The 56,481-nt window shown below is 72.6% G+C and carries 49 protein-coding genes and 2 pseudogenes (2 of these 51 running past the window's edge); 22 read left to right on the top strand and 29 right to left on the bottom strand.

The genetic code is table 11. The features are described 5' to 3' along the window. From JK359_RS22215 to JK359_RS22195, 5 genes are all read left to right on the top strand, one after another. A protein-coding gene (locus JK359_RS22215) for a zinc-binding alcohol dehydrogenase family protein (protein WP_201838470.1) crosses the window boundary here: on the top strand, positions 1-12 show its 3' portion. It extends 1,011 nt beyond the left edge of the window; only the last 12 of its 1,023 coding nucleotides appear in the window; its start codon lies off the left edge, out of view; the stop codon is at positions 10-12. Between the two features lie 213 nt (positions 13-225). Next, positions 226-1,668, top strand: coding sequence for a family 2B encapsulin nanocompartment shell protein (locus JK359_RS22210; RefSeq protein WP_201838298.1), 1,443 nt, complete (start codon positions 226-228; stop codon positions 1,666-1,668). 17 nt (positions 1,669-1,685) lie between these two features. Continuing rightward, complete coding sequence (locus JK359_RS22205; protein ID WP_201838296.1) at positions 1,686-2,738, top strand: family 2 encapsulin nanocompartment cargo protein terpene cyclase; 1,053 nt, start codon at positions 1,686-1,688, stop codon at positions 2,736-2,738. 48 nt (positions 2,739-2,786) lie between these two features. Then, entirely contained in the window at positions 2,787-3,671 is an 885-nt protein-coding gene (locus JK359_RS22200; protein WP_201838294.1) for a geranyl diphosphate 2-C-methyltransferase, read from the top strand. A gap of 52 nt (positions 3,672-3,723) precedes the next feature. Then, positions 3,724-4,629, top strand: coding sequence for an aminoglycoside phosphotransferase family protein (locus tag JK359_RS22195; protein ID WP_236678238.1), 906 nt, complete (start codon positions 3,724-3,726; stop codon positions 4,627-4,629). Positions 4,630-4,651: 22 nt separating this feature from the next. On the opposite strand, the gene JK359_RS22190 is transcribed toward JK359_RS22195, so the two are convergent. Together JK359_RS22190 and JK359_RS22185 are read right to left on the bottom strand one after the other, a co-directional pair. Then, positions 4,652-5,134 carry a VOC family protein gene (locus JK359_RS22190; RefSeq protein WP_201838292.1) on the bottom strand — a complete coding sequence of 161 codons (483 nt, stop codon included), beginning with the start codon at positions 5,132-5,134 and terminating at the stop codon, positions 4,652-4,654. Between the two features lie 140 nt (positions 5,135-5,274). Further along, entirely contained in the window at positions 5,275-5,745 is a 471-nt protein-coding gene (locus JK359_RS22185) for a helix-turn-helix domain-containing protein (RefSeq protein WP_201838290.1), read from the bottom strand. A gap of 278 nt (positions 5,746-6,023) precedes the next feature. Here JK359_RS22185 and JK359_RS22180 point away from each other — a divergent pair, with 278 nt between their 5' ends. Beyond that, the gene (locus tag JK359_RS22180; protein ID WP_201838466.1) at positions 6,024-6,911 is read left to right on the top strand and encodes an RNA polymerase sigma factor SigF; all 888 of its coding nucleotides are present in this window, start codon (positions 6,024-6,026) and stop codon (positions 6,909-6,911) included. Between the two features lie 33 nt (positions 6,912-6,944). Here JK359_RS22180 and JK359_RS22175 read toward each other — a convergent pair whose 3' ends face one another. Both JK359_RS22175 and JK359_RS22170 read right to left on the bottom strand, forming a co-directional pair. Next, positions 6,945-7,397: an ATP-binding protein gene (locus tag JK359_RS22175; protein WP_201838288.1), complete on the bottom strand. Its 453-nt coding sequence runs from the start codon at positions 7,395-7,397 to the stop codon at positions 6,945-6,947. Between the two features lie 726 nt (positions 7,398-8,123). After that, positions 8,124-9,353 (bottom strand): annotated as a pseudogene (locus JK359_RS22170) (DUF6777 domain-containing protein); the annotation flags it as partial. Positions 9,354-9,532: 179 nt separating this feature from the next. Here JK359_RS22170 and JK359_RS22165 point away from each other — a divergent pair. Continuing rightward, on the top strand, positions 9,533-10,810 hold the full coding sequence (locus JK359_RS22165; protein ID WP_201838286.1) for a streptophobe family protein: 1,278 nt from the start codon (positions 9,533-9,535) through the stop codon (positions 10,808-10,810). Here JK359_RS22165 and JK359_RS22160 read toward each other — a convergent pair. The 4 genes from JK359_RS22160 to JK359_RS22145 all read right to left on the bottom strand — a co-directional run bounded on the left by JK359_RS22160 (position 10,807) and on the right by JK359_RS22145 (position 15,152). Then, a complete protein-coding gene (locus tag JK359_RS22160; RefSeq protein WP_201838284.1) occupies positions 10,807-11,781 on the bottom strand; it encodes a serine/threonine-protein kinase in 975 nt (324 codons plus the stop codon). The two genes, JK359_RS22165 and JK359_RS22160, sit on opposite strands and share 4 nt — an antisense overlap. Further along, entirely contained in the window at positions 11,781-12,323 is a 543-nt protein-coding gene (locus JK359_RS22155) for a hypothetical protein (protein ID WP_201838282.1), read from the bottom strand. The genes JK359_RS22160 and JK359_RS22155 overlap by 1 nt, the downstream gene beginning before the upstream one ends. Before the next feature lie 7 nt (positions 12,324-12,330). After that, positions 12,331-14,670: an ABC transporter ATP-binding protein/permease gene (locus tag JK359_RS22150; RefSeq protein WP_201838280.1), complete on the bottom strand. Its 2,340-nt coding sequence runs from the start codon at positions 14,668-14,670 to the stop codon at positions 12,331-12,333. A 71-nt stretch (positions 14,671-14,741) separates the two neighbouring features. Then, on the bottom strand, positions 14,742-15,152 hold the full coding sequence (locus tag JK359_RS22145) for a hypothetical protein (protein WP_201838274.1): 411 nt from the start codon (positions 15,150-15,152) through the stop codon (positions 14,742-14,744). 326 nt (positions 15,153-15,478) lie between these two features. On the opposite strand from JK359_RS22145, the gene JK359_RS22140 reads away from it, so the two are divergent. Continuing rightward, a complete protein-coding gene (locus JK359_RS22140) occupies positions 15,479-15,862 on the top strand; it encodes a nuclear transport factor 2 family protein (RefSeq protein ID WP_201838272.1) in 384 nt (127 codons plus the stop codon). A 79-nt stretch (positions 15,863-15,941) separates the two neighbouring features. On the opposite strand, the gene JK359_RS22135 is transcribed toward JK359_RS22140, so the two are convergent. Beyond that, a complete protein-coding gene (locus tag JK359_RS22135) occupies positions 15,942-16,934 on the bottom strand; it encodes an aldo/keto reductase (RefSeq protein WP_201838270.1) in 993 nt (330 codons plus the stop codon). A gap of 111 nt (positions 16,935-17,045) precedes the next feature. On the opposite strand from JK359_RS22135, the gene JK359_RS22130 reads away from it, so the two are divergent. Both JK359_RS22130 and JK359_RS22125 read left to right on the top strand, forming a co-directional pair. Further along, a complete protein-coding gene (locus JK359_RS22130) occupies positions 17,046-17,960 on the top strand; it encodes a LysR family transcriptional regulator (protein WP_201838261.1) in 915 nt (304 codons plus the stop codon). Positions 17,961-18,037: 77 nt separating this feature from the next. Then, complete coding sequence (locus JK359_RS22125) at positions 18,038-18,553, top strand: mycothiol transferase (RefSeq protein ID WP_201838259.1); 516 nt, start codon at positions 18,038-18,040, stop codon at positions 18,551-18,553. Here the strand turns inward: JK359_RS22125 and JK359_RS22120 are convergent. The 8 genes from JK359_RS22120 to JK359_RS22085 form a co-directional block, all read right to left on the bottom strand. Further along, positions 18,535-19,605 carry an adenosine deaminase gene (locus JK359_RS22120; protein WP_201838257.1) on the bottom strand — a complete coding sequence of 357 codons (1,071 nt, stop codon included), beginning with the start codon at positions 19,603-19,605 and terminating at the stop codon, positions 18,535-18,537. The two genes, JK359_RS22125 and JK359_RS22120, sit on opposite strands and share 19 nt — an antisense overlap. 34 nt (positions 19,606-19,639) lie before the next feature. Continuing rightward, positions 19,640-20,032 carry a VOC family protein gene (locus JK359_RS22115; RefSeq protein ID WP_201838255.1) on the bottom strand — a complete coding sequence of 131 codons (393 nt, stop codon included), beginning with the start codon at positions 20,030-20,032 and terminating at the stop codon, positions 19,640-19,642. A 476-nt stretch (positions 20,033-20,508) separates the two neighbouring features. Beyond that, positions 20,509-21,435 (bottom strand): M48 family metalloprotease, encoded by a 927-nt coding sequence (locus JK359_RS22110; protein WP_201838253.1) that lies wholly within the window; start codon positions 21,433-21,435, stop codon positions 20,509-20,511. Beyond that, positions 21,432-21,812: a BlaI/MecI/CopY family transcriptional regulator gene (locus tag JK359_RS22105; protein ID WP_201838245.1), complete on the bottom strand. Its 381-nt coding sequence runs from the start codon at positions 21,810-21,812 to the stop codon at positions 21,432-21,434. The genes JK359_RS22110 and JK359_RS22105 overlap by 4 nt, the downstream gene beginning before the upstream one ends. 320 nt (positions 21,813-22,132) lie before the next feature. After that, positions 22,133-23,041, bottom strand: coding sequence for an aldo/keto reductase (locus JK359_RS22100; RefSeq protein WP_201838243.1), 909 nt, complete (start codon positions 23,039-23,041; stop codon positions 22,133-22,135). Between the two features lie 1,019 nt (positions 23,042-24,060). Beyond that, complete coding sequence (locus JK359_RS22095) at positions 24,061-25,383, bottom strand: aldehyde dehydrogenase family protein (RefSeq protein WP_201838241.1); 1,323 nt, start codon at positions 25,381-25,383, stop codon at positions 24,061-24,063. A 304-nt stretch (positions 25,384-25,687) separates the two neighbouring features. Next, on the bottom strand, positions 25,688-26,224 hold the full coding sequence (locus tag JK359_RS22090; RefSeq protein ID WP_201838239.1) for an HXXEE domain-containing protein: 537 nt from the start codon (positions 26,222-26,224) through the stop codon (positions 25,688-25,690). A 220-nt stretch (positions 26,225-26,444) separates the two neighbouring features. Then, the gene (locus tag JK359_RS22085) at positions 26,445-26,612 is read right to left on the bottom strand and encodes a DUF8839 family protein (protein WP_201838237.1); all 168 of its coding nucleotides are present in this window, start codon (positions 26,610-26,612) and stop codon (positions 26,445-26,447) included. Between the two features lie 165 nt (positions 26,613-26,777). On the opposite strand from JK359_RS22085, the gene JK359_RS22080 reads away from it, so the two are divergent. After that, positions 26,778-28,154 (top strand): cryptochrome/photolyase family protein, encoded by a 1,377-nt coding sequence (locus JK359_RS22080; RefSeq protein ID WP_201838235.1) that lies wholly within the window; start codon positions 26,778-26,780, stop codon positions 28,152-28,154. A 190-nt stretch (positions 28,155-28,344) separates the two neighbouring features. Here the strand turns inward: JK359_RS22080 and JK359_RS22075 are convergent, their stop codons facing one another. Next, on the bottom strand, positions 28,345-29,343 hold the full coding sequence (locus tag JK359_RS22075; protein ID WP_236678261.1) for a MerR family transcriptional regulator: 999 nt from the start codon (positions 29,341-29,343) through the stop codon (positions 28,345-28,347). Positions 29,344-29,629: 286 nt separating this feature from the next. Here JK359_RS22075 and JK359_RS22070 point away from each other — a divergent pair, with 286 nt between their 5' ends. Both JK359_RS22070 and JK359_RS22065 read left to right on the top strand, forming a co-directional pair. Beyond that, positions 29,630-30,244, top strand: a complete 615-nt coding sequence (locus tag JK359_RS22070) for a sigma-70 family RNA polymerase sigma factor (RefSeq protein WP_201838231.1) — start codon at positions 29,630-29,632, stop codon at positions 30,242-30,244. 90 nt (positions 30,245-30,334) lie between these two features. Next, complete coding sequence (locus JK359_RS22065) at positions 30,335-30,769, top strand: SPW repeat protein (RefSeq protein ID WP_201838223.1); 435 nt, start codon at positions 30,335-30,337, stop codon at positions 30,767-30,769. A gap of 190 nt (positions 30,770-30,959) precedes the next feature. On the opposite strand, the gene JK359_RS22060 is transcribed toward JK359_RS22065, so the two are convergent. Then, a complete protein-coding gene (locus JK359_RS22060; protein WP_201838221.1) occupies positions 30,960-32,414 on the bottom strand; it encodes an APC family permease in 1,455 nt (484 codons plus the stop codon). Between the two features lie 117 nt (positions 32,415-32,531). Between JK359_RS22060 and JK359_RS22055 the strand changes: the two genes are divergently transcribed. Further along, the gene (locus JK359_RS22055; protein ID WP_201838219.1) at positions 32,532-33,716 is read left to right on the top strand and encodes an ROK family protein; all 1,185 of its coding nucleotides are present in this window, start codon (positions 32,532-32,534) and stop codon (positions 33,714-33,716) included. Between the two features lie 106 nt (positions 33,717-33,822). Further along, positions 33,823-36,534, top strand: a complete 2,712-nt coding sequence (locus tag JK359_RS22050) for a glycoside hydrolase family 2 protein (RefSeq protein WP_201838217.1) — start codon at positions 33,823-33,825, stop codon at positions 36,532-36,534. A 109-nt stretch (positions 36,535-36,643) separates the two neighbouring features. Here the strand turns inward: JK359_RS22050 and JK359_RS22045 are convergent, their stop codons facing one another. Then, positions 36,644-38,083, bottom strand: a complete 1,440-nt coding sequence (locus JK359_RS22045) for a hydrolase (protein WP_201838215.1) — start codon at positions 38,081-38,083, stop codon at positions 36,644-36,646. 226 nt (positions 38,084-38,309) lie between these two features. On the opposite strand from JK359_RS22045, the gene JK359_RS22040 reads away from it, so the two are divergent. Further along, positions 38,310-38,573 (top strand): GlsB/YeaQ/YmgE family stress response membrane protein, encoded by a 264-nt coding sequence (locus JK359_RS22040; protein ID WP_201838213.1) that lies wholly within the window; start codon positions 38,310-38,312, stop codon positions 38,571-38,573. 1 nt (position 38,574) lies between these two features. On the opposite strand, the gene JK359_RS22035 is transcribed toward JK359_RS22040, so the two are convergent. Beyond that, positions 38,575-39,351, bottom strand: coding sequence for a GNAT family N-acetyltransferase (locus JK359_RS22035; protein ID WP_201838211.1), 777 nt, complete (start codon positions 39,349-39,351; stop codon positions 38,575-38,577). A 40-nt stretch (positions 39,352-39,391) separates the two neighbouring features. Beyond that, positions 39,392-39,778 (bottom strand): MerR family transcriptional regulator, encoded by a 387-nt coding sequence (locus JK359_RS22030; protein ID WP_201838209.1) that lies wholly within the window; start codon positions 39,776-39,778, stop codon positions 39,392-39,394. Positions 39,779-39,837: 59 nt separating this feature from the next. Between JK359_RS22030 and JK359_RS22025 the strand changes: the two are divergent. Continuing rightward, positions 39,838-40,824: pseudogene (locus JK359_RS22025) on the top strand (MFS transporter); the annotation flags it as partial. Positions 40,825-41,030: 206 nt separating this feature from the next. Here the strand turns inward: JK359_RS22025 and JK359_RS22020 are convergent. Both JK359_RS22020 and JK359_RS40205 read right to left on the bottom strand, forming a co-directional pair. Continuing rightward, the gene (locus tag JK359_RS22020) at positions 41,031-41,885 is read right to left on the bottom strand and encodes a GNAT family N-acetyltransferase (protein WP_201838208.1); all 855 of its coding nucleotides are present in this window, start codon (positions 41,883-41,885) and stop codon (positions 41,031-41,033) included. A 233-nt stretch (positions 41,886-42,118) separates the two neighbouring features. Further along, entirely contained in the window at positions 42,119-42,778 is a 660-nt protein-coding gene (locus tag JK359_RS40205) for a chaplin (protein WP_201838206.1), read from the bottom strand. Between the two features lie 288 nt (positions 42,779-43,066). On the opposite strand from JK359_RS40205, the gene JK359_RS22010 reads away from it, so the two are divergent. Together JK359_RS22010 and JK359_RS22005 are read left to right on the top strand one after the other, a co-directional pair. After that, positions 43,067-44,671, top strand: a complete 1,605-nt coding sequence (locus JK359_RS22010; protein WP_201838201.1) for an alpha/beta hydrolase — start codon at positions 43,067-43,069, stop codon at positions 44,669-44,671. 171 nt (positions 44,672-44,842) lie between these two features. Then, positions 44,843-45,364 (top strand): DUF4232 domain-containing protein, encoded by a 522-nt coding sequence (locus JK359_RS22005; protein WP_201838199.1) that lies wholly within the window; start codon positions 44,843-44,845, stop codon positions 45,362-45,364. A 127-nt stretch (positions 45,365-45,491) separates the two neighbouring features. Here the strand turns inward: JK359_RS22005 and asnB are convergent, their stop codons facing one another. After that, positions 45,492-47,333: an asparagine synthase (glutamine-hydrolyzing) gene (gene asnB, locus JK359_RS22000; protein WP_201838197.1), complete on the bottom strand. Its 1,842-nt coding sequence runs from the start codon at positions 47,331-47,333 to the stop codon at positions 45,492-45,494. Positions 47,334-47,607: 274 nt separating this feature from the next. Further along, positions 47,608-48,387, bottom strand: a complete 780-nt coding sequence (locus JK359_RS21995; RefSeq protein ID WP_201838195.1) for an alpha/beta fold hydrolase — start codon at positions 48,385-48,387, stop codon at positions 47,608-47,610. Between the two features lie 156 nt (positions 48,388-48,543). Here JK359_RS21995 and JK359_RS21990 point away from each other — a divergent pair, with 156 nt between their 5' ends. Both JK359_RS21990 and JK359_RS21985 read left to right on the top strand, forming a co-directional pair. Beyond that, the gene (locus JK359_RS21990) at positions 48,544-49,638 is read left to right on the top strand and encodes a baeRF3 domain-containing protein (protein ID WP_201838192.1); all 1,095 of its coding nucleotides are present in this window, start codon (positions 48,544-48,546) and stop codon (positions 49,636-49,638) included. Between the two features lie 104 nt (positions 49,639-49,742). Further along, on the top strand, positions 49,743-50,768 hold the full coding sequence (locus JK359_RS21985; RefSeq protein WP_201838191.1) for a Gfo/Idh/MocA family protein: 1,026 nt from the start codon (positions 49,743-49,745) through the stop codon (positions 50,766-50,768). 80 nt (positions 50,769-50,848) lie between these two features. Here the strand turns inward: JK359_RS21985 and JK359_RS21980 are convergent, their stop codons facing one another. Then, on the bottom strand, positions 50,849-52,867 hold the full coding sequence (locus JK359_RS21980) for a phosphocholine-specific phospholipase C (RefSeq protein WP_201838189.1): 2,019 nt from the start codon (positions 52,865-52,867) through the stop codon (positions 50,849-50,851). Between the two features lie 151 nt (positions 52,868-53,018). Beyond that, positions 53,019-53,432, bottom strand: a complete 414-nt coding sequence (locus tag JK359_RS21975) for an SsgA family sporulation/cell division regulator (protein ID WP_201838186.1) — start codon at positions 53,430-53,432, stop codon at positions 53,019-53,021. A 348-nt stretch (positions 53,433-53,780) separates the two neighbouring features. On the opposite strand from JK359_RS21975, the gene JK359_RS21970 reads away from it, so the two are divergent. Further along, positions 53,781-55,211: a PP2C family protein-serine/threonine phosphatase gene (locus tag JK359_RS21970; protein ID WP_201838182.1), complete on the top strand. Its 1,431-nt coding sequence runs from the start codon at positions 53,781-53,783 to the stop codon at positions 55,209-55,211. Positions 55,212-55,354: 143 nt separating this feature from the next. Here the strand turns inward: JK359_RS21970 and JK359_RS21965 are convergent, their stop codons facing one another. Continuing rightward, a protein-coding gene (locus JK359_RS21965; RefSeq protein WP_201838180.1) for a DNA-binding protein NsdB crosses the window boundary here: on the bottom strand, positions 55,355-56,481 show its 3' portion. Its footprint extends 364 nt past the window's final position; only the last 1,127 of its 1,491 coding nucleotides appear in the window; its start codon lies beyond the right edge, outside the window; it ends in the stop codon at positions 55,355-55,357.

Genomic DNA, 56,481 nt, shown 5'->3' with positions numbered 1-56,481 from the left:
CGGCCCTCCTGACACCCGGGCACGAGAGCGGGAAGACGGCGCATGATCGTGCAACGCGCCCTTTTCCGCACCTGACAACAGGTTTGCGCAACTAGGACACGCAACCGCCCCATTTGCGCCGTACCGGAAGATCACCACGGCTGTTTGGCTTGTCGGTGCGCACCACCACCTCGCACACCACCGACCTTTCAGGTCACCCTTGTTGACCTCTCTGCTGGAGGGAATGTGTCCACACCGGACAGCGTCATCGGTTCCGCCGTCGACGAGCCCGAACCCGCCCCGGCCGCCGACGGGCAGCTCACCAGTCTCAGCACCCTGGCGGCACGCCAGCTCGCCACGACCACCAAGTCCGAACCGCAGATGCAGGCCATCACCTCGCGATGGCTGCTGAAGACCCTGCCGTGGGTGGACGTCAAGGGCGGCACCTACCGGGTCAACCGGCGCCTCCAGCTGCGCACCGGACGCGGCAGGGTGAGCTTCCAGCAGAACGGCGGGGACGACATCCGGGTCATCCCGCAGACCCTCACCGAACTGCCGATCCTGCGCGGCTACGACGACCTGGAGGTGCTGACCGAGATCGCCGGGCGCTTCCAGACCCGCGAGGTGCGCGCCGGGCAGGTGCTGTTCGAGGCGGGGCAGCCGGTCACCGAGGCGTACCTGGTGGTGCACGGCCGGTTCACCCGGTACGCGGCCGGCAAGTACGGCGAGGAGGAGATCGTCGGGGTCGTCACCGACGGCGACCAGATGGGCGACGAGGCGGTCGGCCAGTCCGACCCGCTGTGGCTGACCTCGGTCCGGGCGGAGACGGCGGCCGTGGTGCTGGCGCTGCCCTGGGCGGTCGTCCAGGAGTTCATGGAGCGGGCGCCGTCCCTGGACGCCCATCTGCGCGCCTATGTCGACCGCCAGAACCTGCCGATGAACCGCAAGGGCGAGGCCGAGGTCCCGGTGCAGGCCGGTCATGTCGGCGAACCGACCCTGCAAGGCGGCTTCGTGGACTACGAACTCGCGCCGCGCGAGTACGAGTTGTCGCTCACCCAGACCGTGCTGCGGGTGCACTCCAGGGTCGCCGACCTCTACAACAACCCGATGGACCAGACCCAGCAGCAGCTGCGCCTCACGGTCGAGGAGATCCGCGAGCGCCAGGAGTGGGAGCTGGTCAACAACCGCGAGTTCGGTCTGCTGCACAACATCGACTACGGGCAGCGGATCAGTTCCTTCACCGGGCCCCCGACCCCGGACGACATGGACGAGCTGCTCTCCATGCGCCGGAAGACGAAGGTGTTCCTCGCGCACCCGAAGGCCATCGCGGCGTTCTTCCGGCAGTGCAACCGGCGCGGACTGGTACCCGGCACCGCGAACGTCGACGGGCACGAGATCCCGGCCTGGCGAGGCGTCCCGATCTACCCGTGCAGCAAGATCCCGATCAGCGAGGACCACACCAGCAGCATCATCGCGCTGCGCACCGGCGAGGCCGACCAGGGGGTCATCGGTCTCTACCAGACCGGCATCCCGGAGGAGTTCCAGCCCGGCCTGAACGTCCGCTTCATGGGCGTCAACGAACAGGCCGTCATCAACTACCTGGTCACCGCCTACTACTCGCTGGCCATTCTGGTCCCCGACGCGGCGGGGATCCTGGAGAACGTCCAGCTCGGCCGCACCGCCGACTGACGGCCTGGAGCACACCCATGAGCGCAACCACCCACTCGTACGTCCTGCCCGGGCCGCCGAACATCGCGCAGAGCCTGCGTCCGGCCAGGCGCACCGGGGCGATCCCCGGACTGCACTACCGGCCGGCCGCGCCCGCCGACCCGGCGAAGGCCGCCGAACTCGACCGCCGCCTGGAGGCCTGGGCCCGGGAGCTGGACCTGTTCCCCGAGGCCTGGAAGGGGGACTTCTCGGACTTCCAGTTCGGCCGGGCCGTGGTGCTCCAGCATCCGGGCGGCCTCGACCTCGACCGGCTCACCGCCGCCGGCAAGCTGCTGCTCGCCGAGAACATCGTCGACTCCTGTTACTGCGAGGAGGACGAGGGGCGGGGCGGATCGCGGCGCGGTCTCGGCGGCCCCCTGATCATCGCCCAGTCGGCGCTCGACCCCTTCCACGGCATCCCGGAGCTGGAGGAGGAGTGGCGTGAGGGCATCCGGGCCGACGGTCCGCTGCGCTCCTACCACTTCGCCCTCGAGGACTTCGCCGGCTTCGCCACGCCCAGCCAGACCGACCGGTTCGTGCACGACATCGCCCGGCTGCACCTCGGGTACCTGGGCGAGGCGGCCTGGATGCAGACCCGGTACACGCCGCGGGTCTGGGAGTACCTGGTGATGCGGCAGTTCAACAACTTCCGGCCCTGTCTGTCGATCGTCGACGCGGTGGACGGCTACGAACTGCCCGAACCGGTCTACGCCCGTCCGGAGATCCAGCGGATCACGGCGCTGGCCTGCAACGCGACCACGATCGTCAACGACCTGTACTCCTTCACCAAGGAGCTGGCGAGCGATCCGGACCATCTCAATCTGCCCCAGGTCGTGGCGGCCAACGACCGGCGCGGGCTGAAGGCGGCCTATCTGAAGTCCGTCGACATCCACAACCGGATCATGGAGGCCTTCGAGGAGGAGTCGGCCGCCCTGTCCGCCGCCTCGCCGCTGATCGCGCGCTACGCCGAGGGCCTGGCCGCCTGGGTCTCCGGCAACCACGAGTGGCACTCGACCAACACCAGGCGTTACCACCTGCCCGACTACTGGTAACCCGCAGCTTCACCGGAACACCGTCAGAAACAGCTCGAGGAGAACCTGTTGACCACCGCCCCTGTCGCCCGGAAGACCACCTCGTCCACTCCGGTGCCGACCCAGTCCACGTACCAGAACCGCGTGGCGGAGTACTGGAACGCCGAGGAGAACCCGGTCAACCTCGAACTCGGAAAGATCGACGACCTGTACCACCACCACTACGGCATCGGGGACGCCGACTGGTCGGTGCTCGACGAGACCGATCCCGATCTGCGCACGGAGCGGATCACCGGCGAACTGCACCGCCTGGAGCACGCCCAGGCCGAAGTGCTGGCCGGTCACCTGGGCCCGCTCACACCGGCGGACCGGGTCTTCGACGCCGGCTGCGGCCGGGGCGGCGGGAGCATCGTGGCGAACCTGCGTTACGGCTGCCACGCGGACGGGGTCACCATCTCCGCCAAACAGGCCGACTTCGCCAACGAGATGGCCCGCAAGCGCGCGGTCGGCGACAAGGTGCGCTACCACCACCGGAACATGCTGGACACCGGCTTCGAGTCGGGTGCGTACGCCGCCTCGTGGAACAACGAGTCCACCATGTACGTGGAGCTGGAGCTGCTGTTCGCCGAGCACTCCAGGCTGCTGCGCCGCAGCGGACGCTATGTGACGATCACCGGCTGCTACAACGACTCCTACGGCCGGGCCTCACGCGAGGTGTCCCTGATCAACGCGCACTACATCTGCGACATCCACCCGAGGTCGGAGTACTTCCGGGCGATGGCGAACAACCGGCTGGTGCCGGTCCACGTGGAGGACCTCACCGAGGCGACGATCCCGTACTGGGAGCTTCGCAAGCAGGCCGACCATCTGGTGACGGGGATCGAGGACACGTTCCTCACCGCGTACAAGAACGGCAGCTTCCAGTATCTGCTGATCGTGGCCGACCGGATCTGAGGCGGCGAAAACCCGTCGACAGCGTGGGCGTCGAGGCGCTGGGATGAGTTCGATGAGTACCGTGAACACCCAGAGGATGCACGCGGACGAGATCGATCTCGACGCCCCCTTGGTCCAGCGCCTGGTCGCCGGCCGGTTTCCGCAGTGGGCCGCCTTGCCCGTGCGGCGGCTGACGTCGTCCGGGACCGAGAACGCCATGTTCCGGCTGGGCACCGGTCTCGTGGTCCGGCTCCCGCGGCGGCCCGGCGCCGTACCGGACCTGACACTCGAACAGCACTGGCTGCCCCGGCTCGGTCCGCTGCTGCCGGTCCCGGTGCCCGAACCGGTGGGCACCGGCGAACCGGGCGAGGGATATCCCTGGCCATGGTCCGTCCACCGCTGGCTGGAGGGCCGCAATCCGGTGGCCGGCGCCGTGGCGGAGCCGGAGCGTCTCGCCGGGGACCTCGGGGCGTTCGTGCGTGCGTTGCGCCGGATCCCGCCGCGGGACGGGCCGCCCGGCTACCGCTGCGGCCCGCTGGCCGAACGGGACGAGCCCACGCGCGCGGCCATCGCGGAGCTGGGCGGGAGGACCGACACCGGCGCCGTCACGTCCCTGTGGGAGGCGGCCCTGCGTGCCCCGGTCCACACCGGGCCGCCGGTGTGGGCCCATGGCGACCTCTCCCCCGGGAACGTGCTGGTCGACGGCGGGCGGCTGAGCGCGGTCATCGACTTCGGCTGCGCGGGGGTCGGCGACCCGGCCGTGGACCTGATCGTGGCCTGGAACCTGCTGCCCGCGAGCGCCCGGGACACCTTCCGCGCGGCGGTCGGCGCGGACGACGCGGAGTGGGCGCGCGGCCGCGGGTGGGCACTGTCGGTCTCGCTGATCCAGCTGCCGTACTACTGGGACACCAACCCGGCCCTGGCCGAGAACTCCCGGCATGTGGTGGCCGAGATCCTCGCCGAGGCCGGGCTGCGGTGACGTCGGCCCTCCGGGGCCGCGGTCATTCGCCGGCGTACGCCTTCTGAAGCTCCGCGGCGTCCAGTTTGCCCATGCCCATCATGGCCCGGGTGGCGCGCGCCGCCTTCTCCGGGTCCGGGTCGGCGACCATGTCGATCAGCGGGGCGTAGACGACCTGCCAGGAGACGCCGAACCTGTCCTTGAGCCAGCCGCAGGGGCCGCCCTCGCCCCCGTTCTCGGTGAGCTTCGTCCAGTAGTGGTCGATCTCCTGCTGGTCGGAGCAGGAGATCTGGAAGGAGATCGCCTCGTTGAACGTGAACTCGGGGCCGCCGTTGAGCGCGACGAACTTCTGGCCGTTGGCCGTGAACTCCACGGTCAGCACGGTACCGGCCGGACCGGGGCCGGCCTCGGTCCACCGGACGATCCGCCCGATGCCGGAGTCCTTGAAGACGGACACGTAGAAGTGGGCGGCCTCCTCGGCCTGGCCGTCGAACCAGAGACACGTGGTGAATCCGTCGGTGGTCATGAGCACCTCCTGGGGCGCGGGAACGCGGCGTGGAACACGGTCACCTGTATCGACCGCCGCCCGCCCCGGAACTCATCGGACACATCGCCGGTTCACCCGGTCGGCCGGTCCCGGCCGGTGTCATCACCGGCCGGCAGGGGTCAGGCGGCCAGGCACAGGCCCTGGTACGGGCGGCGGGGCGCGGTGGCAGAGCGCTGCGGTGCGGCCGTGCGCCGGGCCAGCTCGCCGTGCGCGAGCGACAGCAGGTCGCCGAGTCCCAGACCGAGGGCACGGGCCGCGGCGGCGAGGACCTCCGAGGAGGCCTCCTTGCGGCCGCGCTCGACCTCGGACAGGTACGGCAGGGAGATCCGGGCCGCGTCGGCCACGTCCTTGAGGGTGCGCTCCTGCGCCCGCCGCTCCCGGCGCAGGACCTCGCCGACCAGATCACGCCACAGGGGCTCCCCGGCCCCGGACGCAGCCTCCGGCACGTCCGGGCGGGCCGGTGCCGGGCGCAGGGGGACCGCTCGGTCGGGTGCCGGGCGCAGGGAGACCGTTCGGTCGGGGCGCGAGGGGATAACTCGTTCCGGGCGCAGGGGGATCACTCGGGCTTCGTCGCCCACCGGGTTGCTCATTCCGTCAGCCTAGGAGCGGTGCCGCAGGGGACTTAAGAGCCTGGCGTTGCGCCCTGAGGGAAATCGCCGGCCGTCTCAGGCCTGTGGGGCGGCTGTTTCCGGCCAGAGCGGCGCGCCGGGTGCATGCGAGCGGTCACCGGGGGTACCCGCCGGGTGAGCGTCCCGGCAGGTATGCATGACCCGCCGCATACCGGGTACCCGCAGGGCATGCGGCCTGTCCGGGCTCGGAACAGGAGCCGCACCGCAGACGTCGAACCGTGACTTTCGTGGGAGAGGTAATGAACACCGCCGCCGTGATCCGGTCGGAAGCAGAGGTCGAGAGGACCGCGCAGGACAGGACGGGCGAGGGGTCACTGCCTGGTATCCCGGACCCGGCGTCCGTCGCCCCCAGGGACGCACGCCAGCTGTCCCGCCAGTTCTTCCGCAGGCTCGCCGAGCTGGAGGAGGGCACGCACGAGTACCAGTACGCGCGCAACACCCTCATCGAGATGAACATGTCCCTGGTGCGGTTCGCCGCCGGCCGGTTCCGCGGCCGCGGGGACGACATGGAGGACATCGTCCAGACCGGCATGATCGGCCTGATCAAGGCCATCGACCGGTTCGAACTGTCGCGCGAGGTCGAGTTCACCTCCTTCGCGCTGCCGTACATCGTCGGCGAGATCAAGCGGTTCTTCCGTGACACGACCTGGGCGGTCCACGTGCCGCGCCGGCTCCAGGAACTGCGCGTGGAACTGGCCAAGGCGCGCGAGGAGCTGTCCAGCCGGCTGGACCGGGACCCGACGGTCGCCGAGCTGGCCACGCTGATGAACATCCCCCAGGACGAGGTGGTCGAGGCCCAGCTCGCCTCCAACGGGTACAACTCCGCCTCCCTGGATGCCGCGCTCACCGGTGACGGCCCCGAGGACGGCGAGGCCGTGCTCGCCGACTTCATCGGCGTGGAGGAGGAAGGGCTGCAGCTCGTCGAGGACTTCCACGCACTCGCCCCGCTGATGGCCGAGCTGAGCGACCGCGACCGGCAGATCATCCACATGCGGTTCGTGGAGGAGGCCACGCAGGCGGAGATCGGCGAACGGCTCGGCTGCTCCCAGATGCACGTCTCCCGCCTGATCAAGCGGATCATCACCCGGCTGCGCCAGGGCATGCTCGGCGAACTCGGCTGCGCCTGACCCTGCACGCTGAGGCGCTCGTACGCGAGCGCCTCAGCGGTTCAGTTCGAAGACCGCGCGGACGCGCTTGCCCACGGGCACGCGCTCGACGGTGACTTCCGCGGCGAGGGCGTGCACGATCTCCAGACCGTGCCGGCCGACACGTGCGGGGTCCTTCGGGTAACGACGGGGCAGGGCGCTGCTGCTGTCGTACACGGAGACCGCCACCGAGGTGTCCGTACCCTCCAGTTCCAGGATGTAGGGCCCGTTGCTGTGCTGGTCGGCGTTGGTGACCAGCTCGCTCACCATCAGCAGCAGCTCGCCGTCGGCGCGGCCGTCGGTGGGCGCGCACCACTCGGTGCGCAGCTGCTGCAGGAACTGGGCCGCGAAGGCGCGCGCCTCGGCGATGCATCCGGGTTCGCCGGTGTAGTGCGCCGCGCGCCGCAGCGGCTCCACGGGTACGTCGAAACCAGTCGGTATCACTGCCCCGCCCAGGTGCTCGATCATGCTGTTCTCTCTCGGAAGCCCGGTCCGCCCGGTCGCTGTTGCACCAGTCCTCGTACCCCGAGCCCGGCCCGGCAGTCCACCGGATCCGTTCGCCGTCCGCGCAGAGTGGTGAGGCTCACGCCTGTCGGGGGGCGGGTACGGCCGGACAGCTCAGCCGCCGTCGCCACCGCCACCTCCGCCGTCGCCACCGCCGCCGCCGTCACCGCCGCCGCCGCCGTCACCGCCGCCGTCACCCTGGTCCCCGCCGCCCTGGTCCTGCTGCTGGTCCTGCTGCTGGTCCTGCTGCTGGTTGTTGTCGGGCTGCTCGGTGCCAGGCTGCTCGGTGCCAGGCTGCTCGGTGCCGGGCTGCTCCTGCTGCGACTCCTGCTGCTGCGACTCGGTCTGCTGGCCGGAGGGCTCCTGGGAAGAGGTCTGCTCCTGGCTGGCGCTGTTCTCGGCCGGCTGGCTGGACTGCTCGGACGTACCCGCCGAGGGCTCCGAGGAGCCCGACGTCTCCGACCCCGAGGAAGGGGCCTCGGACGTCCCGGACTCGGAGGCGGAGGACTCGGAGGAAGCCGACTCCGACGACTTCTCCGGCGAATTCTCCGACGACGGTGACTCGGAGGACTGCTCCGAGGACGACTCGGACGACGACTCCGACGGCGACTCGGAGGAGGACTCCGGCTCCGACTCGGAGTTCGCCGAGGACGAGGGCTCCTCGGACGACGACCCGGAGGAAGGCGACTCGGACTTCGACTCGGACTCGGACGGGGACGAACTCGACGACGAGGACGGTTTGCCAGAACCGGACGACGGTTTGCCGGAACCGGACGACGGCTTGCCCGAGGACGGTTTGCCGGAGCCCGGCGATGACGGTTCACCGGAACCGGACCACGAGGGCGGCTTGCCCGAGCCCGACCACGACGGGCAGGGATTCGCCCCGCCGGGCGTCTCACCGGGCCCGCCCGAGCAGTGGGCCGGTGGCCTGACCGGCGGCTTCGCAGGGTGCCACGGATGCGCCGGAGGCTTGGCGTGCTGGTCGCGGCGGCTGTGGGTGTCGCCGCTGTGGCGGTTGACCCACTCCTTGCGGTGGGAGTCGTAGATCACGAAGACCTTGACGGGCTTCGGTGCGGGCGTCACGTGCACCACGGTCTCGGGGTGGTACGACTCCCAGTGGTCGCCCGTCGTCCTCGGGGTGCCGGGCTGCGGCTCGGCCTCGGTGAGCGGGTTGCCGCAGGCGCAGCGCACCCGGGGTACGCCGCGGTCGTCGACCAGCACGGCGGTGCCCGACTGGAGGACGGCCTGGTAGCTGGTGGCGGCCCCGTCGCGGTAGCCGTGGTTGGTGACCCGGGTGTCGGCGCGCAGTTGCAGCGGGGTGAGGGAGCGCAGGTAGCCGGGGACGCCGTCGGGCGTGACGCCTGCCTCGGAGGCGAACGCCCGGTTCTTCGCGGGTTCGGCCGCCAGGGCCTTGATCTGCTTCTCCACGTCGCAGCTGGAGACGTTGCGGGTGCCGCCGTACAGGCCGGGTGCGGCGCCGTCCACGCCCTGCAGAGCATTGACGCTGGGCACGGAGGAACGCTCCTCCCCCGGAGTGCCGGCCGAACCCGGTGAGGTGGTCGTCGGGCCAGGTGTCGCCGTCGCCTCCGGCGACACCGCGCTCTCCTTCGCCGTCGACGTGGTGAAGGGGTCGGGGCCGGTGCTGTTGGCGGACTGCAGGAACACCTCGCCGCCCTTGGCTGTGTTGTCGCCCCCAGGGCGCAGGAAGACCACCGCGAGGACCACGGCGGCGACCAGGGCGGTGGTGACTGCTGCGATGCGGGGCACCGACCTCCACCACGGCCCGTGCGGCCCCTCGGGCCCGGTGCCGCCGGCCGGCGGCTCCGAGGGCGGTGGCCCCGAAGGGGGCCTGGAGGAGCCGGACAGGGGGCCTGAGGGCGGCCCGGTGGGACGGCCGGAGGAGGGAGGTTGGACGCTCACGAGCCCTTCTTCCCGTCGCAATGTGCGGCTTCACAGACGACAGATCCGCTGAAACGCTCAAGAGTGCATTTGCCTGCACATTGATCCCATTGTGTGTCGATGTACCGTACAACTCGCAAGCCGACGCGGACGGCCCACCCGGCGGGCGAGGCACCCGGCCGCTGCTTAGCGTGGCAAGAGTGAGCCCTCCGACCGTCTCCGCGCGGCCCGTAGCCCGCCACGGCTGGGGACAGGCCGTGGCCGTGGTGCTGTCCGGTCTGGCCGTCATGGTGCTGGTGGCGGCGCTGGGGCTGGTGGCGGCAGGTGCCGCGCACCTGCCGGACGGCGCCTTCCCCCGGGTGGTCGCCGCGACCCTGGTCGCGGCGGTCGGCGGGAGCGTCGAAGTCTCCGGCAGCGCGGGGGTGTTCGCCGGCACACAGGGCGATCTCACCGGGCTGCCGCTGTCGGTGACGCTCGTCGGCGCACTGGTGCTCGGGACGGGCTTCCTGCGCCCGCTGCGGCACCGGGCGGTCGCCTCGGCTAGGGAACTGGCCGGCTGGGCGGCCCGGATCGTCGTGCTGTGGCTGGCGGCGCTGACCGGCCTGGCCTTCGCCGCCCGGCAGGATTTCGCGGTGGAGGTGGGCAGCGGCACCCTCAGCGAGGTGACCGGGCTGCTGGACGCGGCGCCGAGGATCGGGTTCACCGCGAACGTGCCGCTGACCGTCCTGTTCGGGCTGCTGTGGCTGGCCGGGGTGCTGCTGCTGGCGCTGCTGATGGCGCGTGGGGCGCCGCTGCCGGGGCGCCTGCTGCGTCGGCAGGAGTCGGTGCGTCCGGCGGCGCACGCGATGCTGGAGATGATCCTCGCCTACTGCGTCATCTGGCTCGTCGCCTCGCTGATCACGATCGCCGTCCGCGGGCATGCCGCCGAGATGTTCGCGCTGATCCTGCTCGGCCTGCCGAATCTGGTCTGGCTGTCCGTCACCTGCGGCCTGGGCGCGACCTGGAACGGCCGCGTGGAGGGCCCGTTCGGCCTGCCTGCGCCGCACGTCCTAAACCGGATCCTGCGCACGCCGGACGTGTCCGAGCTGAATCTGCGCTCGCTCACCGCGTACGACGGCCGGATGTGGTGGCTGGTGGTCGTGGACGCCGTGCTGCTGCTCGCCGTGGCCTTCCGGATGGCCGTCCGCTCCCCCGCCCGGATCCGGCTCCGGCAGCACGCGCTGCACCTGGCCGTCGCACTGGCGCTGACGGTGCTGATGATGTGTCTGACGGGCCGCGTCGCGGCGCGCTACGGGCTGTCCCTGCTCGGCATCAGCGACCTGGGCGGCGGCCTGTCCGGAGAGCTGTTCCTCAGTCCCCGGCTGTGGCAGGCGGTGGGTCTGGGCGCGTTGTGGGGGCTGGTGGCAGGTTTCCTGGGCGGCCTGTGCGCCCGGCCGGTGCGCCGCAGGGGACCGGTGGACGTCTCCGGTCCCGGCTAGGCCCGGAAGACCGGCTGTGCCCACGGGGGCGGCGGCAGGGCCTCGACGACTTCCGTGCGGTCGGGTACCGCGTCCGTGAGGCTGTCGGTGGATCCGGTGGTGGTGGCCGTGCGCAGGGCGGCGACGAAGGCGAGGCAGGTCTCGTAGCGGTCGTCCGGGCTCTTGGCCAGGGCCTTGGCGAAGACGCGGTCGACGGCCGGGAGCAGGCCGGGGAGGGCCTCGCTCGGCGGGGGCGGCTCGTCGTACTGGTGCGCCCACAGCAGGGCCATGTCGTCGTCACGCTGGAACGGCGGGCGGCCGGTGAGGGTCTCGTAGACGACGCAGGAGAGGCCGTAGACGTCGCAGCGGCCGTCCACCGGGCGCCCGGAGATCTGTTCCGGGGACACGTAGTCGAGGGTGCCGACGAACTGGCCGACGCTGGTGAAACCGGTCAGGGACAGCGATTTCTTGGTGAGCCCGAAGTCGGTGAGGTACACGTGCTCGGGGTGGTCGCTGTCGGTGCCCTCGGCGACCAGGATGTTGCCGGGTTTGACGTCCCGGTGGACCAGTCCGTGCTCGTGGGCGGCGTCCAGGGCGGAGGCGACCTGGGCGGCGATCCGTACCGTGTCCTGCGGCGGCAACGGGCCGCGTACGTCCAGCAGGTGGCGCAGATCGCTGCCGGAGACGTAGCGCATGGCGATGTAGAGCACGCCGTCGGTCTCGCCGGCTTCGAAGACGGGCACGATGTGCGGGTGGTCGATCGCGGCGGCCACCTGGGACTCGTGAGTGAAGCGCTTGCGGAAGGTGTCGTTGCGGGCCAGTTCAGGGGCGAGCAGTTTGAGGGCGACGGTGCGGTCCAGGCGCAGGTCCCGGGCGCGGAACACCACGGCCATGCCGCCGCGCCCCACCTCGCTCTCGATCCGGTAGCCCGCCACCTGCCGGCCGATCAGTTCCGAGGGACGTCCGGAGAACAGGCTGGTCTGGCGTGCCATCAGCCCTCGTCCTCGGGGGTGACCAGCCGGGTCGGGGCGCGCCCGGTGTCATGGGGGTCGGTGACCGCCCGGTCGGTGGCGTAGGTGGTCAGCCGGCGTCCGTCGGCGTACACCCAGCGGCCCTCCTGCGGGTCGTACAGCCACATGGACTCGCCGTCGACGACGATCCCGATCCGCAGGCCACGGGTGCGGCTCTCGAAGCCCTCGCTGTCCAGACCGCCCGCCGCGAGCGCCTCCACGGCGGCCCGGTAGTCGCCGAACGACCTCTCGGACTGCGCGAGGAGGGGGCGTGGATCGGCGGCACCGTCGGGTCCGTCGGCGGTCGGCGGGTCCTCGGGCAGGGCGATCAGGTGACGGCCGTCGATCCAGGCGCCCCAGCCGTTGTGGCAGCGGATGTATCCCCAGTCGCCGCGCCGCTCCACGAGCTGCACCGGCAGCAGCGGGTCCAGGGGTGCGGTCGGCCGGGCCGGGTCCGGAGCCTCCCATGCGGGCAAGCCGCGCGGCGGGACGACGTGCGTGGGCCGGAATCCGGGTGCGCTCATCGCATGCCTACTTCCGCATCACGGCCGGCTCGTGCCGGCGCAGCAGCCGGGCGACCGCGAGCCCGAAGAGCGCGGAGAGCACCAGCAGCATGGCCACGTCCAGCAGCCAGACGCCCGTCGTGTGCCGGAACAGGGGATCGTCGGTCGTCTCGCCAGGCACCATGCCGTCCAGCCCCACGGTGCCGGCCATGGCGGCGAACGCCCAGCGGGAGGGCACGAGCCAGGACAGCTGGGCGAGACCGGGGGTGCCGTTCACGTGGAGCAGGGCGCCGCAGAAGACGACCTGGACGATGGCGACCAGCACCAGCAGCGGCATCGTCACCTCCTCCTTGCTCACCAGCGCGGAGACCAGCAGGCCGAGCATCATCGAGCTGAAGGCCAGCAGGGCGACGGCCACCGTGATCTCGGTGAGCGGTGGCAGCAGGACGCCCCGGCCGCCGGGGGCGTTCAGGTCGATCCCGGCCAGGGCGACGAGGGTGAGGACGACGGCCTGCGCGACGGTGATCGTGCCGAGCACCACCACCTTGGACACCAGGTAGGCGGACCGGGGCAGGCCCACGGCGCGTTCGCGTTGGTAGATCACGCGTTCCTTGACCAGTTCGCGCACCGCGTTGGCGGCCCCGGTGAGCACCGCGCCGACACACAGGATGAGCAGCACGTTGATGACGTTCTCCCGGTCGAGTCCGCCGCTGCCCAGGGCTCGGGCCATGGCGCCCATGACGAAGGGGAGCACGATCATGGTGATCAGGAAGGTGCGGTCCGCGCCGAGGACGGCCGCGTAGCGGCGGACCAGGGTGCCGAGCTGCGCGCCCCGGCTGCGCGGGCGCGGTGGCGGCGCCGCGGGGAGGGGGGCCGGTTCGGGGCGGCGGGGCTGGGTGGTGGCCTCGGTGACGTAGCTGCGGTGGAACGGCGACTCGCGGTACTCCCCCGCCCAGTCCCGGTCCGGGTCGCGGTCGAAGGCCTCGAAGGCCTCGGGCCACTGGTCGAAGCCGAAGAAGGCGAGGGCGTCGTCGGGGGGGCCGTAGTAGGCGACCTTGCCGCCCGGGGCCAGCACGAGGAGCCGGTCGCAGATGGCCAGGCTGAGAACGCTGTGGGTGACCACGATGACGGTGCGGCCGTCGTCGGCGAGTCCGCGCAGCATGTGCATCACCGACCGGTCCATCCCGGGGTCCAGGCCGGAGGTCGGCTCGTCCAGGAAGAGCAGCGAGGGTTTGGTGAGCAGTTCCAGGGCCACGCTGACCCGCTTGCGCTGCCCCCCGGAGAGGCTGTGCACGGGCTGCCCGGCGCGCTGCTCCAGCCCCAGTTCCCGGATGACCTCGTCCACGCGGGCGCGCCGCTCGGAGCGGGCGGTGTCCTCGGGGAAGCGCAGTTCGGCGGCGTAGGTGAGGGCGGCGCGGACGGTGAGCTGGGGGTGCAGGATGTCGTCCTGCGGGACCAGGCCGATGCGCTGGCGCAGTTCGGCGTAGGCGCGGTACAGGTCGCGGCCGTCGTACAGGACGGTGCCGCGGTCGGCGGGCCGCTGTCCGGTCAGGGCGCGCAGCAGCGTGGACTTGCCCGAGCCGCTCGGTCCGACGACCGCGAGCAGGCACTTCTCGCCCACCGGGAAGGACACGTGGTCCAGCAGGACCTTGCGGCCGCGGTCGACGGCGACGGTGAGGTCCTGGACGTCGAGGGAGACCTCTCCGGTGTCGACGTACTCCTGGAGCTGGTCGCCGACCAGGCAGAACGCGGAGTGTCCGATGCCGATGATGTCGCCGGGGCCGACGGGGGCGCAGGTGACGGGCCGGCCGTTGAGATAGGTGCCGTTGTGACTGCCGAGGTCGGCGATCTCGTACCCGCCCTCCGTGCGGGAGCGCAGTTCGGCGTGCCGGCGGGAGACGACGAGGTCGTCCACGACGAGGTCGTTGTCGGGTGCCCGGCCGATGCGGACGGTCCGCTCGGGCAGCGGGCGGACGGTGGTGGGTGCGCGGAAGGTGCCGGTCAGCTCGGGCAGGGACACCGCGAAGGGGCGGTCCGGGGCCGGTTGCGGCGGGTCCGCGAGGACGGCTCGGGGGCCGTCGGCGGGATTGCCGAACCGGATCACGCTTCCGGGCCGCAGTCCGTACTCGCGGACCCGGTGGCCGTCGGCGTAGGTGCCGTTGGTGCTGTGCTGGTCCGCGAGGGTCCAGCGGTCCTGGTCGCAGCGCAGCACCGCGTGGTGCCACGAGACCCGGGCATCGTCGAGGACGATGTCGCTCAACGGGTCGCGTCCGACGTGGTAGTCATGGCCCGGGCTCATCACCGTGGAGCCGGAGTCGGTCTCCAGGACAAGTACGGGCGGTGTCGGCGCGCCCGGCCGGTCCGCCATGGTCAGAATTCTACCGATTCGCTCACCTGTGCGCCCCTTCGGTCCGGGCGGGACCGGGTCGTGGACACGTGTCAGGCGACGGGCAGGACGAGCGCCGGGAGGGTGCGCTGCATCCGCAGGGCGTCGACGGACTCGGCGAGCAGCTCGTACTCGGTGGTGTCGTCGCCGGTCGCGATCCGCACCAGCCGGCCCGCGGCCAGCTCCTCGGCGATCAGCTCCTGCCGGGCCGGGTCGCCGCACCAGGCCCGCAGGAGGGCCGGCACGTCGGGCACGGTGTCCGGGACCGGGACGAGGGACCCGGGCGGGAGGTGCCCGGCCTCGGGCTGCGGGTCGAGGCGGTCGGCGATCCAGGTCGCGCGGTCGCGCAGCCACCACAGGGCGAGGGCCAGGGTGGGCGCCCGGTAGGTGCCCAGGGGCACCCCGATGCGCTGTCCGTCGCAGGTGCCGTAAGCGGTGACATGGCACAGGAATTCGTCGTGCATGTGCACCTCCCCCGATGCGTCGTTCGCCTGTCGGCCGTGGCCTCGCTCCCGGTGCGCCTCATGTGCGGTGCGTGATCGGAACCTCGCGGGAAGTGAAGGCCCTCACCCGTCGAGTATGTTCACTGCTGAATCACTGTCACCATGTCTTTCCGGCCAGTCTCTTGGCATATTCGGGGCGGCCGTTGGCCGGAATCGGATGACTCTCGCCCTTACCCGAGGGGTAATCGACGGCTCCGGGCGCCGCGGGCATGGTTGTCGTACCGGGTCACCGCAACCGGGACCCGGGTCCTGACCAGTGATGACACCTCGATGGAGGCTGATCGCCCATGTCCGCGAACACCGACCGTTACGAGACCGCCGTCGCCCGTTACTTCGACGCCTGGAACGCGGGCGGACCGGAGGAGCTGGCCAAGGCCGTGGCCGCCGCCTGGTCCGAGGACGGCGGTTACACCGACCCGCTCGTCGACGTCAGCGGGCACGAGGGGATCGCGGCCGTGATAGCGGCTGCGCACGAGCAGTTCCCCGGCTTCGTCTTCCGGCCCGGCGGTTCCGTCGACGGCCACCATGACACGGCCCGCTTCTCCTGGGAGCTGGTGAGTGAGGCCGACGGCTCCGCCCCGGTCGCCGGCTTCGACGTGATCACGCTGGATGAGGACGGCCGCATCCGCTCGGTGCTCGGCTTCCTCGACCGGGTGCCCGCCGGAGCCTGAGCGCCGGCGTCCGAGATGGGTTCCTCCGCTCCCGGCGGTCCTCCCCGCCGACGACCACCGCGAGCGGAGGAGACACCGCTCAGCCCTTCACGATCGCGTCGATCCGGGCCAGTTCCCCGTCCTCGAAGTCGAGGTTGCGGGTGGCCGCGACGCTGTCCTCGATCTGGCGTGCGCTGCTCGCCCCGACCAGGGCGGAGGTGACCCTGCCGCCGCGCAGCACCCAGGCCAGGGCGAGCTGGGCCAGGGTCTGGCCGCGGGACGCGGCGATCTCGTCCAGGGCACGCAGCCTGCCCACCAGTTCCCCGGTGACCGCGTCCGAGTCGAGGAACGGGCTGTCGCTCGCGGCCCGTGAGTCCTCGGGGATGCCGTCGAGGTAGCGGCCGGTGAGCAGGCCCTGCTCCAGCGGGGAGTACACGACGGAGCCGGTCCGGAGTTCGTCCAGGGCGTCCAGCAGGCCTTCCTCCTCCGGGCGCCGGTCGAGCATCGAGTAGCGCGGCTGGTGGACGAGGAGCGGGGTGCCGAGGCCGGCGAGGATGCGGGCGGCCTCGCGGGTCTGTTCGGCGGAGTAGTTGGAGACGCCGACGTAGAGGGCCTTGCCCTGCTGGACCGCCGAGTGCAGCGCGCCCATCGTCTCCTCCAGCGGAGTGTCCGGGTCGAAGCGGTGCGAGTAGAAGACGTCGACGTGGTCCAGGCCCATCCGCTGCAGGCTCTGGTCGAGCGAGGACAGCAGGTACTTGCGCGAGCCCCACTCGCCGTACGGGCCGGGCCACATCAGATAGCCGGCCTTGGTGGAGATCACCAGCTCGTCCCGGTACCGGGCGAAGTCCGCCTTCAGCGCCTCGCCGAGGGCGGACTCGGCGGCACCGGGCGGCGGGCCGTAGTTGTTCGCGAGGTCGAAGTGGGTCACTCCGAGGTCGAAGGCCCGGCGCAGGATGGCACGCTGGGTCCCGGCCGGCCGGCCGGGACCGAAGTTGTGCCACAGGCCGAGCGAGATCGCGGGCAGCATCAGGCCGCTGCGGCCCGCGCGCCGGTAGGGCATCTCCGCGTATCGGTCGGGGTGTGCGGTGTACAACGCGACTCCAGAGGGGTTGGCACACGATCTTCCGCGCCCACTCTTCCCCGGCCGGAGTGCAGCGGTCCAACAGGAGAATCCGATGGGATTCAGCGGTTAGGCTGCTCAATCATGGAACTGCGCCATCTCCAGCACTTCGTCGCCGTCGCCGAGGACCAGCACTTCACCCGGGCCGCCGAACGCCTGATGGTCTCCCAGTCCGGTCTGTCGGCGTCCATCAGGGCGCTGGAACGGGAGCTGCGGGCGCCCCTGTTCGTGCGCACCACCCGGCGGGTGACGCTGACGGAGGCGGGGCGCGCGCTGCTGGTGGAGGCCGAACGGATCCTGGCGCAGGTGCGTACGGCGCACGAGGCCGTGGCGGCGGTGCAGGGTGTGCTGCGCGGCACGCTGGCGCTCGGCACGGAGCAGTGCATCGCCGGGGTGCACGTGGCCCCGCTGCTGGCGGCCTTCCGGGGACGGCACCCGGACGTGGAGATCCGGCTGCGGCAGGCCGGCTCGGGTGCGCTGGCCGAGGAGGTCGCGGCCGGGCGGCTCGACCTGGCCTTCGCCTACCGCACCCAGGCCGACACCGACCAGCTGCGCTCGGTGGCACTGACCAGCGAGCCGATGACGGTGCTGTGCCACCCCGGCCACCGCCTCGCCGCGGCCGGGTCCGTGCTCGGCCCGGACGACCTCGCGGGCGAGGTCTTCGTCGACTTCCACCCCGACTGGGGCCCGCGGCGCACCACGGACGCCGCGTTCGCCGCGGCCGGGGTCCGGCGCACGGTCGCGCTGGAGGTCAACGACGTGCACAGCCTGCTGGACCTGGTGGACGAGAACCTCGGAGTCGCCGTCGTGCCCCGGCACTTCCGGCACAAGCGGCCCTCGCTCACCGCGCTCCCGCTGAAGGGCACGGTCGAGGCCGCGTACGAGACCGTCGCCCTGCTGCCGCCGGAGCGGGCCACGAGTCCCGCCGCCCGCGCGCTGGTCACCCTCCTCGAGACGGAGGGTCTGGCACCACCCCGGGACGGGGCCGGGCCCGCCTGATTCCCGTCGGCCGGGCCGCCTGCGCGGAGGCCGGATTCCGGGCGCGTGAGCGGCGGTGATTTGCGATGGTGGACGGTATGCATGCCAAGGACGTCCTCATCGACGGCTACGGCCGTATCCAGGAAGAAGTCCATGCCGCCCTCGACGGCCTCGGCCCGGAGGAGCTGCACCACCGGCCCGCCCCGGGCGCCAACTCCATCGCCTGGCTGGTCTGGCACCTGACCCGGGTGCAGGACGACCACCTCGCCGATGCCTTCGACCTCGACCAGGTGTGGCTCTCGCAGGGCTGGGAGAAGCGTTTCGGCCTCGATCTGCCCCGGCACGACACCGGCTACGGGCACAGCCCCGCCAAGGTCGCGAAGGTGCGGGTCGAGTCGGCCGGCATGCTGGCCGGCTACTACGACGCCGTCCACGAACAGACCCTCGGCGCGCTGCGCTCGCTGGCCGCCAAGGATCTCGAACGCGTCGTGGACGAACGCTGGGACCCCGCGGTCACCCTCGGGGTGCGCCTGGTGAGCGTCCTGTCCGACGACCTTCAGCACGTCGGACAGGCCGCCTACCTGAGGGGGCTGGTTCAGAGCGCGGCGGCGTAACGCGGCAGGACCACGTCCTCGATGAGGGCGTTGCGCTCGTCGAACGGGATGAACGCGCTCTTGAGGGCGTTCACCGTGACGGTGCGCAGGTCCTCGACCGTCCAGCCCGCCTCCTCGACCAGCAGGGACATCTCGCGGGTCATCGTGGTGCCCGACACCAGACGGTTGTCGGTGTTCAGGGTGACCCGGAAGCCCAGGTCCTTCAGCGCGGTGATCGGGTGCTCGGCGATCGAGGTGGCGCAGCCGGTCTGGAGGTTGGAGGTGGGGCACATCTCCAGCGCGATACGGCGGTCGCGCACCCAGGAGGCGAGGCGGCCGAGCTTGCCGTCCACGATGTCCTCGGTCAGGCGCACGCCGTGGCCGATGCGCTGGGCGCCGCACACCTGGAGGGCCTGGTGGATGCTGGGCAGGCCGTGGGCCTCGCCGGCGTGGATGGTGAACGGCACGCTCTCGCGGCGCAGGTGCTCGAAGGCCTCGAGGTGGTCGGCGGGCGGGAAGCCGTCCTCGGCACCGGCGATGTCGAAGCCGACGACGCCGGCGTCCCGGTAGGTGACGGCCAGCTCGGCGGCCTCGCGGACCCGGTCGAACATCCGCATCCCGCACAGCAGGGTGCCGACGCGGACCGGGGTGCCGGCCGCCGCGGCCTTGGCCATGCCGACGGCCAGGCCCTCCTGCACGGTCTCCACGACCTCGCTGAGCGTCAGCCCGCCCTGCGTGTTCAGCTCGGGGGCGTAGCGCACCTCGGCGTAGACGACACCGTCGGCGGCGAGGTCCAGGACGTACTCCTCGGCGACGCGCAGCAGGCCCTCCCGGTTCTGCATGACGGCGAGGGTGTGCTCGAAGGTGGCGATGTAGCGGACCAGGTCGCCGGAGTTGGCGGCCTCGTAGTACCAGGCGGCCAGCTCGTCGGGGTCGGTGGTGGGCAGGGTGTGGCCGACCGTGGCGGCGAGTTCGACCACGGTGGCGGGGCGCAGGCCGCCGTCGAGGTGGTCGTGCAGGACGGCCTTGGGGAGGCGGCGGATCACATCGGCGTCTACGCGCGTAGCAGTCATGGCGGGGGTTTCCTCGGCAGGTGGTTCTGGGTGATCAGGCGGCGGGCTGGAGCAGGTCCCAGCGGTTGCCGTAGAGGTCCTGGAAGACGGCGACCGTGCCGTACGGCTCGTGGCGCGGCTCTTCCAGGAAGGTCACGCCGGCCGCCGTCATCCGGGCGTGGTCGCGGGCGAAGTCGTCGGTGTGCAGGAAGAAGCCGACGCGGCCTCCGGTCTGGTCGCCGACCCGGGCGCGCTGACCCTCGCCCTTGGCGCGGGCCAGGAGCAGGCCGGTGCCGGGGCCGTCGCCGCCGGGCTCCACGACAACCCAGCGCGAGCCGTCGGGCCGGTGGGCGTCCTCGGCGAGACGGAACCCGAGGGCCTCGGTGTAGAAGCGGACGGCCTCGTCGTAGTCGTCGACGACGAGGGTGACCAGGGCCAGGCGGCGCATCGTGACCTTCCGGTGGGAGTGGTTAGCCGGTGAGGTTATACGTAAAACCCGGTGCGCGCCAGTCCTTGGCCCCCGCGGATCTACGCGCGTCATAAAGCGGCCGGTGCGGGGAATCCTGCAGCCTCTTCAACCGCCTCCGGGACGGGAGGGCGGAGGGCCGAGGACGGCGGGCGGAGAGCGGGAGAAGGGGGGCGGAGAACGGGGGCGGCGGGCGGCACGGGCGGCGCGCGGCGGGCGCAGGCGGCGGCGGACGTAGGCAGGGGACGGAGGCGGCGGACGAACACGGGCGGCAAACGGCACGGGCAGCGGACGCAGGCGGCGGGCGGCAAACGGCACGGGCGGCAGACGGCGGGCGGCACGGGTGGCGGGCGACACGGCCGGCGGGCGGCACGGGCGGCGGGCGGCAGGGGCGGTGACGGGAAGCCGTCTCCCCGTCTCGGGGAATCACGGCGCGGCCGGCGGCGCCGGGGCCGGGGTCAGGGATTCTCGTCGCCCTGTGCGACCTCCACTCGGTGGTGGACGTCGGCCGCGGCAGTGGCCGAGGCGATGCAGGACAGGGCGGTGCAGGCGACGAGGAGCGTGGCGATCGCGCGGCCGGCGCGGGGGGCGCGCGGAGCGGCCAGCAGGGCCTGGACCCGCTGCGGGACGGGTCCGCCTGCCGCGCCGGGGGCGACGCCCGGGCGTGCGGAACGGGCGGCCTGGGCAGCGAGGGCCGCGCGGGCGACGGCCCGGGCGGTCGTGCGCCGGTCCCCGACCGAGGCGGCGGCGGCCTCGTCGGCGGCACGCTCGGCGGCGAGCCGGATCGTGCCCCGGACCGCACGCAGCGCGGGGTGGCAGTGCGCGGCGAGTTCCGCGGCGGCGAGGAAGTAGTGGTGGCCGCCCTGGAGGTGTGCCCGCTCGTGGGCGAACAGGGCCTCCCGCTCGGGGCCGTCCAGGGTGCGGAGCATCGCCGTGGTGACGACGACGCGGTGCGGACGGCCGGGCAGGGCGTAGGCGTCGGCGCGGGGCGAGTCCACCACGCACACGTCTCCGGCGGCGGTCGCGCCCCGGGCTTCCGCGCGGGCCGCACGGAAGGCGCGGGTCTGGTGCCGGGCCGAGCGGACGAGGGCCCAGCCGCACACGGCGAGTGCGCCGGCCGAGGCCGCGGCGGCCGGGACGACGAAGACGGCCGAGGCGGTCCGCAGCGGAAGGACCAGTTCACCGAGCGCGGCGAAGAGCGGCAGCTTCAACAGCCCGGTCAGGACGGACACCCCGAGTGCCAGCACCGAGCAGCCGGCGAGGAGCACCGCGCAGCCGGCGACGGCCCACAGCGCCACGGCCGGGGTCAGCCGGTCCAGGGCACGGCGGGCGAGGGCCGGGAGCGCGCAGGGCAGCAGCAGGGGCAGCAGGAGCAGGACCGTCATCGATCGCCCGGTTCCAGCAGGCCCCGCAGGATTCGTTCGTCGTCGGGGCTGAGCTGGGCGACGAAGCGGGCGAGCACGGTCTCCCGGTCGCTGTCCCGGTCCAGTTCGCTGTGCATCCGGCGCGCGGTGAGGCCGTGGGTGTCCGGCACGTCCCGGACGGGGAAGTAGGCGTAGCCGCGGCCCTCGCGCCGGCGGTCGACCACGCCCTTGTCGTGCAGCCGGCTGAGGATCGTCGTCACCGTGGTGCGGGCGAGGTGCCGGCCGAGGCTCAGCTGCACCTGGCCAGGCGTCTGGGAGGTGCCGGCGGCCCAGAGCGCGGCGAGGACGCTCGCCTCGAGTTCACCGGCGGGCCGGCGCTCGTCCTTGGCGTCGGTCATGGGGCGTTCCTCACCCGTCTTCCTGCACGGTCCGGAAGGTCGTCTACACCATCGTAGTCAGCCGGGTACCGGCCACGGCCGCGCACCCGGCCGACCCCGCAACAGGGTTACCGGGCACCGCCACGGCCGCGCACCCGGCCGACCCCGCAACAGGGTTACCGGGTACCGCCACGGCCGCGCACCCGGCCGACCTCGCCACAGGGTTGCCGGGCACCGCCACGGCCGCGCTCCCGCGGGCCTCGCCTCGGGGTGACGGCCGGTGACGCGCGGGAACCGCCGTGTCTCCTGCCGTTGCGGACGGTGTGCGGATCGTCCGGCGGTCAGCGTGCCGGGCCGCGGCCCGCACCGAGCAGCGCCAGCTCCGCGTCGGTGAGCCGCAGCGCGCCGGCGGCGACGTTCTCGGCCAGGTGGCCGGGGTTGCCGGTGCCGGGGATGGCGAGGACGTGCGGGCCCTGGTGCAGCGTCCAGGCGATGCGGACCTGCGCGGGGCTCACGCCGTGGGCCCGGGCGACGGAGAGCACCGCGTCGTCGTGAGCGGTCGTGGCACCCTGCTCGCCGGCGGCGCCGGCCACGGCGTAGAAGGGGACGAAGGCGATTCCGTGTACGCCGCACAGCCGCAGCATCTCGTCATCGACGGGATCGATGCGGTCCACCGCGTACCGGTTCTGCACGGACACCACCGGTGCGATGTCCAGCGCCTCGGCGAGGTGCCTGGGCTGGACGGCGGAGATGCCGAGGTGCCGGATGAGCCCCGCCTCGCGCAACTCGGCGAGCGCGCCGAAGTGTTCGGCGATCGAGTCCTGGCTCATGCGGCGGAGATAGACGACGTCGAGATGGTCCCGCCCGAGCTGGCGCAGGTTCTCCTCGACGTGTCCGCGCAGCTGGTCGGGCCGGGCGGCGGTGCCCCACTCGCCGTGGTAGTCGCGGAAGGGGCCCACTTTGGTGGCGATGACCAGGTCGTCGGGGTACGGGGACAGCGCGGTGTTGATGAGTTCGTTGGCGGAACGCAGCGACGAGAAGTAGAAGGCCGCCGTGTCGATGTGGTTCACACCCAGCTCCACGGCCCTGCGCAGGACGGCGAGCGACCGTTCCCGCTCGCTCGGTGTGCCGTGGTGGAAGGCGGCGCTGCCCGTCAGCCGCATCGCGCCGAAGCCGATGCGGTGGACGGGCAGGTCCCCGAGTTTCCAGGTGCCGGAGGCGTCGGCGGTGATCAGCTGTTCTACGGTCATCGGCGGAGTCTCGCACACCGGACGCGCCTGTACCGGCCGTACGGGCCCGCGCCAGCCGAGACCCCGGCATCGGGGCGGACTGTCGGTGGGCGAGGCCCCGACTCCGCAGCTGTGCCGGGGTGTTGCCGCGCATCCGGGGAGTTTGACGCTACGGACGGTCCGAAACCAGCGGGTTCGCAGAATCTGGCGGTGGAAACGGCGGGAACCTGCTGGTGGGGTAGGTGTCCAGCACTGAGATGGCCGTGGGTTGGGTGCCGGTAATCGCGTAGTCGGTCTGGCGAGGCTGAGGCAGCATCCTGGTCATGGGACAGCCTGCTGATGTGCTCCGCGCTGCGAGGCCAATGCCGCGAGTGGTGCCGTCGCCCGCCGCTTGGACTTCACTGAGGTTGAGCGCGCGCGGGTGCCGGATGGGCCGGAAGCCCCCGGCGAGACGGGCGTCCATGTGAGATGGCGCCTTCAGATACGAGCCGCCACAGACCAGCAGGCTCGCGGGACCTCGGAGCTGTCTTGAGCCAGATCAGCGGTCGTTGGGACGTGCCGGCCGAACGGGCACGCGGGTTCGTGGTGTCTATCGGGATCGGCCGGGGGACTCTCACCGGGGTGGTGAGGTGCACATTTCTGGCTGGGTCGCGGAAGATCCGACGTTCGCGGCGCAGGCTCGAAACAGCGAAGGCAGCGAAGTGAACACCGAATAGTTGACGGCCGCTGTCTTCACTTCCTGCGCGGTCACTTCGCTCAGCGAGGCGAAATGCTCCCAGGTGCCGAGGACGGACACGACCGGAAGGGGCTCCGGATCGGGCCCGGGACAGGCTCCGGTTCGAGTCGAATTGGGACTTCGAGTGAGCCGTAAGGGGCTCCGGTTCGGCGAAGTAGAAGGGGCTCCGGATCGGCGAAGTAGGGGCCCGGCCGCACGTGACGGCCGGGCCCGGGTGGCCGGGGCAGACCCGGGCCACCGGTGCAGGCGCGGGCCACCGGTGCGGGCCCGGGCCACCGGTGCGGGCCCGAGTCACCGGGGCTGGTCAGCTCAGCGGCTTGGCCAGGACCGCCTTGCGGTGGCTGAACGTCTCCAGGGAATAGCGGCCGTGGTAGCTGCCCATGCCGCTCTCCCCCACCCCGCCGAACGGCAGGTCGGAGACGGTGAGATGGGCGAGGGGCAGACCGTGGCCGAGCCCTCCGGAGGAGGTCTCGTCGGCGATGCGCTCGCGCGTCTCGTCGGACTCGCTGAAAACGTAGAGGGCGAGCGGCTTGTCGCGGTCGTTGATGAACGCGATGGCCTCGTCGAGGCCGGCCACGGTCACGATCGGCAGGATCGGTCCGAAGATCTCCTCCTGCATGACGGGGGCGTCCGGTTCGACGTCCGCGAGGACGGTGGGCGGGAGGTACTTGGCCGTCCGGTCGCCGTCGCCGCCCACCGCGACGCGGCCGGAGCCGAGCAGCCCGGAGAGCCGTTCGAAGTGCCGTTCGTTGACGATCCGGCCGTACTCCGGCGAGCGCGCCGGGTCCGGGCCGAACAGTCCCCCGACCGCGCGGACCAGTGCGGCCTCCAGACCCGGGGCAGTCTCCGGGTCGGTCAGGACGTAGTCGGGTGCGACACAGGTCTGGCCGGCGTTGAGGAACTTTCCGCGGGCCAGCCGGTCGGCGACCACGTCCAGGTCGGTGCCGCGGTCCACGAACACCGGGGACTTGCCGCCCAGTTCGAGGGTGACCGGGGTGAGGTGCTCGGCGGCGGCACGCATGACGATGCGGCCGACGGTGCCGTTGCCGGTGTAGAAGATGTGGTCGAAGCGCTCGGCCAGCAGGGCCGTGGTCTCCGGGACGCCGCCCTCGACGACGGCGACCGCGTCCCTGTCGAGGTAGGCGGGGATCAGTTCGGCCAGCGCGGCCGAGGTGGCGGGGGCCAGTTCGCTCGGCTTGGCCACGACCGCGTTGCCGGAGGCCAGCGCGCCGACCATGGGGGCGAGCAGGAGCTGCGCCGGGTAGTTCCAGGGCGCGATGACGAGGACGACGCCCAGCGGGTCGTACTGGGTCCAGGCCGTGGCGTCGGCGCCGAGGTGGGGCGGGACCGGCGCGGGCTCGGGACGCAGCCAGTCCGCGAGGTGCTCCAGGGTGTGGTCGATCTCGCGGACGGTGAAGTCGATCTCGGTGCGGTGGGCCTCGGCGCTGCTCTTCCCGAGGTCGGCACGGAGGGCGGCGGCGAGGTCCGCGCCGCGTTCCGAGAGCATCGCGCGCAGCCGGCGCAGCTGGCCGGTGCGCCATTCGACGGGCTTGGTGCGGCCGCTGCGGAAGGTGGCCCGCAGCCGGGCCACGACGTCGGCGGGCTGCTCGGGGGTGGAGTGGTTCACGGATGCCTCGCAGGTGGAGCACGGGCGGGTCGGCCCGAGCCTAGGTCAGTCAGATGTAAACGCCAACCTTTCAGGTACCCAAGTAAATCCCGTCGGCCGACGCGGGTGACCAGTGTCACGCCGACGGGCTACCGAGGCCGCACCGACGCCACGGCGGCCAGGCCCCTCCGGCCCACTCCCGGCCGGCTCGAGCACCACAGCCGGCTGGAGCACACTCGTCTCGAGCACAGTCGGCTCGATCTCGGACGACGCGAGCACGGCCGGCGCGACGACCGCCGCGACGCGACCGCCGCGGCACCTCAGGTCAGCGGCTGCTCAACACCCGGCGGGCCAGCGCGTGCGTGCCCACCGCGGCGACGCCTGCGAAACCGAGCGCCTGGACCACGTCACGCGGCCGGGCGGGCCGCAGCACCCCCGCGCGCCGCAGCCGGCCGCGTGCCCACAGGGTGAAGGGGATGACCACCAGCGGGCTGGTCACGGAGCCCGGCGTGTAGCCGCGGGCCGCGGCCGCCTGGGCCAGGTGCACGACACCGTGCAGGCCGAAGCCGTTCAGTGCCGTCTGGTAGACGGCGGACCGTCCGCCCGTCCGGTACCCGTCGACGGCGGCCACCCCGACCACGACGGCCATCGCCGCGACGGCGGTGGCGAACTCGCGACCGTCCACCGCCTCCAGTTGCCGCCACACGCCCTCGGGCACCTGGGGGTAGCGCTTGCGCAGCTCCGGGACCCGGGTACGTACCCAGCGCGGCACGGTCACCAGTTCCTCGGTGTCGTGCAGGGCCCAGGCCGCCAGCAGCCCGAGAGTGACGGAGGTGTCTGCCTGCGGTGCTCGTCGTTTCATGAACTCATAGTCTGCCGCACGCAGTTGACGGGCTCAGTACCGGGTGGCGGGCACCGACCGGGAGCGACCGCCCACAGGCCGCCGTCCCTCGCCGGTCGCGCGGGCGGTGGCCGGCATCGCGCCGTCGGCCGTGGCAATGACAGCGACAGCGACAGCGGCAACAGCAACAGCAACGGCACCGACAGCGACAGCAGCGCCGCGCCGCGCCGTGCCGGGGGCTTCAGTCCTCGCCCTGGTCCCTGAGCACGACGAGGAACGAGTCCGAGTTCAGGTCCATCACCACGGTGGCGTGCTCCCCCTCGGCACGCCGGGCCGCCGCGTACTCCTCCGCCGGCCACGAGCCACGCGGAGAACCTGCGGGGAATCGCTCCAGCACCTTCGCACTCATGGCGGCGGACACCTCCGGTTCGCTCGGACGGAACGTACATCCTGTACTGCTGCGCCTGCCCCGGACCTCGGCGGACATGTCACCACGTGCGGAAGCGGGCGCATCCGCGGACCCGGTCCGGCCCGAAGTGCTCCATGTCCGCACCACTCGCCCCGGAGCCGCGCCATGTACGTCTCGGTCGTCCTGTTCACCGCCGACCTGCGCCTGTACGACCACCCGCCCCTGCGAGCCGCACTGAGCGGCCGCCGTCAGGTCGTCCCGCTGTTCGTCCGCGACCCGGGGGTGGCCGCCGCCGGCTTCGCCGCGCCCAACCGGCTGGCGTTCCTCGCCGACTGCCTGCGGGACCTCGACGCCGGGCTGCGCGAGCGCGGCGGACGGCTGGTGGTGCGTTCGGGCGACGTCGTGGAGGCGGTGTGCAAGGTGGCCGCGGAGTCGGACGCCGACGAGGTGCACATGGCGGCCGGCGTGAGCGCGTACGCCCAGGCCCGGGAGCGGCGGCTGCGGCGCGCTCTGGAGGCCGAGGGGCGGCGGCTGCACGTCCACGACTCGGTGGTCACCGCGGTGCCGCCCGGCGCGGTGACCCCGGCCTCCTCGGACCACTTCGCCGTGTTCACGCCGTACTTCCGGCAGTGGTCGGGGCAGCGACTGCGGGACGTCCTCGCGGCACCCCGCTCCGTCCGTGTCCCGGCAGGTGTCGGATCCGAGGAACTGCCGTCCCGCGCCGCGCTGTCGGGCCTCTCGCCGGGGCTGGCCGAAGGCGGCGAGGCGATGGGCAGGAAGCGGCTCACGGCCTGGCTCCGCTCCGGTGTCGCCGGCTACGCGGACCGGCACGACGACCTCGCAGGGGACGCGACCTCCCGGCTCTCGCCGCACCTGCACTTCGGCACCCTGTCCCCCGTGGAACTGGTCCACCGGGCCCGCGGGGCGGCCGGTCCGGGCGGGGAGGCGTTCGTACGGCAGGTCGCCTGGCGGGACTTCCACCACCAGGTGCTGGCGGCGCGTCCCGGTGCGGCCACCACCGACTACCGTACGAAGCACGACCGTTGGCGGTCGGAGCGGACGGCCCGGGACGACATCCGGGCGTGGCGCGAGGGCCGTACCGGCTATCCGGTGGTCGACGCGGCGATGCGCCAGCTGCTCCACGAGGGGTGGATGCACAACCGGGCCCGCCTGCTCACCGCGAGCTTCCTGGCCAAGACGCTGTACGTCGACTGGCGCATCGGGGCACGGCACTTCCTGGACCTCCTGGTCGACGGGGACATGGCCGACAACCAGCTCAACTGGCAGTGGGTCGCGGGCACCGGAACGGACACCCGCCCGAACCGTGTCCTGAACCCCGTCACCCAGGCCAGGCGGCACGACCCCGACGGCGCCTACGTCCGCCGCTGGGTGCCCGAACTGCGGGGCGTGGCGGGCGGGGCGGTGCACGAGCCGTGGAAGCTGCCGGCCCCGGACAGAGCCGCCCTAGGCGCCTACCCGGACCCGATCGTCGACCTCGCCGACGGACTGGCCCGCTTCAGACGCGCCCGCAGCCGCGGATGAGCGGGCCGGGGCCCCCGACCGGGCTCGCCTGGGGCCGCTGCCCCCGGGACCCGGCCGAGCGGGATCCGAGCCCCTGCCCCCCCCTCACGCGGACCTACCAGGCCCCCGGCCGAGCGGGGTCCCGGCCCCTGCCCCCCTCACGCGGACCTACCGGGCCCCCGGCCGAGCGGGGTCCGGGCCGCTGTCCTCGTCACGCGGGCGTACCGGGCGGCGTGACGCCATAGGCGTCCGCGAGGGTGCCGACGGCCTCCTCCAGGGCGGTCGGGCGGAGCATGCCGCGGGCGGGGCGGCCGCTCCAGCCGGGGCCGGCGAGCATCATCAGGGGCTGCGCCCGGGCACCCTTGACGCCCCACTCCATGGCGGCCACGTGCTCGGCCAGCGGCAGGCTCGCGGTGGAGCGTGCCTGCGCCCAGAGCACCACGGCCGCGGGGCCCAGCCGCCGTACCGCGGCGAGGAGCGCTTCCGCCGGAACCGCCGCGCCGAACATCCGTGCCGGGACGCCGAGTCGGCTCAGCGCGGCGTTGAGCGCCTCCAGCGGGAGCGTGTGCTGTTCGCCGGGGACGCAGGCCAGGAGCACGGGGCCTGCTCCCGTGGTCCCGGCCGTGGCCACGGGCCGTCGCGTGTGGCGGCGCAGGGCGGTGGACACGTGCCAGGACAGCAGGTGCTCCACCTCGACGTACCGGTCCCCCGAGGAGGCCCACTTGCGGCCCACGGCGTGCAGGGTCGGGACCATCACCTCCTGCCAGGCGGTGAGGAGGCCGTACCGGTCCATGGCGGTCTCCAGCCGCTCCTCCACGGCAGGGGCGTCGAGCCGGACGGCCGCACGGGCCAGGCCCCGGCCCTCCTGCCGGGCCTCAGCGGACAGCACGGCACCGGTGCCGGCCGGCCGGGCGGCGGGCACCGGTGTCCTGCCGGGCGGGCGCCGGACGGACGCCGGGTACGCCCGCTCCTGCCGCGCGGTCCGGGCGGCCTCGGCGGGCGGGACGCCGGACGCGGTCAGCCGGCACATGGCCTCGAGGACGGTCACGTCCTCGGGCGTCCAGCGCCGGTGCCGGCCGTCGGTGCGCGCGGCGGGGCCGATGCCGTAACGGCGGTCCCAGGAGCGGAGGGTGGTGGGCGAGACTCCGAGCCGGCGGGCCAGCGCGCCGGTCGTCAACGCCGGCTCGGCGGTCCATGGTTCCGCACTCAGCGCCGGCTCCACGGTCCCAGATTCCGTCGTCCGCACCGGCTCGGCGGTCCCAGATTCCGTCGTTCGCACCGGCTCGGCGGTCCCAGGTTCGGTCGTCCGCGCCGCTTCGCTCGGGTCCATACGACGACGATACGACGCAGAAGCGATGCGAGTTGTCCGTTCGACGCACCGGCTCGGATCATGCGGACACGGGGCCGACGCCGGGGAAGGACCGGCGAGCGCCCTGGTCCGCCGTCGGCCGGGGCGTTGCCCGGGCCGGCCCCTTCGAGACGAAGGAGCCGTCGTCATGAGCCCGGATCCGACTGTCGTGGCGGCCGGTGCCGCCGCTGCGGACGACCGGTCCGCCGACGCGCTGCCGGGGCCCGGCGACGCATACCTCGTCCAGGGTCTGGCGGCCGGCGACGACGCCTGTCTGGCGCTGGTCCACCGCCGTTGGTCGCCCATGGTGCACGCGCTGGCGTGGCGCACGCTGGGGGACGCGACGGAGGCCGAGGACGTCACACAGCAGGTGTTCCTCGGCGTCTGGCGCGGCTGCGCCGGGTACCGGCCCGATCGCGGGACGGTGGCCGGGTGGATCACCGGCATCACCCGGCGCAAGATCGCCGACGCGCTCTCCGCCCGGACGCGCCGCGGCGAGCTGGTCGCTGCGGCCGCCGCGGCCCTGTCGCCGGACGAGCCGGCCGCCGGGCGCCCCGAGGCCACGCTGGACCGTGTCGTCGTACGCCACGCCCTGGCCCGGCTCCCCGCGCCCCAGCAACGGGTGCTGTGCCTCGCCTACTACGAGGACCTCACCCAGACCCAGATCGCGGAGCGCACGGGATGGCCGCTGGGCACGGTCAAGAGCCATGCGCGAAGGGGTCTGCACCAGCTGCGCCGCACCTTGGAACACCTCTACACATAAATAAGAAATAAGAGCAAACTGGACTATGCGGCGCCAACCGCACACCGGGCCGGACCCGGTCTGGGTCGGCACAGTCGAAGGAGACGACTCATGGCCAACTTGCACAGGGGTGACATATCGAGCCACCCCGATGTCTCCGAAATGCGGGATCGCTACGCTCGCATGCTCGGCGGTCGTGACGTGGCACTCGTGGACGGGCCCGTGTTCCTGCTCGGCCTGTACTGTGCCGCGTCCCCGTGGATCGTGCACTACTCGGCGAACCAGCCCGCCCTCGCGACCCACAACCTGATCCTGGGCATAGCCATCGGCCTGCTGGCTCTGGGATTCACCCGCGCCCCCGAGCGGATGTACGGCCTGAGCTGGGCCATGTGCGCCATGGGCATCTGGATGATCATCGCCCCCTGGATCGTGGGCCGGGCTCCGGATGCGGGCGTCATCGTCAACAACATCGTCATCGGAGCGCTGGCCCTCGCCCTCGGCCTGGTGTGCGCCGGCACGGCGGCGAAGAGCACTCCCAGGCCATAGCGGAGCCCCGCAAGAGCTGCGAAAGAGAAGACAGAGGAAAGGAAGGGAACAAGAGCGTGGCCGGTCCGCCCGGGCGGACCGGCCTTCGCCGTGTCCGTTCAGCGGTCCGGGACCAGCCACGGCTCCTGCGGCAGCGTCCGGCCGGTCTCCAGCAGTGACTCGAGGCCGGACAGCACGGCCGGCAAATCCGTCACTTCGCGGGCGTCGTACTCCGCCTCGCCTCAGGGGTGTCGTACTCCTCGCTGATCTCCTTCGGTCCGAACGGCCACACCCGTTCCAGCCGCGCCCAGACCGCATAGGCCACACAGCCGAGGGCCACCCAGGCGAGGGACCACTCGACGGGATGACGGCCCGGGGAGTTCCTGTCCGCGTAGCCGTAGATCACGCACCAGCCGACGAAGGCGACGACGCTCGGCAGGGGATAGAGCCACATCCGGTACGGCCGGCGCAGGGCCGGCTGCCGGTGGCGCAGCACGGTCAGCGCGACGATCTGGGCGAGCGCCTGGACGATGATCATCACCGTGGTGAGCAGCTGGATCAGGGTGGCGAGATCGGTGTGGCGGCCGATCAGGAACCCCACGGCGGTGACCACGCCCATGGTGGCGAGGCCGAGCACCGGGAAGCGGTGCCTGGGGTGCAGCTTCCCGTAGGGCCGGAAGAAGACCCGGTCGCGGGCGGCGTCGTAGGGCACCCGGGAGCCGCCCAGCAACCCGGTGAACACGGAGGCGAACGCGGTGACCAGGATCAGCACGGTGACCGTGTCGGCGGCGCCCTTCCCCCAGGTCTCCTCCAGCACCGCGCTGGCCACCGAGGTGGAGGCGATGTCCTGCGGGTCGGTCATCCGGTGCCAGTCGACGACGCCGAGGGTACCGATCTGGAGCAGCAGGTAGATCGCCATGATGCCCAGGATCGACAGGAGGACGGAGCGCGGCAGGGTGCGCCCGGGGTCCTTGACCTCGGCGCCCATGTACGCGGTGGTGTTGTAACCGAGGTAGTCGTAGATGCCGATCGTCAGCCCCGCGGCGAAACCCGGCCAGAAGTGCGCGCCGGTGAGGTCGAAGGCGTGCGCCGGATAGGTGAAGGCGAGGTGCGGGCTGAAGCCGCTCGCGGCGGCCACGATGACCAGCAGCACCGAGGCGACCATCACGGTCCACATCACGGCGGTGATCCGGGCGATGTGCTCGATGCCGCGCCACAGGAGGATCACCACCAGCGCGATGACGCCGAGGCCGATCAGGTCGCCGGCGGTCCGCCCCAGGCCGGGCGCGAGATAGCCCAGGTACTGGACGAAGCCGACCACGCCCGTGGACATGATCAGCGGGATGAAGAGCATCGCCGTCCACACGAACAGGAACGGCATGAGGCGGCCGGTGCGGTACTGGAAGGCCTGGCGCAGATAGACGTAGCTGCCGCCGGAGCCGGGCATCGAGGCCCCCAGCTCGGCCCAGACCAGCCCGTCGCACAGCGCCAGGACCGCGCCCGCGACGAAGCCTACGACCGCCTGGGGGCCGCCGAACGCGGCGACCATCAGCGGGATCGTCACGAACGGGCCGATGCCGCACATCTGGCTCATGTTGATCGCCGTGGCCTGGAACAGACCGACACGACGGACGAAGCCACCCGTGGGTGGCGGGCTACCGGACATGGGGACTCCTGACGCGACGTGCGCTGCGGGCCACCCGGCGGGGCCGACTGGCCGATAAAGTTAAGGAGACTTACTAGACACGTCAAGTACATGGCACGGGTGCACGAGAATGGTGCGATGCGCGCAGGTGACGTCACGGAGCAGCAGGAACAGCCCTGGAACCGCCGGCGCCTGCGCAGTACCAACGAGCGGTTGCTGCTGGAGCGGCTGCGCGGCCTCGGCGCGGCCTCGCGCGCCCAGCTGGCCCGGGAGACGGGTCTGTCCAAGCCGACCGTGTCCAGCGCGCTCGCCTCGCTCGCGGCGGCCGGCCTGGTCCACGAGGTCGGCACGCACGCCCCGGAACGCGGACGCACCGCCGTGCTCTACGCCCCCGACCCGGCGGCCGGGTACGCGCTCGGCGTGGACATCGGGCGGGGCTGGCTGCGGGTGGCGGTGGCCGACCTGGACGGCACGGTCGTCGCCCGGGCCGACGTGCGCAACCGGGCCCGCGCCTCGGCCGCGCTGGCCGGCCTGGTCGTGGACACCGCCCGGCAGGTGACGGCCAACTCGGGTGTGGACCCGGCCGAGGTGGTGCACGGGGTGGTCGGCACGCCCGGTGTCTACGACGAGAAGCAGCGGCGGGTGCGGTACGCGATGCACCTGCCGGGCTGGGGCCGGGCGGGGATCGTCGACCGGATGAGCACGGAACTCGGCGTGCCGCTGGAGGTGCACAACGACGCCAATCTGGCCGCGCTCGGCGAGTACACCTACGGCGTCGGCGCGGGGAGCCGGCTCTTCGCCTACATCCTGATAGGCACCGGCCTCGGCATGGGGATCGTCGGCGAGGGGCGGCTGTTCACGGGGGCGCACGGACTGGCCGGGGAGATCGGTTTCCTGCCCTGGCCCGGGGGGCGCAAACCGGAGCGGCTGGAGGACGCGGTGTCCGGGGAGGCGGTGGTGGAGGCCGCCCGGCAGTTCGGGATGAGCGGACAGCTCACCGCGAAGGCCGTGTTCGACGCGGCCCGGCAGGGGCATCCGGCCGCCGTCCGGGCGGTGCAGCTGGAGGGCGAGCGGATCGCGCACACGGTGGCGGCCGCCGCCGCGGTGCTCGACCCGGACCTGGTGGTGCTCGGCGGCGGGGTCGGGCACAGCGTCGACCTGCTGCTGCGGCCGGTCCAGGAGCATCTGCGCACCCTCACGCCGCTGCGCCCGCGGATCGCACCGGGCCGGCTGGGCGAGGACGCGGTGCTGCTCGGCGCGGTGGCCACGGCTCTGGACACCGCTCGTGCCATGGTGTTCGAGCGCCGGACGGCCGGAACCTGACCCGGGCAACGCCCACGAGGGCGCGGATCGTTGACACGGCACGGGGCGCGTCCTAGCGTGACCCAGGTTAGTAAAGTTTCCTAACTTTACGAGGCTGGAGACCGCCGTGTTCCCTCGCCCCGCCCGTCGGTTCCCCACGGCCGCCGCGCTGCTCGCGCTGGCCGCCGCCCTTACCACCGGCGCCTGGGCCGGGTCCGGCACGACGGAGCGGCACCGGCCCGCCCCCGTCACCCACGTCCCCTCCGCCGCCGGCAGCAGCACCCCGCTCTCCGGCTACGCCGTGCAGTCCACGGCGAAGGTGGGCGACTCCGCGGCGGCCGTGTCCTCCCCCGGCTATCCGGCGCGGGGCTGGTACCCGGCGGGCCCTCACTCCACGGTGCTGGCCGCCCTGCTCGCGAACGGGGTGTACGCCGACCCGTTCCACTCCACCAACCAGCAGCAGATCCCGAAGGCCGACTTCGAGGTGCCCTGGTGGTACCGGTCCGACTTCACCGTCGCGGACACCGCTGGACGCACGTACCTCGACTTCAGCGGCGTCGTCTCCGCGGCGGACGTCTACGTCAACGGCCACCGGGTCGCCGAGGCCGCGCGGGTCGCCGGCGCCTACACCCGGCACGAGCTGGACATCACCGCGCTGGTCCGGTCCGGCACGAACACGGTCGCCTTCCGCGTCCAGCCCAACGACCCGAACAAGAAGCTCACCATGGGCTGGCTCGACTGGCTCCAGCCGCCGCCCGACCGGAACATGGGGCTCGTCCGCGACGTCCTGGTCCGCAGGTCCGGCCCGGTCGCGCTGCGCGACGCGCACGTGGTCACCGAGCTGGCCGTGCCCTCGCTCGCCGCCGCCGACCTGACGGTCAAGGCCCTGGCCCGCAACGACACGGACGCCCCGGTCACGGCCGAGGTCGGTGGCAGCGTGGGCGGGGTCCGGTTCACCAGGACCGTCCCGCTCGCCGCGCACGAGACGAAATCCGTCACCTTCTCCCCCGCCGGCACCCCCGGCCTGCACCTCACCGGCCCCGAGGTGTGGTGGCCGGCCGGCATGGGCGGACAGCCGCTGTACGAACTCGCCCTCACCGCCACCGTCGCCGGAAGGGCGTCGGACACCGCGCACGAGACCTTCGGCATCCGTGACGTGCGGGCCCCGCTGAACTCCGGCGGCGCCCGCCAGTACCGGATCAACGGCCGGGAACTGCTGATCAAAGGCGGGGGCTGGTCCCCGGACGAGTTCCTGCGCTGGGACCGCGGCTACGCCGAGGACCGTCTGAGGTACGCGGTCGACCTGGGCCTGAACACGGTCCGGCTGGAGGGCCACCTGGAGCCGGACGAGTTCTTCGACCTGGCCGACCGCGTCGGCGTGCTCGTCCTGCCGGGCTGGGAGTGCTGCGACAAGTGGGAGGGTGACGTCAATCCCAGCGGCTCCGGAGAACGGTGGACGGATGCCGACCACTCCGTGGCGAAGGCGTCCATGGCGGCCGAGGCCGCCCGGCTGCGTGATCACCCGAGCGTGCTGTCCTTCCTGATCGGCAGCGACGCCGCGCCGAACGCGACGATCGAGAAGGACTACCTGGAGGCCCTTCGGGCGGCGGACTGGCCCGTCCCCGTCGTCCCCGCCGCGTCCGACGCCTCCTCGCCGCAACTCGGCGCATCGGGCATGAAGATGACGGGCCCCTACGACTGGGTGCCGCCCGGCTACTGGTACGCCAAGCGCGAGGGCGGGGCCACCGGCTTCAACTCCGAGACCAGCGCGGGCCCGAGCATCCCCACGATCGACACCCTGCGCCGGATGATGACCCCCGCCGAACTGGACACCCTCTGGAAGAGCCCCGACGCGAAGCAGTACCACCGCTCACCGTCCACCACCTTCGGCACGCTCCGGATCTACAACAAGGCACTCGCCGGCCGCTACGGAGCCCCCACGGGCCTCACCGACTACGTGCGCAAGGCCCAGCTCGCCCAGTACGAGAGCGTCCGCGCCCAGTTCGAGGCGTACGGCCGCGGCGCGACGGACACCAGCGGGCCCGCCACCGGGGTGATCCACTGGATGTTCAACAGCGGCTGGACCTCCCTGCACTGGCAGCTGACGGACCGCTACCTGGACCAGAACGGCGCCTACTTCGGCGCCAAGAAGGCGAACGAGCCGCTGCACGTCCAGTACTCCTACGACGACCGCTCGGTGGTCGTGGTGAACAACCGGCACAGCCGCGCCGAGCACCTCACCGCGCGGGCCACCCTCTTCGACCCAGACGGCACACAGCGCTACGACAGGACCGTCGCCGGGCTGACGGTGCCCGGTGACGGGGCGCACGGCCGCGCGCTGACCCTGCCGTCCGCGGTGAGCGGGCCGGCACGCACGCATCTGCTCCGGCTGGTGCTGACCGACGCGGACGGCAAGGAGGTGAGCCGGAACGTGTACTGGCTCTCCACCAGCCCCGACACCCTCGACTGGAACGGCACCACCTGGTACTACACACCGACGACGCGGTACGCCGACCTCAAGGGGCTCGCCTCGATGGCGCCGGCCCAGGTGTCGGCGACGGCGGCCACGACCTCGTCGGACGGCACCTCGACCACGACGGTGACCCTGCGCCGCACCGGCAGCGGGACGACTCCGGCACTGATGACGGACGTCCACCTCGTGGACGGGAAGGACAGGCCGGTGCTGCCCGTGCGCTGGTCGGACAACGAGGTGAGCCTGTGGCCGGGCGAGTCGGTGACGCTGACCGCCCAGTACCGTACGGCCGACCTGCACGGGTCGGCGCCGGGCGTGCGGGTCTCCGGGTGGAACACGGCGGAGCGGACGGTGCCCGCGGCCTGACGCGCACACGGAAGGACAGGGGGGTGAGCCCGTGCGGGCCACCCCCTGTCCGTGGCTCGGCCCGGCCTTCGCACGGCTCGGCCTGGCCCCTGCGTGCCTCAGCCGTGCCTCAGCCGACGTCGAGCGCGGCGTCGTCGATGACGAACGACGTCTGGAGGGTGGAGCCCTCGGTGCCGGTGAACTTGATCGTGACGGTCTGGCCGGCGTAGCTCGCGAGGTTGAGACTGCGCCGGGTGTAGCCGCTCGCCGCGTTCAGGTTCGAGTAGGTCGCGAGGGTCGACAGCACTGTTCCGCTGCTGTTCAGGACCTGCACCTTCAGGGTGTCGTAGGCCGTCGAGGTGGTCGTCTCGTCGGTGTCGACGTGGAGGTGGAAGCCGAGGGTGGCGCTCGTGCACCCGGCCGGGACGGAGACCGTCTGCGCGAGGGTGTCGGTGTGGGCCGAACCGTAGCCGTTCAGCCAGGCCTTGTAGGAGCCGGTGCGCGCGGCCTCGCCGGTGTCGGCGGTGATGACACCGCTGGTCGCGGTCCAGGAGGTGGCCCCCGACTCGAAGCCGGGGTTGGCCAGCAGCTGGGCGGCCGTGCAGGTGCCGCCACCGCCACCGCCGCCGCCCGCACCGGCGAGCCACTCGGTGGCGTTGAGGGCGAGGGGCGCGTTGGTGGCGCCGGAGTCGTTCCAGCCGTCGTACAGGGTGTTGCCGGACTGGCCGGTGCCGTCGTCGACCGGGGAGCTGTCGCCCCAGAACGCCACCCGGCCGCTGCCGAAGGTGCTGGTGGCGAAGAAGGCTCCGGTGTTGCCGGAGTAACCGGTGCGGTAGAGAAGGCCCTTGACGCCGGGGTTGTCGGCGGGCTTCAGGGTGGCGGTCGTGCCGCTGGCGATGAGGCTCTTGCCGACGGTGCCGAAGGAGCCGTGCAGCACCGGGTCGGTGCTGTCGGCGACGGCGGCGGGGTGGTCGGAGCCGATGCTCAGCGAGTCGACCGAGAAGCCGAACGGGTCGGTGGAGTCGACGCTGTTGTTCGTCATCAGGTCGTTGAAGATCTCGACCGCGTCGTAGCCGTCGTTGTTGCGGTCGGCGCCGGTGTGGTCGGAGATCATGAACAGTCCGCCGCCGTTCTTCACGAAGTTCATGATCGCCGTCTTCTCGGCGGCGGAGAACATCGTGTTGGGCTCGGGCAGCACCAGCGTGTCGAAGTTCGACAGGTCGGTCGCGGACGAGCCGCCGTAGGCGAGGCTCGAGCCCGAGGGCAGCGTCTTCAGGCTGTAGCCGCCGGTCTTCTGCAGCGCCACGCCCCAGGAGGACAGGGCGCCGGTCCAGTCGGTCTCGGCGGACGGGGAGGAGTCCTGGCCGAGCGGGTCGGGCTGGCTGGTGGAGATGATCCAGTCGGCGTTGCCGGCCGTCTCGGCGTGGGCGTTGTCGAACAGGACTCGGTGCGTGGTCGCCGCGCGGGCGGGCGTGCCGGTGCCGACCTGGACGGCGGCACCGGTGAGGAGCAGCCCGAAACCGGCCAGGGCGGTGGTGAATCTGCGGCGGGATCTCGGGGATCCGGGCATCCGGCGAACCTCCATGAGGGGTGGGGAGAGGCGGAACGGGCGCCGATTCTGCGCGCGTAGAGCCCGCTCGAGGGTTCTACACGCGTCGATCGGTTGAAAGGTACACGACATGAAGCCCTGGTGAACAGAAGCATCCGGCCACCACCGGGGCGGCGTGGCCGCGCCCACAGCGGGCACATGCCTCGTCAGCGGGGTTCGCAAACGGAAGCGTCGAAGAGGGATGGCCATGGAGATTTCAGGCGTGATCAGCGCCATCGTGATCGGTCTCGTCATCGGTGTACTGGGCCGGTTGGCCGTCCCCGGACGGCAGCACATCGGGGTCCTGTGGACCATCGTCGTCGGCATCGTGGCCGCGTTGCTGGGCTCGGCGATCGCCGCCGGGTTCGGGGTCGCCGACACCAAGGGGCCCGACTGGATCGAGTGGCTGATTCAGATCGCCCTGGCGGCGCTGGGGGTGGCCGCGCTGGACCGGACCCGCGCCCGGCGGTGAGTCAGCCCGCGTACAGGTACGGCGTCGTGGTGCTCACGGCGTGGAAGCCGAGGCGCTCCAGGATCGGACGGCTCATGGGTGAGGCGTCGACCTGGAGGTAGCGGTATCCGTGGGCGGCGGCGACCCGAGCCCGGTCGGCGACGAGGGCACGGTAGAGGCCCCGGCCGCGCCAGGCCGCGACGGTCCCGCCGCCCCACAGTCCGGCGAACGGGGTGCCCGGCACCAGCTCCATGCGGGCCGCGCCGACGGGTTCGGCACCGGCGAGGGCGACCACGGCGACGACGGTTCCTGGGGCGTCGGACAGGCGGGCGAGCAACTGGTGCCGCAGCCGGGCGCCGTCGGTGCCGAAGCTCTTCTCGTGCACGTCCACGACGAGTTCGACGCCGGCCGGGTCGGCGGCCCGCACGAGGCGGATGCCCTGCGGAGGTGCCGTGGCCGGTGCGAGTCCGGCCACCTCGCCGATCATCAGCGTCTCCTCGGGCTCGGCCCGGAAGCCGGCGGCGAGCAGCCGGGTCGCGAGGTCCGCCGGCTCGTCATGGGCGTAGAGCTTCCACTCGAAGTCCCGGCCCAGCGCGGTGAAGCGGGTGATCTGCTCCCGGACGGCGCGGTCCGCGCCCTTCGCGTCCAGGCCGGACCAGAGCACGCCGTTCCAGCCCTGCGGGCCGGCGACCTGACGCACCACCGCACCGGCCCGCTCGATCCGGGCCCCCGGGCCGTCGGGCAGGGCGCCCTCCCGCATGACCCGGTCGTACAGGGCGAGCACGGCGCTGTGATCCATGCCCCCACTCCAGCAGGAACGACCCGGCTGGGCAAAGGAATTACCGGCCACCGCCCGCACCGGCTCCCGGCCGTACCGCCGCCAGGTAGGCGCTGAGCCGGTCGCGGTTGCGGGCCAGGCAGTCGATGCGGGACTGGATGCGGTCGATGTGCCCCTGCAGCAGCGCGGCCGTCTCCGGCGGCACGCTCCCGGGGTCCGGGACGAGGTCGCCGGGCCCGCACAGGTACGGCAGCAGCGCGCGGATCATCTCGGTGGTGAGGCCGGAGTCCAGCAGTCCGCGGATCTGCTGCACGTCCGCGACCGCGGACTCGGGGTAGCTGCGGTAGCCGTTCCCGGTGCGGTCCGGACGCAGGAGGCGCTGATCCTCGTAGTAGCGCAGCAGGCGGGTCGGGACGCCCGTACGGCGGGACAGTTCACCGATGCGCACGGGCGCCTCCTCAGCCGCATTTGACCTTCACACTGATGTGAAGGTTCCACCATGGTCGCATGACCACGTCCTCGCAGGTCAAGGGCGGTCCGCTGCCATGGTCGGGGCTGCTGGCCCTGTCCTGCGCCGCGTTCACCGCCGTGCTGACCGAACTCCTCCCGGCGGGCCTGCTGCCCGCCATGGCCCCTCCGCTCGGCGTCGCCGAGTCCCGCATCGGTTTCCTCGTCACCGCCTATGCCGCCGCCTCCTTCCTGGCCGCGGTCCCGGTCACCGCCGCCGTGCGCGGGCTGCCCAGGCGGCCGGTGCTCTGCGCTGCGCTGCTGGGGTTCGCGCTCAGCAACGCGCTGGTCGCGCTCTCGTCGTCGTACCCGCTCACCTTCGCGGCCCGGCTGCTGGCCGGTGCGACGGGCGGCACGCTGTGGGCGATGCTCGCCGGGTACGCGGCCCGGATGGTGCCGGCCGAGCGGCGCGGGCGGGCCATCGCCGTGGTGCTGGCCGGGATCACCCTGGCCCTGGCCCTGGGGGTGCCCGCCGGTACCGCGCTGGCGGGTGCGGTGGGCTGGCGGTCGGTGTTCGGCACGCTGGCCGTGCTCGCCGTGCTGCTCGTGGGGTGGGTACGGCTCCGGGTGCCCGGTTTCCCCGGCGAGCCGGCGCACGCGCGCGTGCCGCTCGTCCGGGTCGCGGTGCGGCCGGGCATCCGCCCGGTGCTGTCCGTGACGTTCTGCCTGCTGCTGGGCCACCAGGTGATGTACACGTACCTCGCCCCGTTCGCCGCGTACGCCGGACACGGCCGTACGGGTGTGCTGCTGGCGGTGTTCGGGAGTGCGACGGTGGCCGGGATCTGGGTGACCGGTGCGGTGATCGACCGGTGTCCGCGGCCCACGCTGCTGGCGGCGCTCGCGCTGGTCGGGTCCGTCCTCCTGGCGCTGGGGCTGGGCGCCGGGGTGCGGGGGCTGCCGGCCGGCGCGGTGGCGTGCTGGGGCGTGGCCTTCGGCGGGGCGCCGACGCTGATCCAGACGGCTCTGGTGAACGCGTCGGGACCGGCCGACGCCGATGTGGCGACCTCGTTGCAGACCACGGTGTACAACGCGGGCATCGCCGCCGGCTCCCTCACCGGCGGCCTGGCGCTGGACACGGCGGGCCCCGGGGCGCTGCCCGACCGCGCTCCCGCCGGTCCTGCTGGCCCTGGTGACGGTCGCGGCGGGGCGCCGGCACGCCTTCCCGGCCGGGCGGCGCGGCCCTGCCCCGGAGGTCAGCCGAGTTCGAGTGTCGTGACGCCGAACACGCGCTCCCGGGCGTGCTCGCGCACCGGGCCGGTGTACATGCGGGCGGTCTCGAACGAGGGCCGCAGTCCGGCCTGTTCGGCCAGGGCGACGCCGGCCTTGTTCGGCTCGGGCACGTCGACGGCGACCTCGCGGCCGGCGGCGGCCGCGGTGAGGGCGGCGAACAGGGCCCGCGCGTCCTCGGCGGTGTCGGCGAACAGCGGGCCGATGCGCAGGGCGTCCCGGCCGGGCCGGATCACGCCGTAGCCGGTGAGGCGCCCGCCGTCCTCGCGGACGACGGCACGGTGGCCGGGTCCCGTGAGCCACTCGGCGAGGAAGCGCGGGCGGTCGGCGGGCTGGCAGGCGCTGTCGTAGGCGGTGACCGCGGCCAGGTCGGCAGGGCCTGCCGGGCGGACGCCCGCGGGTGCCTCGGCCTCGGGGGCGGTGCCGGAGAACCGGATGGTGCGGTAGGCCGGTTCGAAGCCGGACCGGCGGTAGTTGTCCTGCTGGGCGACGACCCCGTCCAGGCCGACGGTCCGGTTCCCGGCGTGCGCCAGGGCGGTCTTCCAGGTGGTGAGGCCGTGGCCGTGACCGCGCAGGTCGGGACGGACGAGGTAGCAGCCGAGGAAGGAGTAGGCGGGGCCGTAGTTCACCACGGAGACGGCCGACACCGGTTCCCCGTCGATCCGGCCGAGGAAGAACCCGTCGGGATCCTGGGCGAAGAACGCGGGCCCGTCGGACAGCCCGGGGTTCCAGCCCTCCGCCGCCGCCCACTCGCTGATCACCGGCCAGTCGGCGAGGGTGGCCTGTGTGACGACGAGGTCCTGGGGGGCCGCAGAGATCATGGATGCGCTCCGTTTCCGTCGGGGTCGGGCTGTCGTACGGCACGGCCCTCGGCCGGCCGCCCGCAGCATCCTTCCGGATCAACGGGGGGCCGCGCCACGCAGGGATCAGCCGATGCACCTCGCGCTCCGCGCGGATCTGCCTGCCGAGGAAGGGAGTTCGGGCGACGCCGCGGCACGGCCGGCCACGCCCGGCCCCGCCGTCGCGGCGTCCGGTGGGACCGAGCGCGGGCGGGTCAGCCGGTGCGGCCCGGACGGAACCGGCGGTACAGGGTGGCGCCCGCGACGAGGAGCGCCGCACTCCCGGCGACGGCGGGGACCGTCACGTCCGCTCCGGTGTGGGCCAGGGTGGACGACGCCGGCCGCGGGGCATGCCGCGCCGGGTGGGGCCGGGCCGGGGCGGCGGGGTGCGGCGCGCGCGGCTTCGGGACCGGGGTGTGCGGGGCGTCGGGGCCGTTGGACGAGTGGTTGCCCTCGGCCGGGTTCCCCACCCCGACCACGTCGACGCTGTTGCCGGTGACGTTCACCGGCAGGTGGACGGGGAGCTGGATGCCGTTGCCCGAGACGACGCCGGGCGAGTCGGTGACGTCGCCCCGCGCGGACGCCCCGCCCGGCCCGGCCGTCTTGCCGTCCTTCGCCGGGCCGGTGTTCGCGCAGGCGTTGCCCGCGGCCGGGTTGAGCAGCCCCACGACGTTCACGGTGTTGCCGCACACGTTGACCGGCACGTGCACCGGGAGTTGGATGCCGTTGCCTGAGAGCAGTCCGGGCGAGCCGGCCGCGGAGCCCTCGGCGCCGGCCCCGTCGGCCGCGAAGGCGGCGGACACCGGGAGCGCCACGGCCATCGCGCCGGACGCGGCGGCGACGGCGATCACACCGTTTCGGGTAGCGCGTCTCATTGTTTCCCTGCCTTCCAGAGATCGTTGCGGGCGACCACCCGCACCCCCATAGAACGCCGGGGAAACAGTCGGAGTTATGGCTAATCGGTCTTTCACCCCATCGAGCGTCACTGTTATCGAACTAGGCGTAAAGCCGCTTAGTGATCTTCATCGGGCATGCGGGGCGCGGAGAATACGGCAGTCACCGCCGTCCCGCTCGCCCGGAGGCGTGCCGTCCGGGGCCCGCTTATGGTGATCCGAGGGTGCCGTCCCCGGTCCGCGACGGCCGCGTGCCCCGGGAGGCGAACGATGCTGGCCATGCTGTCCACACGGCCCGCCGTGCGGCGCTGCGCGGGTGCCTCGGCGCTGGCCCTCGCGCTGCTCGGGGCCGGGCTGCCCGCTGCCGCCGCCGACCGGCCCCAGCCCGACCTGACCCGGTTCTACCGGCAGAAGGTGACGTGGGGCGCCTGCGAGGGTCTGGACATGCCCAGGGACCTGCAGTGCGGAAAGGTCACCGTTCCCCTCGACTACGCGCGACCGCGGGCGGGCACGCTGGACCTGGCCCTGGCCCGCTACCGCGCCACCGGCACGTCCCGGGGCTCGGTGCTGCTGAACTTCGGCGGCCCCGGTGGCCCCGGCGTCCCCGGCCTGGCCTCCGAGGGCCGGCAGTTCATGGACCTGACCAACGGCTACGACGTGGTCACCTTCGACCCGCGCGGCGTCGGCCGCTCCTCCCCCGTCAGCTGCGGCGAGGGCAGCGACGAGGTCGCGGCCGTGACGCAGGAGGACGTCGATCTCAGCCACCCGCAGGTGCTGCTCAGGCAGCTGCAGCAGGCCGCCAAGGACTGCGCCCGGCACTCCGGGCCGGTGCTGGGCCACATCGGCACCGTGAACGCCTCCCGCGACATGGACGTGATCCGCCAGGCGCTGGGCGACGACAAACTCAACTACCTCGGCTTCTCCTACGGCACCCGGCTCGGCGCCGTCTACTCGGCGCAGTTCCCGGGCAAGGTCGGCCGGCTCGTCCTCGACGGCGTGGACACCCTGACCGAGCCGCTGGCCGAGCAGGGGCTGGCGGGCGCCGAGGGACAGCAGACGGCGCTGGACGACTTCGTCGACTGGTGTACGGGCGATGTCGCGTGTCCGTTCGGGCAGGATCCGCGGACGGCCGGGGACGAGGTGCTCCGGCTGGTGCGCTCGCTCGACGAGAACCCGGTGCCCTCGGACCTCGGCGGCGCGTTCTCCGGCCAGGACCTGGTGGGTGCCATCGGGCAGGCCCTCTACGACCGGACGCTGTGGCCCTCCCTGAAACAGGCGCTGGCCTCGCTGGTCGAGGACGGCGACACCCGGCGCGTCCTGGCCTTCTCCTCGGGCGGCATCCAGGTGCCCCGCGGCGGGCACCGCGAGGACGGTGGGCTGGCCGACATCCAGGACGTCCCGATGGACAACCTGCCGGCCGCGCTGATGGCGATCAACTGCGCCGACGACCCCGACCGGCCCACCGCGGCGCGGATCACCAAGGACCTCGAGGACCTGCGGGCCGCGTACGAGCGGGCCTCGCCGGTCTTCGGCCGCTTCCGGCTCACGGAACTGCTCCTCTGCTACGGCCGGCCCCGGGGGACCGACTTCATCCGCGACGAGGTGAAGGACGTCCGGTCGGCGAAGATGCTGCTGGTGGGCACGCGCGGCGACCCCGCGACGCCGTACCGGTGGACCGTGGAGACGGCCCGGCGGCTCGGTCCCGCGGCCGTCGTGCTCGACAACAAGGGCGAGGGGCACACCGGGTACACCTCGTCCAAGTGCGTGCACCGGAAGGTCAACGACTTCCTGCTGTACGGCGCGCTGCCCGCCAACGGCAGCTCCTGCCCGGCGGACCAGCCCGGCGACAGCGGTACCGGCACCACGACCGGATGACGAGCCGCACCACCGTCCGGTGCGCGCGTCCACCGCCGGAGGGTGACAGAGGGGTGCGAGCGGGTAGAAGCGGCGAACCGGGGCAACCTGCCGGGCACGCTCGTCGTCACACCGGTCGGGCGCGCTTCGGCCGCCGCTGCCCGTACGTGACGATCCCAGGGAGAGACCCGCATGCGCACCCGCGCCGCCCTCATCGTGCCCGCCGCCTCCGCCGCGACGGCCCTGCTGCTGACCGCACCGCAGAGCCAGGCCGCGCCCGGCCACGAGCGGACCGTCCGCTGCGCCGAGAAGGCGCTGTCGCTCCGGGCCGAGGCCGTGCCCACCGACCCGACCGTGCTGCGGGTCCGCGTCACCAACCGCGGCGCCCGCGCCTGCGTCGTGGACCGCGTGCCCACCGTGACCTTCGGGGACCTGGACGGCGCCGCGCTCCCGGTGCCGCAGGGCGGCACCGGCACCTACCGCCTCACGCCGGGCGGCACGGCCTACGCCGACGTCCGGACCATCGCCGATCCGGCGGACCCCGAGGCCCGCCGGGTGGACTCGGTGACGGTGTCGGCGTCGGCCGCGCAGTGGGGCCGCTCCTTCCCGGCCGCCCGGCTCGGCACCGGCCGCAAGGTCGTGGTGTGGGAGCCGGTGACCACGTGGTGGCAGCGGTCGGCGGCGGCCGCGGACCACGCCATCGGGCTCGGCTGAACACCTGCCCGCCGGAGCCGGCCGGGCACGGGGCATCGGCGGGCACAGCACCGGCCGGCGGGGCGGGCTCCGCACCGGCCGCCGGGGCCTGACGGGCGGCCGTCCGCCGGGGCCTGGCGGGCGGCCGTCAGCCGAGTGCCAGCTCGGGCGTGTAGAGGTCCAGCCATGCCGCGAGGTCCAGGGTGCGTTCCAGATCCCGCCGGGACGCCTGGGTGCTGACCGGCTCGGTCCGCTCCGCGGCGGCCCGGACCCGGCGCCGGTCGACGAGGTCGAAGACCTGGTGGCCGGGCCCCGCCAGCAGGTCCCTGGCCTGCTCCTGGAGCGCACGGGCGTACCGCGGGTCCTGGGTGGACGGGTACGGGCTCTTCACGCGCTCGTACACCGAGCGCGGCAGGACGTCCGCCGTAGCCTCCCGCAGCAGGCTCTTCTCCCGGCCGTCGAAGGACTTCAGGGCCCACGGGGCGTTATAGACGTAATCGACCAGCCGGTGGTCGCAGAACGGCACCCGGACCTCCAGGCCGACGGCCATGCTCATCCGGTCCTTCCGGTCGAGCAGCATGCGCACGAAGCGGGTCAGGTGCAGGTGGCTGATCTGCCGCATCCGGTACTCGAGGTCGCTCTCGCCGTCCAGCCGGTCGATGCCGGCCACAGCGGAGCGGTAGCCGTCGGCCACGTAGGCCTCGAGGTCGAGGGTCCTGGCGAGGTCGCCGCGCAGCACGCCGGCGTCCTCGCCGAAGTGGCGGCCCATGGTCGCCAGCCACGGGAAGGTGTCGGCGCGGCGCGCCTCCTCGTCGAAGAACTGCAGGTAGCCGCCGAACACTTCGTCGGCGGACTCGCCGGACAGGGCCACCGTGGACTTCTCCCGGATCGCGCGGAAGAGCAGCAGCAGCGAGGCGTCCATGTCACCGAAGCCGGCCGGCAGGTCGCGGGCCCGGATCACCTGCTCGCGCACGGCGGGGTCGGCGAGTGCCTCGGAGTCGAGCACGATGTCCTGGTGGTCGGTTCCGGCGAGCCGGGCCACGTCGTGCACGAAGGGCGTGTCGGGGGTCCCGCGCAGCTCGTCGGCGACGAAGTGCTCGGTCCGGCCGACGAAGTCGACGGCGAAGCTGCGCACCTTCTCGCCCTGCTCCCCGAGTTGCCGGGCGGCGAGCGCGGTCATGGCGGAGGAGTCCAGGCCGCCGGAGAGCAGGGTGCAGCGCGGTACGTCGGCGACGAGTTGCCGGCGGACGATGTCGTCGAGGAGCGAGCGCACGGTGCTGACGGTCGTGTCGCGGTCGTCGGTGTGCGGGCGGGTCTCCAGCCGCCAGTACACGCGGGTGGACGGGCCGGAGCGGTCGACGGTGACGACGGTGCCGGGCTCGACCTCGCGCATGCCGTCCCAGACGGCGTGTCCCGGCGTCTTGACCATGACGAACAGCTCGCGCAGGCCGTCCGGCGTGACGCGGCGGCGGGCCAGCGGGTTGGCGAGGACCGCCTTGGGTTCGGAGCCGAACACGACGCCGTCGAGGGTCGGATGGTAGTAGAACGGCTTGATGCCCATGCGGTCGCGGATCATCACCAGTTTGCCGTGCCGGCCGTCCCAGACCGCGAACGCGTACATGCCGTTGAGCCGTTCGGCGACCGCGTCGCCCCACTCCAGGTAGCCGTGCAGCACGACCTCGGTGTCGGAATCGGTGGTGAACCGGTGGCCACGGCCGGTGAGTTCGCGCCGCAGTTCGGTGAAGTTGTACGTCTCGCCGGAGTAGACCAGGGCCACGGTGCCCTCGGGGGTCGGCAGGGACATCGGCTGCCGGCCGCCGGGGAGGTCGATGATGGCGAGCCGGCGGTGGCCGAGGGCGGCGGGACCCTCGGTCCAGGTGCCGCGGTCGTCCGGGCCCCGGCAGGCCATCGTCTCGGTCATCGCATGCAATGTGGTGGCCTCGGCGGTCAGATCACGGTCGAAGGAGACCCACCCGGTGATGCCGCACATGCGCTACCTCCCGCTCCGGGCCGGCCGGCCCGCGCTCGGCCGCGCTGTCACGGTCCCGGAGGGCCGGCCGGCAAACCAGTTGTATCGAGCACCTATATGTCGAGCGTCCGTCAGGCACCCGGGCGCGTCAACGCGGGCCGCGGCACGGTGGTGGCGCCTTCCTCACGGAATTCGGCCGGGTTTTGCCTCCGCAAAAACCGCCGACGGCCGCACCACCGGCCCGTGACCGGCAAGAACCGGCCACGGGCAAAGACTTCCTCAAGCTCCCCCGACGTCACCGCTTCGCGGTCAGAAACGCATCCAGCGCTCCGGTCAGTTCGGCCGGCTTCTCCAGCGGCAGCTCGTGCCCCGCGTCCAGGATGCGGACGACCGCGTCGGGATAGGCCTTGGCCATGCGGAGCATCTGCCCCACCGGCAGCTGGACGTCGTGGTATCCGTGCACCATCAGCGTCGGTACGGCGATCTCGCCGGCCCGGTCCAGGACGTCGAAGGCCCGCATGGCGCCGTAGAGCGTCATGACGACCTCGCGCGGGGTGGCGGCGGAGGCACGGATGTGCTCCCGGATCTCCTCGCGCGGGTACCCGGGAGCGAACGCCCGCTGGATGTTGGCCGCGACGAACAGCTTGAACGGCACCAGCGTGGAGGCCGCCATCAGCAGGCCCCGGCCACGGCTGTAGGCCATCCGGCCGATGGAGTTGACCAGCACCATCCGCTCCACCCGGGCGGCGTGCCCGAGCGCGACGGTCTGCGCGATCATCCCGCCCATCGAGTGGCCGACCAGCGCGCACCGTTCCACTTCGAGGTGGTCCAGGAGCGCGAGGACGTCCCGGGCCAGCTCGCCGATGGTCCGCACCCCGGCACCGGTGCTCTCGCCGTGGCCGCGCAGGTCCAGCCGGACCACCCGGCGCCGCGTGGAGAAATGAGCCATCTGGTGGTCCCAGCGATGCCGGTCGGCGGTCCAACCGTGCACGAACACCAGGGGGACGTCGGCCGCGTCGCGCGGGCCCTCGTCGTCGTACGTCAGTCTCGCTCCGTCGACGTCGAGCTGCGGCATGGGGGCCTCCTGGGTGCGGCACTGTCGGTTACTGACGGGTACGGTAGCCGCCCCGGCGCCCCTGCGTCACCGGACTCCGGCAAGGAACCCAGGGGAGTTCACCAGGTCCGCATTACCCCGAATGCCGTAAAGGTGAATAGGTCCTATCGTGCTGTCATGGAGCATGCACTGAGTCCCGCAACCCTTGCCGAACTGCGGCGTCCGCGCCCTTACCCGGCGGTCTCCGTGCTGACCCCGACGCACCGTCGGGAACGAGGAGGCGGCCAGGATCCGGTCCGGCTGCGCAACGTGGTGACCGAGGCGCGCCGGCGCCTGGAGTCCGACCCCTCCGTGACGCGTGAGCGGCGCAACGACGTGGTGGCGCAGCTCGACCGGGCCCTGGCGGAGGTGGACCTGGCGCACGCCGAGGACGGTCTGGTGATCTTCGCCGCGCCGGGCGAGCACCAGGTCTGGTCGCTGGCCCGCAGCGTCCCCGAGCGGGTGGTGCTCTCGGACACCTTCCTCACCCGCAACCTGGTCGCCGCGCAGGCCGCCGAGCGGCCGTTCTGGGTCATGTCGCTCTCCGCCGACCGCGTCACCCTGTGGAGCGGCGGCCCGGACCGGGTCGTCGAGGACCGCTCCGGGAGCTTCCCGCTCGTCCGGGACCGGGTGAACTTCGACGCCGAGCGCCAGGAGCGCATCGGCGAGGTGCCGAGCACCTTCCGCGACGAGGGCACCCGCCAGTTCCTGCGCGAGGCGGACACCGCGTTGAGCACGGTCCTGCGCGAGCAGCCCCGCCCGCTGTACGTCACCGGCGATCCGGCGGCGCTCTCGCTGATCGACGAGGTGGGGAGCGTGGCCAAGGCCGCCGTGCACGTGCCCCACGGCGGGCTCGCGCACTCCGGACCCGACGCCGTGTGGCAGGCCATCCGGCCGGTGCTGGAGGCGGAGGCGACGAAGGACACCGGCTCCGTGGTCCGGGAACTGACGTCCGCGCGCGGCCACCGGACCTTCGCCGCCGGGCTGGACGAGCTGTGGCAGAGCGCCCGGGAGGGCCGGGTCCGGCTGCTCGCCGTGGAGGAGAACTACCGCGCGACCGTCCGTGACCTGGGCGAACACCTGGTACCGGCCGACCCCGGCGACCTGGACGCCCGCGACGACATCGTGGACGAGATCGTGGAGCAGTGCCTGGAGACCGGCGCCGACGTCCGCTTCGTGCCCGACGGCACGCTGGCCGACGCGGACGGGATCGCCGGGGTGCTGCGCTTCTGAGCCCGGTGGTGCCGAGCCTCGGCGTTCCGGCGGAGGCCTCCCGCGGGAACCCTCTCTCGTCGGCGTACGCTACGGCGTGATCGTCGGCGAGAGGGACGGCACACATGGGTGACCTGCTGGGCGTGGCGGTACTGGGCGCCGGCCACATGGGGGCCGACCACATACGGCGGCTCGACCGGGTGGTCAGTGGCGCCAGGGTCGCGGCCGTGGCCGACCCGGACCTCGACCGGGCCCGGGAGGCGGCGGCAGGCCTGGCGGGGGTGAGCGTGCACGCCGATCCGGCGGCCGCACTCGACGCGCCGGACGTGGCGGCGGTCCTGATCGCCTCCCCCGGCCCCGCGCACGAGGAGGCGCTGCTCGCCGCCTTCGCCCGGGGGCTGCCGGTGCTGTGCGAGAAGCCCATGGTGCCGGACTCCACCGGTGCCCTGCGCATCGTGGAGGCCGAGGCCGGGCTCGGCCGACGGCTGGCGCAGATCGGTTTCATGCGCCGTTACGACGCCGAGTACCGCCGGCTGAAGGCCCTTCTGGACGGGGGCGGTCTGGGCCGGCCGCTGATGCTGCACTGCACGCACCGCAACGTCTCCTCCCCCGCCGGTTTCACCAGCGCCATGCTGATCAACAGCTCGGTCTCGCACGAGATCGACGCCGCCCGCTGGCTGCTCGGCCAGGAGCTGACGGCGGTCACCGTGCTGCGGCCCACGGCGTCCACGGGTGCGCCCGAAGGCCTGGCCGACCCGCAGTTCGTGCTCTTCGAGACCGAGCGGGGCGCACTGGTCGACGTGGAGGTCTTCGTCAACTCGGGTTTCGGTTACCAGGTGCGCTGCGAGGCCGTGTGCGAGGCGGGCAGCGCCCGGATCGGCGACGACCACACCATGGTGGTCACCACCCGGGACGGCGCCCGTGAGGAGGTGGCGCAGGACTATCTCGTCCGCTTCGCCGACGCCTACGACCGGGAGCTGCAGGCATGGGTCGACGCCGCCCGGCGCGGGGAGGTCACCGGCCCGGACGTCTGGGACGGCTACACGGCGTCCGTCGTCGCCGAGGCGGGGGTCCGGGCGCTGGAGACCGGCCGCCGGGTGGCCGTCGACCTCGCCCCGCGCCCGGACCTGTACACGGCGGTCAGCCGCTGACGCTCGCCGCGGTGAGCCGTGACGCCCGCCGCGGTCAACCGCTGGTGCTCGCCGCGGAGCGCCGGTGACGCTCACCACGGTCAGCCGCTGACGCTCGCGGTGCCCGTTTCGAGGTGCCCGGTGAACCGGCGCGACCAGGTCGCGTCCGAGTCGACGGTCACCGTGAAGTCGTACCAGCCGTTCTGGTAGGCGACGGCGTTGAACCAGTCCTCCGCCGAGGCTCCCGCGGCGACGGTGTACGTCCAGGGCCCGTCGCTGCGGTAGTGGTGGGAGGTGATGGTGAACTTCACCGCCGCGGAACCCGAGTTGGTCATCTTGAAGTAGACGGCCGGCTTGCCCGTGCCCGGCTCGACGGCGTACCGGGGGCGCACCTCCGCGGACTTGCCCGCCTTGGTCGCGTCGCCCTTGAAGCGGCGCAGGAAGCGGTTGGGCCCGAGCATGGTGAAGTCGTACTTGCCGCCGCCGAAGCCGGTGCCGATGTTGAAGGAGTCCGCGGCCGCGCCGTCCGGGTCGACGGTGTACTGCCAGGGCGTGGTGTCGCGGTAGGCGTTGGGGTGGATGGAGAAGTGGGCCGCCCGGGACGCCGGTGCGCCCTGGTTGGCCATGGTGAACCAGGCGAGGACCTTCCCGGCGGCGCCGAACTCGAGCCGGTCCAGGTAGCCGTTCGGCTGGTAGGGCAGGGCGCGCGCGGGACGCGTGCCGGACTCCTGGGCGGGCAGGGCGTTGTTCGTGGGCACCGGATTGGGCAGCGGGCCGCACGTGCTCATGCCGATGACACCGGTCGCCGGCAGGGAGACCGGCCCGTACACCGGGCGGGCGAAGTCGAAGACCCCGGTGAGGTCGCCGCTGACCTTGCGCCGCCAGTCGCTGATGTGGGGGCACTTGGCGGGCTTGCCCAGCGCCGCCGTCCAGGTCTCCAGGAACCGCAGCACCGAGGTGTGCTCGAAGACCTCCGAGGAAACCCAGCCGCCGCGCGTCCAGGGCGAGATGACGATCATCGGCACGCGGAAGCCGAAGCCGTAGGGCACCCCGTTGAGGAACTCGCCGGCCGTCCCGGCGGGCGGCGCCGGCGGCGGCACATGGTCGAAGTAGCCGTCGTTCTCGTCGTAGTTGAGGAACAGGACCGTCGAGTCGAAGACGTCCGGGTCGGCTGCGAGGGCCTGGTAGACGAGGCCGATGAAGTGGGCGCCGTCGCCGGGCGGGGCGTACGGGTGCTCGGAGAAGGCCTGGTTCGGGACGACCCAGGAGACCTGCGGGAGGGTGCCCGCGACGACGTCGGCCTTGATCGCGGCGGCGATGTCGTCGGGGGTGGAGCCGGTCGCCCGCGGCACCGAGGACATGCCCCGGTCGTACAGAGGGTTGCCCGGCCGTGCGTCGGTGAAGTTCTTGAAGTAGGCGCAGCCGTTGTCGCCGTAGTTGTCGGCGGCGTTCTGGTACACCTTCCAGGTGACCCCGGCGGCCTGCAGCGACTCGGCGTAGTTCTGCCAGGTCAGACCCGACTCGTCACCGCCGTCGTAGCTGGTGGGATCGACCTTGCCGCTCCACAGGTAGGTGCGGTTGGGGCCGGTGGCGCTGAGTGTGGAGCAGAAGTAGGCGTCGCAGATCGTGTAGTTGTCGGCGAGGGCGTAGTGGAACGGGATGTCCGAGCGGTCCAGGTAGCCGAGCGAGCGGACGTTGCCCACGCCCGCGACCCAGTTGTCGAGGCGGCCCTTGTTCCAGGCGGAGTGCTGCGAGGACCAGGAGTGGGGCAGGTCGCCGTTGCACTGGGCGAGGGTCTCGCCGTCCTTCCCCCCGGCGGCCGGGGTGGCGCTGAGCTTCCACGGGTACTGACGGCCGAGGCCGTTCGGCTGGTCGAAGACCGAGTGCCCGCCGCTCAGGGTGATGCCGCTGCGGTCGTCGAAGCCACGCACGCCCTTGAGACGCCCGAAGTAGTGGTCGAAGCTGCGGTTCTCCTGCATGAGGATCACCACGTGCTGCACGTCCTTGATCGTGCCGGTCGTCGTGGCCGCGGCAGCCGTGCGCGTGCCGGCGCCGAGCGCCACGCCCGCCGCCACGGAAGCGCCGAGCCCCACGAAGCCTCTTCGGCTGATCGGTGTCATTCGCCCCGTCCTCGTCGCAGGGGTGCCCCTGTGGCACACCGCGCGTCAGGGTGCATGCGGTGATCGTCGGGGTCCATACCCGTGCGGTGAGGCACGGATGAACAGGAGTCGAAGTCGCGGCCGGGAGCCCGTCGCGCCGGCGGTGACCGGCTCACACCCCGCCGAACAGGGTGCTCAGCCCCCGCTCCACCACCCCGGCCAGGTCCTCGTGTCCGCAGGGCACCACCTCGTAGGTGCGGACCAGGAAGCGCCGCAGCGCCGAGGCCGGGAACTGCAGGACGGCCATGCCGTGCGGGGAGTGGAACTCCAGGACCGTGCGCGTGCGGCCGTACGGCCATATCTGTACGTCCCCTTCGCCGGCCGGGGCCCGCAGCCCCTGGTCGAGCAGGGAGCGGGCGAAGGTCCAGGTGACCTCCTCGCCGTGCAGCGCGGCCTCTGCCGGGAAGTCCACGAAGACGGCGAGCGGGTCGCCCACGAGATAGCGGAGCGTGGCCGACACCGGGACTTCGCGGTCCTCGGCGGTGATGAGCCGGGCCTGGGCGAACTGTTCGACGATGATGTCCATGCCATTAAGGAGTCACCGGGGGCCCCTCGCATGCCGCCAAATCCGGTCAGAAATCGGCAGGTACCGGCCGCTTGATGCGAAGAGGGAACGGACAAGCGTCGAACATGCGCCCGGGCGCCGCAAATCGGCCACTGCCACGGAGCAACTCACGTAGGACGTCTACGACTTGACCTGCACGACACGTACGCGATTCGTACACACGGACCACTCCGAGAAGACTCTGGCATATGCCAGAAGCACCACCGTATCGTGTGTTGCCAAATCCCTTACGGGGCGTCGCGGCCTGTGCAACAGTCGTAACGGTCCCCCCGTCGTCCCCGCCGTACCGTCCCCCCAACGGAGTGCTTCATGCCGTCCCCAGTCTCCGCGGACCGCCCAGCCGCCCAGCCACCGGAGCGCGGCTCGGTCGAGGCGCTGATAACGCAGACGCGGCGGCTCAAGGGCGACGTGGACGCCGTACGGCGGGACACCCGGAGCGACGGTGCGGACCCCGAAGAGCGCTGGCAGCGCGCCCTGTACGACCTCGCCCTGCACCAACTCGACGACCTGGACGCCCACCTGGCCCAGCTGCGGGACGGACCTGCCCCGGCCTGCGCCGAGCCCGCCGCGCCGCCCGGAGCCCCGTCCACACCGGCCGCCGCCCCGCGCGGCTCGCTGCTCAGCCGCGTCGGCAGCGCCGAATGGAACCTGCTCACGGACGAGGCGACCTGGTCCGGGGAGCTGTACCAGATCCTCGGCCTCGACCCCGACCGCCCCGCCCTCACCCTGGACGAGCTGCCCGCGCTGGTCCTGGAGGAGGACCGGCCGAAGCTGACCACGATGGTGACGGACTGCCTGGTGGACGCCAAGCCGATCGACGGCGAGTTCCGCGTCGTACGGCCCGACACCTCCGTGCGGACCGTGCACATGATGGGCGAACCCGTGCTCGGCGCCGACGGCGGCACCACCTCCATGTGGGCGGTGCTGCGCGACGTCAGCGAACTGCACCGCAGCCGACGGACGGAGCACGAGACCCGTGACTCGCTGCACCGCCTCCGCCGGCGGGAACAGACCGAGCACCGGATCGCGGTCGAGCTGCAGGAAGCCGTGCTACCGCCATGGCGCGGCTCCCTGCGGCTCCCGCACCAGGGGCCCGGGACCCTCGACCTCGCCGCCCACCGGCTGCCGGCCGCGACCCGGACGCTCATCGGCGGCGACTGGTACGACGCCCTGGAGCTGTCCGACGGCCAGACCCTGCTCAGCGTCGGCGACCTCACCGGACAGGGCGTGGCCGTGGCCTCGGGCATGGCGATGCTGCTCGGTGCCGTGCGCGGCATGGCCGTGGCCGGCACGGAGCCCGGCCGTCTGCTCACCATGCTCAACCAGTTACTCGACGCCACTGTGCAGCCCGCTCTCGGCAGCGCCGTCTGCTGCCGCTACCGGCCCGGGACCCGCACCCTCGTCTGGGCACAGGCAGGACACCCCGCCCCGCTGCTGTACCGCAACGGAACGGGGCGCGCGCTGAACTCCCCCGGCGGTGTCCTCCTCGGCGCCTCCTCAGGCGCCGTGTACGAACAGTCCGCCGTCACCCTGCATCCGGGTGATCGCCTCCTCCTGCACACCGACGGCCTGCTGCCGGGCCACAGCAGGACAGCCGCCGCGGACCGACTGCTCGCGCTCGCCCCACGGTTCGGCGCCGCACGCACGGCACAGGACTGTGTGCGCACCGTCGTCGAAGAGTTCGGCGGGGCCGGACGCGAGGACGACGCATGTGTGCTCGTCGCCCAGGTGACTGCGTGAACCGATCGATGACCGCCTGAACGAACCGATCCGGTGACCGCCTGAACCGGTCCACGGGCCATGAGGGACTGACCCGGAGGTTTGCGGGATCGAGATCACGGGCCTGCGGGATCGTGTGGTGGTGTTCTGCGGCGCACAGGCCCCTATGCCTGTGCGCTGTCTCCCTTGCTCCTCGGCTTGGGCAGGGCGAGCCTGATCTCCTCCCGCAGCTCGTGGATCCCCGGGTAGCCGGCGTACTCGGCGGTCAGCCGGTACATCTGCCGCAGCCGGTCCCAGGTACGGCGGGAGGAGTTCGAGCCCATCGACATCAGGGCCAGCCGTGCGTAGCGGTCGGCCTGTTCGGGGTCGTCGGCGATGAAGCAGGCCGACGCCATGGAGAGATGGTCGAAGATCTTGGACCGTTCGCGTCCGTCGATCCGCAGGGCCAGGGCCTTCTCGGCGTAGTACTGGGCGTGCGCGGCCGCGCTCGGGTCGAACTCCGCGAGCGTGCGGTAGGCCAGGGCCTGCATGCCGTACAGGTCTTCGTCCTTGAAGGTCTGCATCCAGTCGGGCGGTTCCACGTCCTGCCGCTCGGAGACGAAGAGGTCCTCCGCCTGCCCGAGCGTGCGGCGCATCGCCTGGCCCTTGCCCATCGACGCCTGCGCCCAGGCCTCGATGGTGTGGAACATCGCCTTCGTACGCGGCTGCAGGCGGTCGCCGGCACCGGACTGGGCGAGCTTCATCAGGTCCAGGGCGTCGTCCGGCCGGCCGAGGTGCACCATCTGCCGGGCCGCCCGGGACAGCGCCTCACCGGCGCGCGGCCGGTCACCGCCCTCCCGGGCGGCATGGGCGGCGATGACGAAGTACTTCTGCGCCGTGGGCTCCAGGCCGACGTCATGCGACATCCAGCCCGCGAGGACGGCCAGGTTGGCGGCGACGCCCCACAGGCGCCGCTGGAGATGGGGTGGGTGGTGGTAGGCGAGCATGCCGCCCACCTCGTTGAGCTGGCCCACGACCGCCTTGCGCTGCAGCCCGCCGCCACGGGCCGCGTCCCAGGCGCGGAAGACCTCGACCGAGCGCTCGAGTTCCTCGATCTCCTGCGACCCGATGGGGGCGGCCTCGTAGCGGTCGAACCCGGCGGGGTCGGCGTGCAGGGGGTCGTCGAGAACAGGGGCGTCGGCCCTGAGGGCCGGGTCGGTGCGGAGCCAGTCGTGCATGGCGCTGCTGAGTGTGGATCCCGCGGCGAGCGCGGCACCCGCGCCCACCAAGCCGCGTCGGTTGAGCATGAGGT

The organism is Streptomyces actinomycinicus, from assembly GCF_016741775.1.
GTDB lineage: Bacteria > Actinomycetota > Actinomycetes > Streptomycetales > Streptomycetaceae > Streptomyces > Streptomyces actinomycinicus.
The sequence above is the reverse complement of the archived record's forward strand: the minus strand, read 5'-3'. Positions and strand labels throughout refer to the sequence as shown.

Excerpts from the sequence above, each read along its gene's own strand:
- JK359_RS22090 (WP_201838239.1), bottom strand. The coding sequence starts at position 26,224 with ATGAAACGACGAGCACCGCAGGCAGACACCTCCGTCACTCTCGGGCTG.
- JK359_RS22185 (WP_201838290.1), bottom strand. The coding sequence starts at position 5,745 with ATGAGCAACCCGGTGGGCGACGAAGCCCGAGTGATCCCCCTGCGCCCG.
- JK359_RS21975 (WP_201838186.1), bottom strand. The coding sequence starts at position 53,432 with ATGGACATCATCGTCGAACAGTTCGCCCAGGCCCGGCTCATCACCGCC.
- asnB (WP_201838197.1), bottom strand. The coding sequence starts at position 47,333 with ATGTGCGGCATCACCGGGTGGGTCTCCTTCGACCGTGATCTGACCGCC.
- JK359_RS21995 (WP_201838195.1), bottom strand. The coding sequence starts at position 48,387 with ATGCCGCAGCTCGACGTCGACGGAGCGAGACTGACGTACGACGACGAG.
- JK359_RS22195 (WP_236678238.1), top strand. The coding sequence starts at position 3,724 with ATGAGTACCGTGAACACCCAGAGGATGCACGCGGACGAGATCGATCTC.
- JK359_RS22055 (WP_201838219.1), top strand. The coding sequence starts at position 32,532 with ATGCGCGCAGGTGACGTCACGGAGCAGCAGGAACAGCCCTGGAACCGC.
- JK359_RS22130 (WP_201838261.1), top strand. The coding sequence starts at position 17,046 with ATGGAACTGCGCCATCTCCAGCACTTCGTCGCCGTCGCCGAGGACCAG.
- JK359_RS21970 (WP_201838182.1), top strand. The coding sequence starts at position 53,781 with ATGCCGTCCCCAGTCTCCGCGGACCGCCCAGCCGCCCAGCCACCGGAG.
- JK359_RS22140 (WP_201838272.1), top strand. The coding sequence starts at position 15,479 with ATGTCCGCGAACACCGACCGTTACGAGACCGCCGTCGCCCGTTACTTC.
- JK359_RS22035 (WP_201838211.1), bottom strand. The coding sequence starts at position 39,351 with ATGGATCACAGCGCCGTGCTCGCCCTGTACGACCGGGTCATGCGGGAG.
- JK359_RS21980 (WP_201838189.1), bottom strand. The coding sequence starts at position 52,867 with ATGACACCGATCAGCCGAAGAGGCTTCGTGGGGCTCGGCGCTTCCGTG.
- JK359_RS22005 (WP_201838199.1), top strand. The coding sequence starts at position 44,843 with ATGCGCACCCGCGCCGCCCTCATCGTGCCCGCCGCCTCCGCCGCGACG.
- JK359_RS22155 (WP_201838282.1), bottom strand. The coding sequence starts at position 12,323 with ATGAGCGCACCCGGATTCCGGCCCACGCACGTCGTCCCGCCGCGCGGC.
- JK359_RS22190 (WP_201838292.1), bottom strand. The coding sequence starts at position 5,134 with ATGACCACCGACGGATTCACCACGTGTCTCTGGTTCGACGGCCAGGCC.
- JK359_RS21985 (WP_201838191.1), top strand. The coding sequence starts at position 49,743 with ATGGGTGACCTGCTGGGCGTGGCGGTACTGGGCGCCGGCCACATGGGG.
- JK359_RS22020 (WP_201838208.1), bottom strand. The coding sequence starts at position 41,885 with ATGATCTCTGCGGCCCCCCAGGACCTCGTCGTCACACAGGCCACCCTC.
- JK359_RS22120 (WP_201838257.1), bottom strand. The coding sequence starts at position 19,605 with ATGACTGCTACGCGCGTAGACGCCGATGTGATCCGCCGCCTCCCCAAG.
- JK359_RS22160 (WP_201838284.1), bottom strand. The coding sequence starts at position 11,781 with ATGGCACGCCAGACCAGCCTGTTCTCCGGACGTCCCTCGGAACTGATC.
- JK359_RS21990 (WP_201838192.1), top strand. The coding sequence starts at position 48,544 with ATGGAGCATGCACTGAGTCCCGCAACCCTTGCCGAACTGCGGCGTCCG.
- JK359_RS22085 (WP_201838237.1), bottom strand. The coding sequence starts at position 26,612 with ATGAGTGCGAAGGTGCTGGAGCGATTCCCCGCAGGTTCTCCGCGTGGC.
- JK359_RS22110 (WP_201838253.1), bottom strand. The coding sequence starts at position 21,435 with ATGACGGTCCTGCTCCTGCTGCCCCTGCTGCTGCCCTGCGCGCTCCCG.
- JK359_RS22040 (WP_201838213.1), top strand. The coding sequence starts at position 38,310 with ATGGAGATTTCAGGCGTGATCAGCGCCATCGTGATCGGTCTCGTCATC.
- JK359_RS22115 (WP_201838255.1), bottom strand. The coding sequence starts at position 20,032 with ATGCGCCGCCTGGCCCTGGTCACCCTCGTCGTCGACGACTACGACGAG.
- JK359_RS22045 (WP_201838215.1), bottom strand. The coding sequence starts at position 38,083 with ATGCCCGGATCCCCGAGATCCCGCCGCAGATTCACCACCGCCCTGGCC.
- JK359_RS22180 (WP_201838466.1), top strand. The coding sequence starts at position 6,024 with ATGAACACCGCCGCCGTGATCCGGTCGGAAGCAGAGGTCGAGAGGACC.
- JK359_RS22080 (WP_201838235.1), top strand. The coding sequence starts at position 26,778 with ATGTACGTCTCGGTCGTCCTGTTCACCGCCGACCTGCGCCTGTACGAC.
- JK359_RS22125 (WP_201838259.1), top strand. The coding sequence starts at position 18,038 with ATGCATGCCAAGGACGTCCTCATCGACGGCTACGGCCGTATCCAGGAA.
- JK359_RS22205 (WP_201838296.1), top strand. The coding sequence starts at position 1,686 with ATGAGCGCAACCACCCACTCGTACGTCCTGCCCGGGCCGCCGAACATC.
- JK359_RS22060 (WP_201838221.1), bottom strand. The coding sequence starts at position 32,414 with ATGTCCGGTAGCCCGCCACCCACGGGTGGCTTCGTCCGTCGTGTCGGT.
- JK359_RS22105 (WP_201838245.1), bottom strand. The coding sequence starts at position 21,812 with ATGACCGACGCCAAGGACGAGCGCCGGCCCGCCGGTGAACTCGAGGCG.
- JK359_RS22175 (WP_201838288.1), bottom strand. The coding sequence starts at position 7,397 with ATGATCGAGCACCTGGGCGGGGCAGTGATACCGACTGGTTTCGACGTA.
- JK359_RS22145 (WP_201838274.1), bottom strand. The coding sequence starts at position 15,152 with ATGCACGACGAATTCCTGTGCCATGTCACCGCTTACGGCACCTGCGAC.
- JK359_RS22065 (WP_201838223.1), top strand. The coding sequence starts at position 30,335 with ATGGCCAACTTGCACAGGGGTGACATATCGAGCCACCCCGATGTCTCC.
- JK359_RS22150 (WP_201838280.1), bottom strand. The coding sequence starts at position 14,670 with ATGGCGGACCGGCCGGGCGCGCCGACACCGCCCGTACTTGTCCTGGAG.
- JK359_RS40205 (WP_201838206.1), bottom strand. The coding sequence starts at position 42,778 with ATGAGACGCGCTACCCGAAACGGTGTGATCGCCGTCGCCGCCGCGTCC.
- JK359_RS22100 (WP_201838243.1), bottom strand. The coding sequence starts at position 23,041 with ATGACCGTAGAACAGCTGATCACCGCCGACGCCTCCGGCACCTGGAAA.
- JK359_RS22070 (WP_201838231.1), top strand. The coding sequence starts at position 29,630 with ATGAGCCCGGATCCGACTGTCGTGGCGGCCGGTGCCGCCGCTGCGGAC.
- JK359_RS22010 (WP_201838201.1), top strand. The coding sequence starts at position 43,067 with ATGCTGGCCATGCTGTCCACACGGCCCGCCGTGCGGCGCTGCGCGGGT.